Raw genomic sequence first — 50,315 nt, 5'->3', positions numbered from 1 at the left:
GCGCGGGCCCCCGGGGGGCTCCCGCGTGGCATCACGGGGACCCCCCCGGGCCCCCCCCCCCCACCCGGGGGGGGGGGCCCCCCCCGGGGGGGCCCCCCCCCACGGCCTGTCGTGCGCTCGCTGCTCGCCCCTGAACGCCGCGGTACGCGGAGTCAGGCGGACTTGCGGCTGTTGTCCCGCGGGTGCACGGCGATGTTCATGGCTCCGGAGCGCAGGATGGCCAGGCGCTCGGCCAGGACCTCCTCCAGCTCCTCGCGGGTGCGCCGCTCCATGAGCATGTCCCAGTGCGTACGCGCGGGCTTGCCCTTCTTCTCTTCGGGCCCGTCGCCATCCACCAGGAGTGCCTGGGCCCCGCAGACCTTGCACTCCCACTCCGGCGGGATCTCCGCCTCCACCGAGAACGGCATCTCAAAACGATGGCCGTTGTCGCATGCGTACTCCACGGCCTGGCGCGGGGCCAGGTCGATGCCGCGGTCGGTCTCGTAGCTGGTCACTACGAGGCGCGTGCCGCGAAGAGCTCGCTCACTCATGAATCGTGCCTCCCGGGCTTGTCGCCCACAGGACAGGTGTCGCTGTCGTCGTCATCCGGTCAACGTCCGGTCGGCGGTAAAGATTCCCGTTCCGGGTCATGCGTCGCCGTCGTAGCCGCCCCTTGTTGTACCCACCAGCGCCCGGTTTGTCACATCTAGCAGGAGATGTCACCCAGGGGTTCTCTCTCTTCAGCGCGCAGTAACGGTCCGCCCGGCAAGTCAAAGGCGTACACTACCGGCCTTCGGCCTGAACGGCTAAATCCGCGCGGGGACGATCGCCCGACGGGCTCACTCAGACCCAGGCTCCTCGCTCTGTGAGCACTTCGGCGAGTGTTTCGATCGCGTCGGTCACGATTCCGTCCACGCCGAGGTCGAGCAGGGCGTTCATCCGCTCGCGGTCGTTCACCGTCCACACATGGACCTGGAGTCCGCGCGCGTGCGCGGCCCGCACGAACCGGCGGTCGACGACCCGCACCCCCGAACGGACCTCCGGCACCTGGGCGCACACCGCCGACCGCCGTGGCATCGCCGGGACGCCGAACGAACGCAGCCGCAGTCCGCACACGCCACGCGTGCCGAGCGACGTCGCCAGGCGCGGGCCCGCCAGGCGCTGGGCGCGCGCCACCCGGCGTTCGGAGAACGAGCCGACGCACACCCGGCCCCAGGCCCCGGTGCGCCGGACGAGGTCGAGCAGCGGCATCAGGGCGGCCTCCGTCTTGAGGTCCACGTTCCAGCGCGCGCCGGGGAACTCCTCCAGGAGCTCCTCAAGGAGCGGCACCGGCTCGACGCCCGCCACGCGCGCGTGGCGCACGACGCTCCACGGCAGGTCCGCGATCCTGCCCCCGCTGTCCGTCACCCGGTCCAGGGTCGCGTCATGGAAGGCCACCAGCCGCCCGTCGGCCGTGGCGTGCACATCGGTCTCCAGGTAGCGGTACCCGGAGCCGACCGCCCGCCGGAACGCGGCCGCGGTGTTCTCCAGACCGTCCGCCGCCCCGCCCCGGTGGGCGAAGGCGAGCGGGCCCGGCATGTCGAGATAGGGATGTCGTACGGGGATGCTCACCGGGGAAGTATCGCCCGCTCGCGTGGCGCACCGGCGACCACCGTGCCGCCGCCGGACGGCGAAGGGACGGCGAACAGTCGCAGGAAGTACTGCGCGAGCGGGCCGATCGCCAGCGCGTAGGCGACGGTGCCGAGCCCCACCGTGCCGCCGAGGGCGAAGCCGACGGCGACCACGGTGACCTCGACGGTGGTGCGCACCAGCCGGATCGAGCGCCCGGTGATCCGGTGCAGGCCGGTCATCAGGCCGTCCCGCGGGCCGGGGCCGAAGCGGGCGGAGATGTACATGCCGGTCGCCGCCCCGTGCAGCACGATCCCGACGACCAGCAGGGGAACCCGTACCGCCAGGCCGTGGACCTCCGGCAGGACCGCGAGCGAGGCGTCCATGGCCATGCCGATCACGAGGACGTTGGAGACCGTGCCGAGGCCCGGACGCTGCCGCAGCGGTATCCACAGCAGCAGCACCGCCGCGCCCAGGATGGTCAGCACGACGCCCATGCTGAGTCCGGTCAGCTCCGCCAGACCCTGGTGCAGCACGTTCCACGGCTCAAGACCCAGCCCCGAGCGGACCAGCAGCGCCGAACTCGCGCCGTACAGCACCAGCCCGACGTACAGCTGGAGCAGTCTGCGCGCGAGCAGCCTGCGCGGGGACTGGGTCCGCGGAACCGTGAGTGTGGCTGATCCGGACAAGTTGTGCCCCCCGGTGGTGGTAGTGGCCTGACCCGTGACACTCTGTGGCTTGTAGCGCGATGCCAACTATGGCCAATTCGAGGAAGGTGGACTGGTCTGTATGGCCCAGTGGACTTCGGCGGTGGGCTCCACTCAGCTCGCCCGGCTGATCGGTTCCCAGCAGGAGCGCCCCGCGGGCGCGGGCACCCGCCGCCCGCCCGCGTACCGGTCCCTGGCCGACGGCATCCGGCTGCTGGTCCTGGAGGGCCGGGTCCCGGTGGCCGCCCGGCTGCCCGCCGAACGCGAGCTGGCACAGGCGCTGAACGTCAGCCGCACCACCGTCGCCGCCGCCTACGAGGCGCTGCGCGGCGAGGGTTTCCTGGAGTCCCGCAGAGGGGCGGGCAGCTGGACCGCCGTCCCCGCGGGCAACCCGCTGCCCGCACGCGGCCTTGAGCCGCTGCCGCCCGAGGCGCTCGGCTCCATGATCGACCTCGGCTGCGCCGCGCTGCCGGCCCCCGAGCCATGGCTGACCCGCTCCGTGCAGGGCGCGCTCGAGGAGCTCCCGCCGTACGCCCACACCCACGGCGACTACCCGGCAGGGCTGCCCGCGCTGCGCCAGATGCTCGCCGACCGCTACACCGCGCGCGGCATCCCGACCATGCCCGAACAGATCATGGTCACCACCGGGGCGATGGGCGCCATCGACGCCATCTGCCACCTCTTCGGCGGCCGCGGCGAGCGCATCGCCGTGGAGTCGCCGTCGTACGCGAACATCCTGCAGCTGATGCGCGAGGCCGGGGCCCGGCTGGTGCCGGTCGCGATGGCGGACGGCATCGCGGGCTGGGACATGGACCGCTGGCGCCAGGTGCTGCGGGACGCCGCGCCGCGCCTCGCCTACGTCGTCGCCGACTTCCACAACCCCACCGGCGCCCTGCCCGACGACGAACAGCGGCGCCGTCTGGTGGACGCCGCGCGCTCGGCGGGCACGGTCCTGGTCGCCGACGAGACGATGTCGGAGCTGTGTCTCGACGCCGACCGTGAGATGCCGCGCCCGGTGTGCGCCTTCGACCCCGGCGGCTCCACGGTCATCACGGTCGGCTCCGCGAGCAAGGCGTTCTGGGCGGGGATGCGGATCGGCTGGGTGCGGGCCGCCCCCGACGTGATCCGCAGCCTGGTCGCGGCGCGCGCGTACGCCGACCTGGGCACCCCGGTCCTGGAGCAGCTCGCGCTGAGCTGGCTGCTCGGCACGGGAGGCTGGGAGCAGGCCGTGGAGGTGCGCAGGGCGCAGGCCAGGGAGAACCGCGACGCGCTGGTCTCCGCCGTGCGCCGGGAACTCCCCGACTGGGAGTTCGAGGTACCGGCGGGCGGTCTCACGCTGTGGGCGCGTGCGGGCGGGCTCTCCGGCTCGCGGCTCGCCGAGGTCGGCGAGCGGGTGGGGGTACGGGTGCCGTCCGGGCCCCGGTTCGGTGTGGACGGCGCGTTCGAGGGCTATGTACGGCTGCCGTTCACGGTAGGGGGCGCGCTCGCCGACGAGGCGGCGGCACGGCTCGCGGCCGCCGTCCAGCTGGTGCGAACCGGCGCGGGCGGCGGGACGGAACAGCCGCGGATGTTCGTGGCCTAGGCCCTGTCTTCAAACTCCCGCCAGCTGCGCGACGCCACGGTGACATCAGCCGCTGGCGCGGCGGGCGCACTCTCGCCGCACCGGGCACGAGCCCGAGTACGAGGTCCTCAGCTCTCGGCCGCCGGAGCCGGCGCGTTCTCGGCGACGGGGACGGCGTCGGCCTTGGTGAGGACCACGGCGGCGGGCGCGGTCTCGGGCGGCCCGCTGGCCTGGGCGGCGTCGAGGGAGTCGGTGCGCGGCGGCAGCAGGTCCAGGACCGCCTGCCGGTGCGCCTCGCTGGTCGCGTCGTCGTACGGGTCAGGCGTCGCGGGCACCTGAAGCCGGTGCACCGGGCCGGTGCCGAGCCGGGCGTAGCCCCGGCCCTCAGGCGCGTCCGCGATGGGCGTGGTGGACGGCGGCGCCCCGAGCACCTCCGCCAACTGCTCCGGTGCGGCGGCGCCGAGCACCACGCGCGCGCGGGTGTGCTGCCGTACGGGATCGCTCAGGGCGTCCAGGCAGTCGAACTGGTCGGCCACCACGACCGTCACATTCGCCGCCCGGCCGTGCCGGAGCGGAACCTGAAGCAGCTCCTGCGGATCCCGCTGACCTTCCGCCGCGGCCAGCTGCGCCAGCACGCTGGGGCGGTCCAGCAGCAGCCACAGCGGCCGCCGGGTGTCATCGGGCGGCGGGTGTCCCGCCTGCCGCGCGCGGCCCGCCGCGATCAGCCGCCGCTCAGTCTCGTGCGCCGCCCACTCCAGCGTGGCCAGCGCCCCGGCAAGACCGCACTCCAGGGCCAGCACGCCGTCCCGGCCGGTGAGACAGGCGTACTCGCCGGCGCCGCCGCCCTCGACGATCAGCACGTCGCCGTGCAGCAGGGCCTGGAGGGCGACGGACCGGACCAGCGTGGTGGTGCCGCTGCCCGGCTGGCCGACGACCAGGAGATGCGGCTCGGTGGAGCGTGCCCCCGTCCGCCAGACGACGGGCGGCACATCGCGCGGCTCGTCGCCGCCGGTCACCGGCAGGGTGCGTCGCACGGTGGTCTCGTCGGTGCAGCCGAGCACCGTCTCGCCGGGGGCCGTGACGAACCGCTGGGCCGCGATGTCGGTGGGCAGCGGGTCCAGCACGGTCACCGTGAGCTGGTTGCCCTCCTCGTCCCAGGCGAAGTGGTATTCCCGTCCGCGCCCCGCCTTGGCGTGCAGCACATGCTCGATCCGCGCCCGCGACGCGGCCTCGCCGTCCGTGAAGTACGCCGGATAGCGCAGCACCAGGCGTGCGACGCGCCCGCTGTCGTCGAACTCGTGGCTGACGATGCCCTGGCCCCAGTCCCCGCCGTGGGCGTAGAGGGGGCTGGGATCGTCGGCCGCCGAGAAGTACGGCACCAGCGCCTCGTAGAGCGCCTGCAGCCGCTGCCGCTGGGCGTCGTCCGGACCTTCCGGGACCGGTGGGGTGCGGTCCCGGCCGGTCCAGGCGGCCGCCGCCATCAGGGAGATCAGGGCCACCAGCGGCCCGTACGGCATCAGCGCCACGACCAGGACGCACGCGGCCACCAGAAACAGCAGCGGACCGCGCCGGTCCTTGGGCGTCGCGGTCCACCGGTGCCGGCCGGCTGCGGCCAGTCGGCCGAGTCCCCTGCTGATGGTGATCAGCGGGTGGAGCACGTCGGTGGCGTTGTCGGCGGCCGTCCTGGCCAGCTCCCGGCTGCGGGCGAACGACGCCCTGCCGCGGGCGAACGACGCCTTGCCGCGGGCGATCGAGGCGGCGGGGCTGGTCAGAATGTGGGGGAGCGGTCGCCTGGCCACGTCTGTCTCCTGAGGTAGTCAGCCGGGGTCAGAGCTTGATCCCGCCGAGCAGGCTGGCCAGGCTCGCACCGCCGGCCGTGATGCTCGGCGCGATCGCGGTGCCCGCGAGATAGAAGCCGAAGAGGGCGCAGACCAGCGCGTGCGAGGCCTTCAGTCCGTCCTTGCGGAAGAAGAGGAAGACGATGACTCCGAGCAGCACGACGCCTGAGATGGACAGGATCATGAGTGGTTCTCCTGGTTGATGGGACAGTCACCATGAGTGCTTCCAGGTTCACAGCATGTATCCATACGACAAAAGGTGCAAATGGGTGAATTGCGGAAAGTTCTGCCTCGATGGCGGAACGTGAGCCTCCGCCCGGACGCGTCAGGCGGCCCGCCGGGTGATCCTGGGGTGATCTATGCCTCGGGCGAGCTCCGTCATGTGCCCTGGCGGGCAGTACGCTGTCGATTCACTCGTACGGCCGATCAGGCGGATGAGGCGTACCCCACCCATGCAGCGAGAGACCCATGCAGCGAAAGGCGGTCCCGTGATGACCGAAGCCCCCGATCCGGAGGTCGTGGAGCTCGCCACGAAGATCTTCGATCTGGCGCGCCAGGGCGAGACCGAGGCACTCGCCGCGTACGTCGACGCGGGCGTGCCGGTGAACCTCACCAACGACCGGGGCGACTCCCTGGTGATGCTCGCCGCCTACCACGGTCACGCGGACGCGGTCCGTGCCCTCCTGGAGCGCGGCGGCGACGCCGACAAGATCAACGACCGCGGCCAGACGCCGCTGGCCGGAGCGGTCTTCAAGGGCGAGGACGCCGTCGTCCGGACGCTCCTCGCGCACGGCGCCGACCCGGCCGCCGGGACACCGTCCGCCGTCGACACGGCCCGGATGTTCCAGAAGACGGAACTGCTGGAGCTGTTCGGCGCCGAGTGACGGCCCCACGGGGGAACAGGGGCGACCGGCAGCGGGCCGACAGCGGGTCGGCAGGGGGACAGAACGGGGGGAGCCACAGAAATCTGGTCGCGGCAGCCGGAACGGCTGGGCCATCATGACGTCGTGATTCACGGACGGGATGGCTGGGCAGACGCTGCACCACGCGGACCGTGAGGCCCGTATCGGGCCACCGACGAGAGGCAGAGGAAGATGGTCTACAGCAAGCAAGAGACGACGGGTAGCCGTACGTGTTGTCACGCGGCCAGGTAGTGCGTGATCCCCTGTTGCGTCGACAGCTTGATGTGAGGCTTTTCCCATGTTCGACACGGTCATAGCGCCCAGCGGAACCCTGCTCGGCCTGCTCCAGCGGGGCCGCGGCGACGGCACCCTGCACGCTCTCACGGCACCCCGCGCCGAGGCGCTCGCGGCACTCAACCACTGCGTGCTGAGCGATCCACGCCACGACTGGCAGGTGGAGAACCGCTCGCTCTACTACGCCCGGCTCTACCTCGACCTGCACGGCGGACTCGACGAGATCGAGCGGCACCTGTTCTGCGGCGCCGACGTGGTCGACACCGACGAGTCACGCACCGGACTCGCCCTCGCCGTACTCGGCCACCTCGCCTCCTACGGCAGGGGCGACGCGCTGGCCCTGCTGCGCAGGTACGCCGCGAGCGGCACCGGCTGGGCCTGGGCCCTGGACGAGCTGGCCCTGCGCGACGAGGACGCGGGCCTGCGCACGCTGGCCGAACCGGTCCTGGCCAGGTTCCCGCGCACCCCCGAAGGCGAGGCCGAGCTCGCGGCCGCCATCCGCGACGCCTTTGAACCACGACCGTGGCGGCTGTGGGCCGACGACCCGCGCGAGGCCGTGGCCAGCAGGGTCAGGGCGGCGCGCGAGCGCGGCTCGTTCGACCAGTGGCAGCGGCAGCTCCGGTCGTCGGGCCCCGGCCCCGGCTGGAGCGTACGCGCCGTCTTCGACTGGGCCGAAGAAGCCGTCGAACGGGGCGCCGGACGGCATGTGCCCGCGGCCCGATGTCTGGCCGCGGTCGCCGGACCCGACGACCGCGCGGAGATCCTCGCGACCGCCCGCGCGGGCGGCGACGGGGCGCGCAGCACGGCACTGCGCTACCTCGCGGACGCGCGCGACACCGCCGTGCTCGACCTGGTCGACGCCGCCATGGCCGACGGCGGCCGTACGGTCGTGGACGCCGCGCTGGACGCCTTCGAGCGGATGCAGAGCGACGCCGCCGTGGACCGCGCGCGTGGCTGGGTGCACCGGCCCGACGCGCTCGGCGCCGCCGCGGGCCGGGTGCTCGCCTGCCGAGGCGGCGCCGACGACGCGCCCCTCGTACTCGCGGCGCTGCGCGAGGCGGTACGCGGCGAAGGCCCCGACGCGCCGACGCTGTGGACCCTGGTCGACGGCGCGGGACGGCTCGGCATCTCCTGCGCGGCCCCCGTACTGCGCCACGTCTACCGCGAGACCGCCTCCTCCCAGCTGCGCGGCCGGACCGCCCGCGCCCTGGCCGCCACCGACCGCTCCTTCGCCGCGGGCTTCGCCGTCGAATGCCTGTGGGACTGCGAGGAGTCCACCCGCGAGGTCGCCGCCCGGCACGCCGAGACCGGTGACATGCGCGTGGTCGACCAGCTCCGCAGGCTCGCCGCCGACCCGGCCGAAGAAGACGAGGTACAGACGGCGGTACGCAGCCGGATCGGACCCGACGCGCCCGCCGTGTGAGACCCCTCCGGCGGGTGTACGGCACCGCCCGCAGGGGCCGCCACCTGCGCCGTTTCGGCTGTTGTCAGTGTGACCGCATAACCTTTCCGACGTGACTGCACCTGCCCCGGCCAAAAGTGTCGCTCCGGGCCCGGCCGCCGACGAGGGCCTGGCCCGGCGGCTGCGCGCCCTCGCCTGCACAGCGCCGCTGCACGACCTCGACGTACGCAAGGCCAACCTGGCCGGCGCCTACTCGGTGTACGCGATGGCGGAGGTCGCGCTCTCCGCCATCGACCTGGTCACGCTGAACATGGACTTCGACACCGGCGCCGACCACGAACAGATCGTGACCAGGCTCGTCCCGCGCGTCGCCGCCCAGGCGCCCCAGCGCCCCGCCGCCGAACACGAGCGGGTGGCCCGCTGGGTCCTGGAGAACCTGATCAACGTCGGCAGCGCCGACCGCGGCTTCCGCGCCGTGTACGGCACCTTCGCCCCCGACGGCTCGTACGTCCGCCGCGACTACGACTTCAAACTCATCGAGGAAGTGCCCGGCTACGGCGGCGGTGTCTATCTGCGCACCACGGACGAAGCGGTCAACGTCCTGGTGGGCGCGCTGGACACGGACGTCACCAGCGCCCAGATCGCGGCCGAGGTCAAGCTGGAGGTGCTGATCAGCCGCGGCCGCCTCGCCGACGCGCAGCTCGCCGCCGAGCAGGCCCGCTACCGCACCGTGCAGTACTCCGAGTCGCTGCGCCGCGCCCTGGACGCCACCCGGCGCAACGTCCGGGCGGTGGACTGGCTCCAGGCCGTTCCCGACATGATCGACGAGGCGCTCGACCACGTCGCCGACCGGTACCGCCACGAGAACGCCATCCTGACCAACATCCGCAAGGCCAGGGACGAGGCCGACACCGGCGCCGACCCCAAGACCGCCGAGCACAAGCGGCGCGCCGCCGAACTCGTCGACATCGTCAAGGACTGCATCCGCCGCCACACCCAGCTGCAGTCCCGGCTCCTGGAGGCGGGACCGCTGTTCCGCGCCGAGCAGGACCGGCAGGCCTTCGCCACCCCCGCCGCCCGCTCGGGCCTCGACCTGTACGGCCAGCTGGTCGCCCCCGCACTGCCGCTCCCGGTGGAGCGGGCGAGCCGGGTCACGGACGCGTTCTTCGCGCGCGGCACCGGGCCGCGCACCCCGACGTCGGTGCGCGTCGGCGACCTCGTCGAGATGCTGCTCACACCCCCGGTGGAGCGCGAGCACCTGGGCGCCGAGATGCCCGAACCCGACCTGATCGCCACCCCGGACGACAGCAGGTTCAGCGAACGCCAGCTGGCCGACGCCATGGAACTGCTCGACCTGGAGCACGACGCGCCGCGCCGGCTGTCCGGGCTGCTCGCCGAAGCCCGCCGCCGGGACCCCGAACTGCCCTACCTCGTCGCCCTGCTGGCCGTGCACGCCGCCAGCCCGCCGGTCGGCACCGCCTACCGCCAGGGAGAGCAGCGGCTGCTGTTCGCCGTGGACGACGGCACCGAGCTGGACGACCCGGAGTTCGGCGGCGCCGACCTGATCGTCGGCACCGCCCTGCTCGACGCCGTCGGCATGGCCGCGGACCGTACGGAGGCCGCGTGATGGTTGTTTTCCCCAGTCCCGCCCCTTCCCGAAGCCGGGGACTCAGCCCCTGGACCCCCGGTCCTCACACGCCGGACGGGCTGAACGGCGACCCCCAGCTAGGAGCACACCCGTGACCGACCACCACGCAGACACCGCCGCGTGGAGTGAGCCAGAGGCCCGCCCCGCGCCCGTAGCGGTGACCCCCGCCGACGCCGCCGACGCCGCGCGGCTGGTGTCCTTCGGGCTCCAGCCCAAGCTGACGCCCGCCCGCGACGCCGAGTACACCGAGCTGCTCCGCCGCTACCGCGACGACCCGCCCTTCGCCCGGCTCGCGGACGCCGTGGCCACCGGTCTCGGACTCGTCGTCCTGGAGGTGTCACCGCGCGCGGGGATGGCCGTGACCGCCGCCGAGGACTCCGTGTTCGCCGTCCGCATGGGCGACTACGCCCGGCGCGCCTCGTCCGACGCGGGCGACCGTTTCCTGCACGGCCTCGCCCACCTCGCGATCGCCGCCATGGCCTTCCCACGCCCCGAAGACCTCGCCGACGACGGATACATCGGACGCGTCACGGTCAACGGCGTCGACGCGTTCGTCCGCCAGGCCTGCCGCCGCCTGGAAGAACGCGCCGAGGAACAGGGCGAGAACACCGACCCCGCCACAAACGCCCCCGGCCTGGAGGCGGCCTGGCGGATCTGGGCCCGGCGCACCGCCACCGGCGCCACCAAGGACGCGCGCCGCCTCGCCGGTTCCACCACCGGCATCGTCGGCAAGGCCGCCGCCTTCCTCACCGACTCCGGGTTCCTGCAGCGCACCGGCGACGACTCCGGAGGCACGTACCGCACCACCGCCCGCTACCAGCTCCAGGTGCGCGACATGGCGGGCAGCGCCGCCCTGTCCGAACTGCTCGACCTGGGCGTCGTGCCGGTCACCGACGGCACCGCGAGCCTCATCCCCGCCGACGACGGCGAGGACCTGGAGCTGGCCCCCGGCGCAGGGCTCCCCTTCCACGCCGCCCCACAGCCCTGAGCCCAGGCCCCCGCACACGCTTACCCCCCTCAGACTGACGACGAGAGTCCCCGCCATGTACGAGCTGTCCCGGGTCCGCCTCTACTCCATCGGCCCAGCCGGCGCCCGCTACGCCGACACCGTGCTCGACCTGCGCGGAGTGGGCCCGGCCGTGCCGAACCCCGCCCCCACCCAGGCGGAGTTCTTCGAGGACGAGCCCACCGGGCCGCCGCGCCGCCCGGCCCCCGCCGGAGTGCTCTTCCTGGAGAACGGCGGCGGCAAGTCGGTCCTGCTCAAGCTGATCTTCTCGGTGATGCTGCCCGGCCACCGCAACACCCTCGGCGGCGCCAGCTCCGGAGTGCTGCGCAAGTTCCTGCTCGCCGACGACTGCGGGCATGTGGCCCTGGAATGGCAGCACACCCAGACCGGCGAGTGCGTGGTCGTCGGCAAGGTGAGCGAGTGGCGCGGACGGCAGGTGTCGGGCGACCCGCGGAAGTTCGCCGAGGCCTGGTACTCGCTGCGCCCCGGCCCCGGAATGAGCCTGGACAACCTGCCGGTGGCCGAGTCCACGGCGGTACGTCCGGTGGCCGAGGGCGCGTCGGGGGCGCGGGGCCGCCGTCGCACCATGAAGGGATTCCGGGACGCGCTGACCGAGGCGGGCAAGACCTACCCCCACCTGGAGGTGCACTGGGAGGAGATCCACGACCGCTGGAACGAACACCTCGGCGACCTCGGTCTGGACCCCGAACTCTTCCGCTACCAGCGCGAGATGAACGCCGACGAGGGTGAGGCGGCCGGGCTCTTCGCGGTCAAGAAGGACTCCGACTTCACCGACCTGCTGCTGCGCGCCGTCACCGACACACGGGACACCGACGGGCTCGCCGACCTGGTGAGCGGCTTCGGCGCCAAGCTGGGACGGCGCGCGGAGCTGATCGCCGAGCGCGACTTCACGGCGGGCTCGGTCGACCTGCTCGGACGCATCGTGGAGGCGTCCGACACGCGGGCACGCGCGCGTGAGGTGCACACCGCCGCCGAGCGGCGCACCCGCACGCTGTCCCGCAGGCTCTCCGCGCGCGCCGCCCAGGAGCGCGCCAGCGCCGCCGACCTGGCCGGGCGGGTCACCGCCGCCGCGCACGCCGTCACCGAGGCCGAGCGGACCCGCGGCCGCAGTGCGCTGATCGCGGCCGAACTCGCCTACCGCAACGCGTCCCTGGCGCTGTCCGCCGCGGAGAAGTCGGCCGCGGCGCACAAGCGCGAGCTCGCCGAGGCGCGCACCCTGCACGCGGCCTGGCAGGCGGCCGAGGCGGTGCTGCGGCATCGCGCGGCCGCCGACCGCTCGGCACGCGTCGCCGCCGCCATCCGCGAGGCCGAGCGGGACGCCGCGCCCGCCCTGGCCGCCCGCGCGAAGGCCGCCGCCGATCTCGTACGCGCCCTGCACACCGCGGCGGCGGACGGCGAGCGCCTGGCCAACGAGGAGGAGGAGCGGTCCGCGGTACTCCTGGAGACCGGCGAGGCCGCCCACCGGGACGCCACGGTCGCCGCGACCGACGCGCAGCGGGCCCGCAGCGAGAGCGGCCATCTGCGCCAGCGTCTGGCCGAGGTCGAGCAGGAGACCGCGGAGGCCGTGCGCGCCGGGTGGCTGGACGACGCGGCCCCGGACGCCGACCCCGCCCGCGCGGCGCTGGCCGCGAGCGACGCCGAGAAGACCGCGGTCGCCGCCTGGGACGCGGCCCGCGAGGCGTCCCGTGCGGCCGCCGAGCGCGCCAAGGAGACCGCGGCCGCCGAGGCACGCGCCGAACTCACCGCCGCCCGCGCCGCGGACGCCGCCGCGGCGGCCTCCGCGGCGCACGACGGCGAGCGCCGCACCGCCGAGGCACTCGCCGCGGAGGAACGCCTGGCCGAGCTGCTGAGCCTGCCGACACCCGGCCCCATCGTGCCGCCAGCCCGCCCCCAGGACACCCCCGACCCCGCCGCCACCCCGCCGGACGCCCAGCCCCCGGCAGCGAGCGAGCCCGGCGACGCCGCTGCGGCCGACGCGGGGCCTGGCCCCTCGGGCGATGCCCGGTCGGGTGCCCGGCGCGTGCCGGGGGTGGCGGGTACCGGTGGCCGCGCCGCGGGCCCGGCGGACGGGCAGGGGCCGACAGAGGGGGAGCCCGGCGGTGGTCTGACAGGTGACGTCCGGTCGGGCGTCGGGGGCGTTTCGGGGGCGGCGGACGCCGGGGGGCGTGCCGCGGGCGCTGTGTCTGGCGAGGCGGGGCCGGACAGCTCAGCCGATGGGGTGGCCGCTGCCGGGGTGTCCGGGGCGGAGGGACCCCAGGGGCTCGGCGCGGCCGCCCGCGCTACGGCCGCCACGCCCGTTCGGGCCACGGACGGGCAGGAGGCCGCGCGGCCCGTCGGTCGTGCGGCGGGGCGCCGCACCGCCGAGGACGGCCCCCTGAGCGCGGCCGAACTGGACCGTTACGCCGACGAGCTGAGCGAGCTGCTGGAGCAGGGCGTCGCCTCCGCCGAGCGTCAGCTCTTCGACCTGCGCACGGCCGCCGCCGACGACGCCCGCATCCTCGGCGCACTGGGCGACGGCGGACTGCTGCCCCCCGGCCCTGACGTGCTCGCCACCGTCGAGTACCTGGGCGAGCACGGCATCCCCGCGCTCCCCGGCTGGCGCTACCTCGCCCAGGCCGTCGACCCGGCCGACCACGCGCGCGTACTCGCCGCCCGCCCCGAACTGGTCGACGGCGTCGTCATCACCGACCCCGCGACGCACGCCCGCGCCCGCGAGACGCTGGCCGACGCCGCGCTGCTGCCCCGCTCCACGGTGGCCGTCGGCACCGCCGCCGCCCTGCTCGCCCCCACTCCGGGCCCCGGCGCCGACGACGGCAGCGGTGAGGAAGTATTCCTCGTACCGCCGAACCCGGCCATGCACGACGAGCAGGCCGCCGACGAGGAACGGCACGCCCTGCGGGCCCGCGCCACCCAGCGCGACGAGGAGATCAGGGCGCTCGCCGCCCGCCTGGGCAAGGACCGCGAGCTCGCCGCCCGGCTCGCCTCCTGGCGCGCGGGCTGCCCGGCGGGGCGACTCGCCGAACTCGCCGCCGCCGCCGAGACGGCCCGCGCCTTCGCAGACGAGGCCGAGGCCGAACTGGTCGAGGCCCGCACCGCACGCGCCGAGGCCGACGAGGCCGCCGCCGACACCGCGCGCGTACGGGACGAGCGCCAGGACGCCGCCCAGCGCGCCCGCCGCGCCGCCGACGCACTCGCCGGACTCGCGTTCCGGCTGCGGGAACGCGCCGGATGGCAGGTGAAGCTGCGCGAACTGGCCGATGACGCCGTCGAGTCCGAGGCCAAGGCGCAGGCCTGCCTGGAGCGCGCCAGGGCCGCCGACGAGGACCGCCGCGCCGCCCAGCGCGCCGCCGACGACGCCCGCCGCACGGCCCGCGCCCTGCGCGCCGAGCGCGCCGAGATCGCGGGCGCGCCCGACGAGATCCCCGAGGACGCCCCCGAGCGGACACCCGGTCACGAGGCCGCCGAAGGCGACGCCCCGCGCGTCGCCCTGCCCGCCCTGCGGGAGGCCTACCGCGCCGCGTCCCAGCTGTACGAGAAGGTCGGCGTCGGCGCCGACCTGCGCGCCGAACAGGCCCGCGCCGAGAGCGACGAGAGCGCCGCGCTCGCCCAGCTCGACCGCCTCAGCAACAAGGTCCGCACTCGCGCCGCCACCCTCCTGGAGGGCCCGGACGGCGCCGACGGACCGTCCCGGCAGGCCGCGGCGGCCCGCGCCGAGTCCCTGGTGCAGATGCTGGAGACCCGCGCCTCCGCCGCGAGCGAGCAACTCGGCCGCCTGCGCGGCGAGGCCGAGCGGCACGCACCCGATGACGGCGAGGCGCACACCGAACTGCCGGACGCCCTGGTCCCGGCCGACGCCGAGCACGCCCAGACCCTGCTGCGCACCGCCACCGCCGACCTGGCCGCCCACACCGAGGCGCTCCACCAAGCCCAGGAGGCGCACGCCGAACTCCTGCGCGCGCACCGCGCGGCCGAGGACGCCGCGGGCGGCTTCGACGAGACCGCGGCGCTCCTGCGCGACCTGCTGCGCGACCACCCCGCGGGCGAACACGACGAACCCGAGGCCCCCGAGCCCTACCCCGGCACCCTGGAGGAGGCCCGCACGTCCGCCGCCGAGACCCGGCGCTCCCTGCGCGGCTGCGCCGCCGACCTGTCCGCCGCCGACGCGGCGGTCCGCGAGAGCGGCGACGTCCTGGTCCGGCACGCCAACTCCACCCGGTACGAGCAGGTCCGCACCCCGGCCCGCCAGCAGATCCGCGAACTGCCCGCCGCCGCCCTGCCCGAGCACGCCCACAGGTGGGCCGAGGCGTTCGCGCCCCGCCTGCGCGTCCTCACCGACGAGCTGGAGCAGCTGGAGCGCAACCGCGACAGCATCGTGGACCGCCTGCGCGGCCTGGTGGAGTCCGCGCTGGCCACCCTGCGGTCGGCCCAGCGCCTGTCCCGGCTCCCCGAGGGCCTCGGCGAGTGGTCGGGCCAGGAGTTCCTGCGCATCCGCTTCGACGAACCCGACCAGGCCACCCTCACCGAACGCCTCGGCGAGGTCGTCGACGACGCCACCCGCGCGGCCCTGAAGAAGAAGTCCGCGACGGCGTACGGGGAGGGCCGCCGCGACGGCATGTCCCTCCTGCTCAGGGGCGTCCAGGCGGCGCTGGAGCCACGCGGTGTCGCTGTCGAGATCCTCAAGCCGGACGCCGTGCTGCGCGCCGAGCGCGTCCCGGTCGGCCAGATGGGCGACGTCTTCTCCGGCGGCCAGCTGCTCACCGCCGCCATCGCCCTGTACTGCACGATGGCCGCCCTGCGCAGCAACGACCGGGGCCGGGACAAGCACCGGCACGCGGGCACGCTGTTCCTGGACAACCCCATCGGACGCGCCAACGCCACCTATCTCCTGGAGCTCCAGCGCGCCGTCTCCGACGCGCTGGGCGTGCAGCTGCTCTACACCACCGGCCTGTTCGACACCACGGCGCTCGCCGAGTTCCCGCTGGTCATCCGGCTGCGCAATGACGCGGACCTGCGGGCGGGCCTGAAGTACATCAGCGTGGAGGAGCACCTGCGTCCGGGCCTGCCCGAGCAGGACCCGGACGGCCCGACGGTGCACGGCGAGATCACGGCGACCCGGATGTACCAGCGTCCGGCGACGGAAGCGAAGGAGACGGAAGCGAAGCAGACGGAGGAGACAGAGACGGCGGCGGAGGGCTGAACGGAGACTCGCCCGCGGCGCCCGCCACATCTGGGGCGCCCGCCACGTCCGCGATCCGCTCGCGCACCCACTGGTGGAACGCCCCGATGTGGTGCTCGGACGGCACCAGCACCCCGCCGTCCCGGTAGCCACGCGAGCTCATCGCGGGCTGGGTGCGCTCACAGGCGTCGAAGTCCTGGGAGTTGACCCGGTGGAACAGCTCCACGGACGCCGACAGGTCCGCGCCGGACGCGACGACCTCCGGCGCGTACAGCCAGTCGCACTCGACGACCGTACGGTCCGGGCCGAGCGGGAACATCCGGTGCAGGATCACATGGTCGGGCACCAGGTTCACAAAGACCGTCGGCTTCACGGTGAGCGCGTAGTAGCGCCGGTCCTGTTCCTCGTCGATGCCGTCGAGCCGCCCGAAGCCCGCGCTCCCGTCCACCGTGAAGCCCTTGACCTCGTCGCCGAACGCGGCGCCGTGCCCCACGAAGTACTGGGCGGCCAGACCGTCCGCGAACTCCGGCAGGACGTCGGTGAGTTCGGGATGGATGGTGGCGCAGTGGTAGCACTCCATGAAGTTCTCGACGATCAGCTTCCAGTTGGCCCGGACGTCGTAGCTGATCCGCTTGCCCAGGGAGAGCCCGGCCACCCCGTAGCGGTCGATGGCGGCGACGTCCCCGAGGCGCTCCGCGGCCGCGCCGATGACCGTCTCCTCGAAGGACGGCGGCTCGTCGGCGAGACAGAGCCACCCGTAGCCGAGCCACTCGCGCAGCCGGACCGGCCGCAGCCCGTACGCCGAGCGGTCGATGTCGGTGAGCCGGGCGAGGTTGGGCGCCGCGATGAGCCGCCCGTCCAGGTCGTACGTCCACGCGTGGTACGGGCACTGCAGCGACCGCCGCACCTCACCGGCCGCCTCCAGACAGAGCCGGGCGCCGCGGTGACGGCAGACATTGAGGAAGGCGCGCAGCTCACCGGCGCGGTTACGGGTGACGACCACCGACTCGCGGCCGATCCGCACGGTGCGGAACGCGCCGGGCTTGTCCAGGTCGGCGGCGCGCACGGCGCAGATCCACAGCGACTCGAAGATCCGTTCCTGCTCCCGGCGGAAGACATCCGGGTCGGTGTAGTGACGGCCGGGCAGCGTCGCGATCAGACTCGGGGCGGTGACCGGGCTGGTGGTGGTCATGGGAGGCTGCCTCTCGCATCGTTCAGACGGGTGCGGTGGTGAGCCGGGACGGGTGGAACAGCTCGATGGGGTGCTCGGTGGCGCCCCGCAGCGCCAGGTCGGCGAGGATCTCCCCGACGACCGGCGCGAACTTGAATCCGTGTCCGGAGAACCCGCAGGCCACGGTGACCGATTCGGGGTGCGCCGGATGCCGGGCGAGCACGAAGTGCTGGTCGGGTGTGGTGGTGTACATGCAGGTCGCCGCATGGAGGAAGCCGCCGGGCAGCGACGGCAGCCGCCGCCGGGCCTGCGCCGCCATCGCCGCCACCTCGTCCTCGTGTACGGTCCGGTCGATCGTCTCGGGGGCGCAGACCGCGCCCTTGCGGAAGAAGGCCACCTTGGCCCCGCCGTCCGGCCCGTCGAGCGCCGGGAACCCGTAGACCTGCACTCCCGCGGCGTCCTCCCAGATGTACACGGGGTGCCGTTCGGGGCCGTACGGGCGCACACCGCCGGTCGGCTGGAACCAGTACATGACCTGCCGTTCGACGGTGAGCGGCACCCCAAGACCGGCGAGCAGCGCGGGCGCCCACGCACCTGGACAGACCACCAGCTGGCCCGCGGTGTAGCTGTCGTCGGGCGTGTGCACCCGGACGCCGTCGCGGTACGGCTCCCAGCGGGTGACCGGCTCGTCGAAGCGCAGGTCGGCGCCCGCGCGGGCGGCGAGCTGGAGCTGGGCGGCGACGGTGTTCTCCGGGCGGAGCAGCCCGGCCCGCGCCTCGTACAGCGCGACCTCGTCGTCGTCCGGGGTGAGGGTGGGGAAGCGGCGCCGGATCTCCGGCGCGTCCAGCAGCTCGTGCGGCAGGCCCCACTTGTCGGCGGAGAGCAGCGAGCCCGCGACGACCCGGCTGTCGGGGCGGCCGAGCATCAGCCCGCCGCACAGGGTGGCGATCCGCCGCCCGGAATCCCGCTCCAGGCGCGCGTACAGCTCGTAGGAGCGCAGCAGCAGCGGCACATAGGCGGGGTCCTCGAAGTACGACTGGCGGGTGATCCGGGAGCCGCCGTGGCTGGAGCCCCTGCGGTGCACCGGGCCGTACTTCTCCAGGCCGAGCACCCGCGCGCCGCGCGCCGACAGCTGCTGCGCGGCGGCGCTGCCCATGCCGCCGAGGCCGATCACGATCACGTCGTAGGCGGGGGACATCCGGGCCCCTTTCCGATGGCCGCGGTGCGTCCGCGCCGGGCGCGGCTCACCGCAGGATGCGGGTCATCTTCGGGTCGAACAGCGGTTCGTCGGCGACGGTCGCGGGCAGCCGCTCGCCGAAGTACTCGACGCGCACCGCCGCTCCCGCCGGGAGCGGCGGCAGCCAGGCGTAGGCCACGCACCGGCCCAGCGTGTAGCCGTACACGGCGCTGGTGACGTAACCGGCCGGGCCGGCCGGGCCGTTCGCGTACACCGGCTCGTTGCCGAGGACCACCGCCGCGGGGTCGTCCAGGGTGAGCGCGGTGAGCTTGCGGCGCGGCGCGGCGCGGTGTTCGAGGGCGGCGCGTCCGACGAAGTCGCCCCGGTCGAACCGGACGGCGAAGCCGACGCCCGCCTCGTACGGGGTGTGCTCGCTGGTCATGTCGTGGCCCCAGGCGCGGTAGCCCTTCTCCAGGCGCAGGCTGTTGAACGCCGAGCGCCCGGCCGCGACCACCCCGAGCGGCTGGCCCGCGGCCCACAGCGTGTCCCACAGCCGCAGCCCCAGATCGGCGCTGGTGTACAGCTCCCAGCCCAGCTCGCCGACATAGCTCAGCCGCATCGCGGTGACCGGCACCTCGCCGATGTAGGTCTGCCGGGTCTTGAAGTAGCCGAAGGCCTCGTGGGAGAAGTCGTCGGACGTCAGCGGCTGTACGAGGGCACGGGCCAGCGGGCCCCACACCCCGACGCAGCAGGTCCCGGACGTGATGTCCCGCAGGGTGACGTCGTCGGGCGCGTGCCGCCGCAGCCAGTCCAGGTCCGCGGGCGAGTTGGCCCCCACCTGGAAGCGGTGCGCGCCGAGCCGGGCGACGGTCAGGTCGGAGCGTATCCCTCCGCGCGGGTCGAGCAGCAGCGTGTACGTCACCGAACCGGGCCGCTTCGCCACGTTGTTGGAGGTCATGTACTGCAGGAAGGCCAGCGCTCCGGGCCCGTCGACCTCCAGGCGTCGGAGCGGCGTCATGTCGTACAGGGCGACCCGCTCCCGCGTCGCCCTGGCCTCGGCGGCGGCGATCGGCGACCAGTAGCGGGCCGACCAGGAGTCCCGCTCGGGGACTGTGAGGCCGTCGGTGAGCGGGGCGTTCGCCTCGTACCAGTGCGGGCGCTCCCAGCCGCCGCCCTCCAGGAAGTACGCGCCGAGTTCGCGCTGCCGGGCGTAGAACGGGCTGACCCGCAGCGGGCGCGGCCCGGCGATCGGCTGGAGCGGATGGATGACGTCGTACACCTCGTCGAACTGCCGGGCGCCCCGCTCGGCGACATAGGCGGGGGAGCGCTGGGCCTCCTCGAAGCGGGTCAGGTCGCACGCGTGGACGTCGACGCCGGGGGAGCCGGCGGTCATCCACTCGGCCACGGCCCGCGCCACGCCCGCCGAGTGCGTCACCCACACGGCCTCCGCGAGCCAGAAGCCGCGCAGCGCGGCGGACTCCCCGATCACCGGCATGCCGTCGGGCGTGAAGGAGAACACGCCGTTGAAGCCTTCCTCGACCTTGGAGCCGCCGAGCGCGGGGATCAGCCAGACGCAGTCGTCCCAGCTCGGCGCGAAGTCGTCCTCGGTGAACGGGTACGCGGACGGCATCACCGGGGCGTCGTCGTAGGCGGGCACCGCGAACGCGTCGACGGGCAGTGGGCGATGGGCGTACGAGCCGATGCCGAGCCGGTCGCCGTGCTCGCGGAAGTACAGGTCGCGGTCCTGGAAGCGCAGGATCGGCCGGGACGCCTCGGCGCCGGGCGGCTGGTCGAGTCCGGGGAGCGGCGCGGTCCTGGCGTACTGGTGGGCGAGCGGCAGCAGCGGTACGTCGACCCCGGCCAGCGCGCCGATGACCGGACCCCAGAACCCGGCCGCGGACACCACATGGTCGGCCGGGAAGGCGCCCCGGTCGGTGACCACGCCGGTGACCCGGCCGTTCTCGCGCTCCACGCCGGTGACGGTGTGCCGGTCCAGGAAGCGGGCGCCGCGCCGCTCGGCCCGCTCCCGCTGGGCGCGGCAGGCGAGCACCGCGCGGGCCAGACCGTCGCCCGGTGTGCGGAAGCCGCCGAGCACCTTGGACGCGTCGAGCAGCGGCCACAGCTCCTGGCAGGTACGCGGCGGGACGAGTTCGCCCTCGACGCCCCAGGAGGCGGCCAGGCCCGCCTTGCGGCGCAGGTCGGCCCAGCGCTCCGGCGTCGTGGCCAGCTCCAGGCCGCCCACCGGGTCGAAGCAGGGCACGCCGTCGACGCTGAGCGAGCCGAACTTCGCCACCGTGTACGCGGCGAACTCGGTCAGTGTCCTGGACGGGCTGGTCCGGAAGACCAGGCCCGGAGCGTGCGAGGTAGAGCCGCCGGGCGCGGGCAGCGGGCCCTGCTCCAGGACGGTGACGTCGCTCCAGCCGCGCGCGGTGAGCTCGTCGGCCAGGGAACACCCCACGATTCCGGCGCCGATGACCACCACACGGGGGGTGGCCGCGGGAGTGCTGGACATGTCCCTCCTCTGCGCTGCTGTGGATCCGGTGAAAGGGGGCGGGCCGGGCGGCGGCTAGAACACCACCACCGAGCGCAGCACCTCGCCGCGCTGCATCGCCGCGAACGCCTCCTCCACCCGCTCCAGGGGAATCGTTTCGCTGACGAAGCCGCCCAGGTCGAGACGGCCGCTGAGGTACTGGTCGATCAGCACCGGGAAGTCCCGGCTGGGCAGACAGTCGCCGTACCAGGACGACTTGAGCGCGCCGCCGCGCGAGAACAGGTCGATCAGCGGCAGCTCGATCGTCGCTTCCGGGTCCGGCACCCCCACCTGGACCAGCACGCCCGCGTGGTCGCGCATGGAGAAGGCCTGCCGGTAGGTCTCCGGGCGGCCCACCGCGTCGATCGCGACGTCGACCCCGAAGCCGCCGGTGAGCTCGCGCACCGCGGCGACCGGGTCCGTGCCACGGGAGTTGACGGTGTGCGTGGCCCCGAACCGCTCCGCGCCGTTCAGCTTGGCGTCGTCGATGTCCACGGCGATCACCCGGCGCGCCCCGGCCAGCGACGCCCCGGCGATCGCGGCGACGCCGACGCCGCCGCAGCCGATGACGGCGACGGTGTCACCGCGCTCGACGCCTCCGGTGTGCACCGCGGCCCCGTACCCGGCCATCACACCGCAGCCGATCAGACCGGCCGCCTCGGGGCGGGCCGCCGGGTCGACCTTCACGGCCTGCCCGGCGGCGACCAGGGTCTTCTCGGCGAAGGCGCCGATGCCCAGGGCGGGCGACAGCGGGGTGCCGTCCGTCAGCGTCATCGGCTGCGCGGCGTTCCGGGAGTCGAAGCAGTACCAGGGGCGGCCGCGGCGGCAGGAACGGCAGCCGCCGCAGGGGGCACGCCAGGCGATCACCACATAGTCGCCGGGCACGAGCTCGGTGACGTCCGGGCCGACCGCCTCCACGGTGCCGGCCGCCTCATGGCCGAGCAGGAACGGGAAGCCGTCGTCGATCGCGCCCTCCCGGTAGTGCAGATCGGTGTGGCAGACCCCGCAGGCCTGTACGGCGACGAGGACTTCCGACGGGCCCGGCCGAGGCACGACGATCGTCCGCACCTCGACGGGCGCACCCCTTTTCACGGCGACGGCAGCACGGACCTCGTACGACACGGTCCCCCACCCTTCTGATGTTGCGCACTGCACGCTGCGTTGCGCTATGAGAGACATAGTGGGAACGCCGGTATCGCGCCGTCAAGAGGGTGGCGGCAAGCCCGGAAAACCCCCTGGGCACAGCGGCGCGGGGCCGGATTCACCCGGCCCCGCGCCGCTGTCGCGCGCTGTGGTCGCGCCGTCCCGCCAAGAGGGGAAGGTCAGGTCAGAAGCCGTACCCCATCCGGCGGGAGAGGTCCCCCGCCACCACGACCGCGCGCTTGGCCAGCTCGTTCAGCCGGTCCTCGGTCAGCCGGTAGACGGGCCCGGAGACGCTGATCGCGCCGATCACCTTGCCGTCGTGCGCGCGCACCGGGGCCGCCACCGCGGTGAGCCCCACCTCCAGCTCCTCCATCGCCAGCGCGTACCCCTGCTGCGCCACGGCCTCCAGCTCCGTGCGCAGCGCGACGGCGCCGGTCAGCGTGTGGTCGGTGAACCGCGGCAGGGTACGGGCCAGCAGGCCCTCCCGCAGGGTCGGCGGCAGATGCGCGAGCAGCACCTTCCCGCTGGAAGTGGCGTGCAGCGGCGTCCGGCGGCCCAGCCAGTTCTGCGCGGTGACCGAGGCCGAGCCGCGGGCCTGCATGATGTTGACCGCCGCGTCGTCGTCGAGCACCGCGATGTTGACGGTCTCGCCCAGCTCGTCGGCGAGCTCGCGGCAGACCGGGGCGCCCTCCTGGGAGATGTCCAGGCGGACCGCGGCGGCCCCCGCCAGGCGCAGCACCCCGGCCCCCAGGTAGTACTTGCCGCGGTCCGGGGACTGGGTCACCAGACCCCGGTTCTCCAGCACCCCGAGCAGCCGGAACGCCGTGGACCGGTGGACGTCCAGCGCGTCCGCGATCTCCGGCGCGCCCGCCTCGCCCCGCTCGGCGAGGATCTCCAGGACGCTCACGGCGCGGTCCACGGACTGCACGGCGCTGACGCCGGCCTTGCCCGGCCGGTCGCGGGCCGCGGGCCGTTCCGCCCGTTCCTCCTGTCGCGGCCGCTCCTCCCGCCTTGGCTCACTCACGTCGTCCTCACTTCGCTCGCCGGTCATGGCTCCACTCTCGCCGCACTCTCGCGGCCCCTGACGCCCAGGTCAGGACCGCATGGTCGGGAAGCGCTTGACGCGGCTCGCTTCCCACCCGGATTCTGTTGCGTATAGCGCTCGAAGGCGCGCACTGCGCAACAACATGTTACCGAACAGTCGTGCATCAACAGGGGGTCCCGTGATACCCGTCTGCCGCCTTCAAGACCTCCCCGAGGGTGAGTCCGTCCGCATCGACACCACACCGCCGATCGCCGTGTTCCATGTCGACGGCGAGCTGTTCGCCGTCGATGACACCTGCACCCACCAAGACGCCTCGCTGTCCGAGGGCTGGCTGGAGGGCGCATCGGTCGAATGCCCGCTGCACGCCGCGTCATTCGACCTCCGCACCGGAATGCCGCTGTGCCTGCCCGCCCGCCGTGCGCTGCGCACCTACCAGGTGCTCGTCGTCGACGGCATGGTCCAGGTGCGGCAGCGGGCCGCCGACGAGGGCAGCGCCGCATGAGGACCGTCACCGTGGTCGGCGCCTCGCTCGCCGGGCTCTACGCGGTACGCGCGCTGCGCGCCCAGGGGTTCGACGGGCGGCTGGTGGTCGTCGGAGCCGAGCCCGACCGGCCCTACGACCGCCCGCCCCTGTCCAAGGAGTTCCTCACCGGCCCGGTGGACGACGGGCAACTCGCCCTCTGCGACGCCGAGGAGACCGCCGAGCTCGACGCCGAGTGGCTGCTCGGCGTGCCCGCCCGCGGACTCGACACCCGAGGGCGAACGGTGCTCCTCGCCGACGGCAGGACCGTCTCCACCGACGGTGTGGTGATCGCCACCGGAGCGCGTGCGCGCGCACTGCCAGGACCCGGATACGCCGGGGTGCACCTGCTGCGCACCCTCGCGGACGCCCGCGCCCTGCGCGCGGAACTGGCCGGGCCGCCACGGCGGATCGTGGTCGTCGGCGGCGGCTTCATCGGCGCCGAGACCGCGTCCTCCTGCGCCGCGCTCGGGCACCAGGTCACGGTCGTCGAGGCCGCCGAGCTGCCGCTGACGCCCCAACTCGGCCCGGACATGGCCGCGTTCTGCGCGGGCCTGCACGAACGCCGCGGCGTGCGGCTGATCTGCGGTACGGGCGTCGCGGCCCTGCGCGCCGGGCGGCCCGGCGGGGCCGCCCACGCCGAGACCGTCACCGGAGTCCGGCTCACCGACGGCCGCCTGCTCCCGGCCGACCTGGTGATCGTCGGCATCGGCGCCGTCCCGTGCACCGACTGGCTCTCCGGCTCGCCGCTCGCGGTCGACGCCGTCGACCGGGGGGTGCTCTGCGACGACGGCTGCGTCACCGCGCTGCCTCAGGTCGTCGCCGTCGGGGACGTGGCGAGGGTCGGCGGCGTCCGGGCCGAGCACTGGACCAGCGCCACCGAGCAGCCCGCCGTCGCCGTACACAACCTGCTGGCCGGACGGACCGCGCGGACGTGCCGGACGGTGCCGTACTTCTGGTCCGACCAGTACGGGGCCCGCATCCAGTTCGCGGGCGGACGCCGGGACGGCGACACCGTCCGCGTCGTCGAAGGCTCCCTGAGCGAAGGGAGCTTCCTCGCCCACTACGAACGCGCCGGGCGCACCACCGCGGTGCTCGGCGTCGACCGCCCCCGCCCCTTCCTGCGCGCCCGCCGGGCCCTGCGCGACGCCACCGGCATCCCGGCGCCCGCCTGACCCGGCTCTGGGCTCCGGCCGGGGCTCTGGGCTCCGGCCGGAGCTGGAACCGTACCCGCCAGGGCAGACCTCACGCGGCCTGGGACAGCCGCACCTCAGGCTCCGGCAGCGGACCGTTCCCCACTGGCCGGGCCCGCGCCGCCGCCCGCGCCGCCCGGCGCGCCCGACGCCGCTCCTTGCGCAGCCGTCGCGCCGAGCTGCTCGGCGTCGACACCACGCCGTTCCGCTGGTTCCAGACCTGCCGGGTGATCCACACGTCGAGCACCCCCCAGGTGGCCACCACGGTGGCCACCACCGTCCCGAGCACCATCGGGAACGCCAGCCAGGACCCGGTCAGGGTGCACAGGAACGCCACCATCGCCTGTATCAGCGTCACCGCGACGAAGAGCACCGCCCGCACGGCCGCGTCCCGTACCGGATCGGGCAGCCGGTACCGCCGCGCCGGTTCCTCCACCCACAGCTGCCCACCGGACCCCCGCCGTTGCGCCGTCCCCACGACCACGTCACTCCCCACTGCCTTGCAGCCGGCCGCCCTCTTGCTGATGGGCCCGACCCCTCACTGACTGCCCGGCTTGCGGCATTTTACGCCACCTCGCGTGCGACTCTCACCCTCATGCGCGACGGCACGCGGCTCATGCGACGCATCACGCGACCCCTGTGGCGCGTTCCGCCCCAACTCCCGTACGGCAGGACGCACACCAGGCCTCGAAGATTCCCGTCGGGGAGGATTTCCGGCCATCCGATGGGGGGAAACGGCTCGATGGGGCCGCGCCGCAGGGTCCGGATCCTGGCCAGTCATCTCCTGGTAAGGCGGGACAACTCCGGACGGCCCACGGCCCGTTCGGCCGGACAGCGGCCGGACAACGACCGGACGCACCTTCGAGTTACCCCCGACGCAGTAGTAGGCTCGCGTCCGTTTGCTGACGCACGTACCCTGGGTCACGGGGTCTGAGCTGGGGGAGGCCATGCGCTTTCGCGGGAAGTCCATCCGCCGGAAGATCGTGGCGTTGCTGCTGGTGCCGCTGGTTTCACTGACCGCCATCTCGGCCGTGGCCACCGTGATCACCTGGCGGGAAGCCGACCAACTGCGCGATGTCGCCTACGTCATCGACAAGGTCGGCTACCCCATCGAGGACGTGGCGCGGGTCATCCAGGAGGAACGCCGCCAGGCCCTGGTCTATCTGGCCGACCCGCGTGCGTCGGACGCGCTGACCACCCTGCGCCAACGGCACGACGCGACCGACGACATGGTGGACACCATCCGCTCGAACGCGCGCGACGCGGACGTCAGGGACGAGTTGACCAAGTCGTCCAGGGACCGGCTCGACTCGATGGTGGAGGCCTTCGAGGGGATCGAGTCGCTGCGCCGCTCCGTCGAGGAGGGCCCGCTCACCCGGCGCCAGGCCCTGGACCTCTACAGCAAACTGATCACCCCCTGCTACGACTTCCTGAGCACCCTGCACGGGCTGGACGACGTCGAGATGGACAAGCAGGGCCGCGCGCTCGTCGGCGTCGCCCGCGCGCGCGAACTCCTGTCCCGCGAGGACGCGCTGCTCGGCTCCGCGCTGGTCGCCCAGCGGCTCGAAGCGCGCGAACTGCGACAGGTCTCCGACCTGGTGGCGCAGCGCGAGCTGCTGTACACGCTCAACCTCCAACTGCTGCCGGACGACGAGCGCGCCACGTTCGAGCGCTTCTGGAAGAGCCCGGCCACCGCGCCCCTGCGGCAGGCGGAGCAGACCGCCGTCGCCGCCAGCCCCGGCGCCCCGCGGGGTCTCACGTCCGCCCGCTGGGACGCGGCGGCCGGTCCCGTGCTCGAAGAACTGGCGAAGCGCAACACCGCCGCGGGCGACCGCTATCAGGACCGGGTCGAGCCGGTCGCCGTCGGGGCGCTGGCCAAGGCGGGGGTCGCGGGCGTGCTCGGACTGCTGGCGCTGACCGTCTCGCTGTTCTTGTCCGTACGGATCGGCCGTGGTCTGGTCCGCGACCTGTCGCAGCTCCGCAAGGAGGCCCACGAGGCCTCCGGGGTACGGCTGCCCAGCGTGATGCGCAGGCTCGCCGCGGGCGAACAGGTCGACATCGGCACCGAGGCGCCCCGACTGGAGTACGCCAAGGACGAGCTGGGCCAGGTCGGCCAGGCCCTGAACACGCTGCAACGAGCCGCCGTCGAAGCCGCCGTCAAACAGGCCGACATGCGCCGCGGCGTCTCCGAGGTGTTCGTCAACCTCGCCCGCCGCAGCCAGGTCCTGCTGCACAAGCAGCTCACACTGCTCGACACCATGGAGCGCAGAACCGAGGACGCCGAGGAACTCGCCGACCTCTTCCGCCTCGACCACCTCACCACCCGGATGCGGCGGCACGCCGAGGGCCTGGTGATCCTCTCCGGCGCGGCCCCCTCCCGCCAGTGGCGCAAACCCGTCCAGCTGATGGACGTCGTACGGGCCGCGGTGGCCGAGGTCGAGGACTACGAGCGCATCGAGGTACGCCGACTGCCGCGGATCGCCGTGACCGGCCCCGCCGTCGCCGACCTCACCCATCTCACCGCGGAACTCCTGGAGAACGCCACCGTGTTCTCGCCCCCGCACACCGCCGTGCAGGTGCACGGCGAGCGGGTCGCCAACGGCTTCACGCTGGAGATCCACGACCGCGGCCTCGGGATGGCCAAGGAAGCGCTCTTGGACGCCAATCTGCGACTCGCCGAGACCCCCGAGTTCGAGCTCTCCGACACCGACCGGCTCGGCCTCTTCGTGGTCAGCCGGCTCGCCCAGCGCCAGCGCATCCGCGTCTCCCTGCAGCCCTCGCCGTACGGCGGTACCACCGCGGTGGTCTTCCTCCCCGACGCCCTGCTCACCGAGGCACAGGACACCGACGGCGTCGGGTTCCGCCTGGACCGCGCGCGCCCCGGCCAGCTCCGCCACGCGGCGGACGACCGTACGGCCAAGCTCTCCAAGGTGCCCGCGAGCACCCCCGGACTGCCTCACTCGGTGGTGGACGGGCCGGTGGAACTCGAAGCCCCCGTCGGCCCGAGGGGACTGGGCGTCGACGTCCTGGACGGCGTCGGCGATCTGGACGGCGTCAGTGACCTGGGCGGCGTCAGTGACCTGGGCGGCCTCGCCGACCTCGGGGACATCGGCGACGAGGACAGCGAGCGCGGCGGCCTGTTCCGGCCCCGCCGCCCAGCACCCGCGAGCCAGTCCAAGCGGCACCACCGGCCACGGGACGAGGACGGCGCCGACGGCGACGAGACCATCCGCCAGGGCGAGCCCCCGCACCCGGCCGACGGCACGATCCCGCTGCCGCGCCGCAGGACCCCCAAGCTGGTGAGCTCACACGGCCGCCCGGTCACCGAGCCCAGGGAACGCACGCCCGACCGCCCAGCCCGCCCGACGCCACCGCGCCGCACGCCGGACGCCCCGCGGGAGGAGGCCGCCCAGCCCGCCGCGGACTCCGCGGGGACCCCGCCGCCCGCAGCCCTGCCCCGGCGGGTGCGGCAGGCCAGCATCGCGCCCCAGCTCAAGGAGAGCCAGCCGCGCGAACCCGTTCCCGACCCCGCCCCGGACGACCGCGATCCCGATGAGGTGCGCAGCAGAATGGCCTCGCTACAGCGCGGTTGGCAGCGCGGCCGCAGGGACAACGCCGCGCCGCCGGAGCCACCATCCGCAGCCCCAGAAGTCCCGCAGGCATCAGAAGCCCCACAGGCGTCAGAAGCACCGCAAGAACCAGAAACACCGGCAACATCACCGACCACAGCACCAGACCGCACCACACCGGAGGGGGACGGTCGATGACCACCAACACATCGAATACCGCCGCAGACAGCACCGAACGCCGGGGCTCAGGCGAGCTGAACTGGCTGCTCGACGACCTCGTCGCACGCGTCGCGAGCATCCGCAAGGCACTGGTGCTGTCCGGCGACGGCCTGCCCACCGGCGTCTCCAAGGACCTGACCCGCGAGGACAGCGAGCACCTGGCCGCCGTGGCCTCCGGCTTCCACAGCCTGGCCAAGGGCGTCGGGCGCCACTTCGAGGCGGGCCGGGTCCGGCAGACCGTGGTCGAGCTCGACGAGGCGTTCCTGTTCGTCACGGCCGCGGGCGACGGCAGCTGCCTCGCCGTCCTGTCGGACGCGGACTCCGACGTCGGCCAGGTCGCCTACGAGATGACCCTCCTCGTCAAGCGGGTGGGCGCGCATCTGGCCTCCGCGCCACGCACCGATCTGCCCGCGGGTGGGTAGTGAGATGGTATGAGCGATGACGGTCACGGGGCGCCCCACTGGTTCGACGACGACGCGGGACCAGTGGTGCGCCCGTACGCCATGACACGCGGCCGCACCACCAGCGCCGCCCAGCACCGCCTCGACCTGATCGCGGTGGTCGTCACGGAGCCGCACGCGGACGACCCCGGAGCGGACCAGACCCTGGCCCCCGAGCACATGGACATCGTCGAACTCTGCCGCACGGCCCCCCAGTCCGTCGCCGAGCTCGCCTCGGAGCTGGATCTGCCCATCGGCGTCGTCCGGGTCCTGGTGGGCGACCTCGTGGCCGACGGGCTCGTCCACGTGACCCGTCCCGTTCCCCCCGCCCAACTGCCCGACGAGAGTATTCTGCGCGAAGTGATCGACGGTCTGCGTGCGCTCTGACAGACGGTCCGCGTACGCCTGACACGCGTGCGCTCTGACACGCGTGCGCCCGAGCAGGGGGGAGCTCCGTGACTGGCTGGCAGTTCTGGATCGACCGTGGCGGAACCTTCACCGATGTCGTCGCGCGCCGCCCCGACGGGAGCGTCGTCACCCGCAAACTCCTCTCCGAGAACCCCGCCCGCTACCGCGACTCGGCGGTCGCCGGAATCCGCGCCCTGCTCGACGTCCCGCTGGACGAGGCCCGGATCGACTCCGTCCGGATGGGCACCACCGTCGCCACCAACGCCCTGCTGGAGCGCGCGGGCGAGCGCACCGCCCTGGTCATCACCCGCGGCTTCCGCGACGCCCTGCGCATCGCCTACCAGAACCGGCCACAGATCTTCGCCCGCGAGATCGTGCTGCCCGAACTCCTCTACGAACGCGTCATCGAGGTCGACGAGCGGGTCGCCGCGGACGGCACGGTCCTCACCCCACCCGACCTCGACACCCTCGCCGGGCCGCTCAGGCAAGCGTACGACGACGGGATCCACGCCCTCGCGGTGGTCTGCATGCACAGCAGCCTGTACCCGCGACACGAACAGGCCATCGGCGCGCTCGCGGCCCGTACCGGCTTCCCGCAGATCTCCCTCTCCAGCGAGGTCAGCCCCCTGATGAAGCTGGTGCCACGCGGGGACACGGCGGTCGTCGACGCCTACCTCTCGCCGGTGCTGCGCCGCTACGTCCAGCAGGTCGCCGACCAGCTCCAGGGCGTACGGCTGATGTTCATGCAGTCCAACGGCGGCCTGACCGAAGCCGGACAGTTCCGCGGCAAGGACGCGATCCTGTCCGGATCCGCGGGCGGCATCGTCGGCATGGCCCGGATGTCCCAGCGCGCCGGGTTCGACCAGGTCATCGGCTTCGACATGGGCGGCACCTCCACCGACGTCTCGCACTTCGCCGGGGCGTACGAACGGGTCTTCACCACCCAGATCGCCGGAGTCCGGCTGCGCGCCCCGATGCTGGACATCCACACGGTCGCGGCGGGCGGCGGCTCGGTCCTGCACTTCGACGGCAGCCGGTACCGCGTGGGCCCGGACTCGGCCGGAGCCTCGCCGGGCCCCGCCTGCTACCGCGGCGGCGGCCCGCTGACCGTCACCGACGCCAACGTGATGCTCGGCCGAGTCCAAGCGGCCCACTTTCCCCGCGTCTTCGGCCCCGGCGGCGACCAGCCGCTCGACGAGGCCCTGGTACGCGAACGGTTCACGGCCCTGGCCGCCGACATCAAGGCGCACACCGGCGACGACCGCACCCCCGAGCAGGTCGCCGAGGGCTATCTGCGCATCGCCGTGGCCAACATCGCGGGCGCGATCAAACGCATCTCGGTCCAGAAGGGCCACGACGTCACCCGGTACGCGCTCACCACCTTCGGCGGCGCGGGCGGCCAGCACGCCTGCGCGGTGGCCGACTCGCTCGGCATCCGCACCGTCCTGGTGCCCCCCATGGCCGGGGTGCTCTCCGCGCTCGGCATCGGCCTCGCCGACACCACCGCCATGCGCGAACAGTCCGTCGAGGCGCCCCTGGAGCCCGCCTCGATGCCGCGGGTACGGCGCACGGCCGACGACCTGGAGGCCGCGGCCCGCGCCGAACTCCTCGCCGAGGACGTCCCCGCCGACCGCGTCCGGATCGCCCGCCGCGCCCAGCTCCGCTACGACGGCACCGACACGACTCTTACCGTGGACCTGGCCGAACCGGCGGACATGGCCGAGGCCTTCGAGCGGCGGCACCGCGCCGCCTACTCCTTCACACTCGACCGCCCGATCGTCGTCGAGGCCCTCTCCGTGGAGGCCACCGGGCTCACCGACCCGCCTGACCTCTCGGGCCTGTCCCCGGCACGCGCGCGTGGCGGCGAACCCGCACCCCGCGCGCGTGCCGGCGAACCCGCCGCGGGGCCCGACACCGTCAGCCTGCACACCGGCGGCGCCCGCCGCGACGTACCGCTGCACCACCGCGAGCGACTCGCCCCCGGCGAACGCGTGGCCGGACCCGCGATCATCGCCGAGGCCAACTCCACCACAGTGGTGGACGACGGCTGGCAGGCGGCCGTGAACGACGACGGCCACCTGGTGATGGAACGGCTGACCCCGCCCGAAGGACCGGCGGCGGACACCGCGGCGGACCCGGTGCTCCTGGAGGTCTTCAACAACCTCTTCATGTCCATCGCCGAACAGATGGGCGCCCGCCTGGAGTCCACCGCCCAGTCCGTGAACATCAAGGAGCGCCTCGACTTCTCCTGCGCGCTCTTCGACCCGCACGGCAACCTCGTCGCCAACGCCCCGCACATCCCCGTGCACCTGGGCTCGATGGGCACCGCGGTCAAAGAGGTCATCCGGCGCCGCCGCGACGCCATGCGCCCAGGCGACGCGTACGCCGTCAACGACCCGTACCACGGCGGCACCCACCTGCCCGACATCACCGTGATCACACCGGTCTTCGACAGCGCGGGCCAGAGCATCCTGTTCTACGTCGCCTCGCGCGGCCACCACGCGGAGATCGGCGGCATCGCGCCCGGCTCCATGCCCGCCGACAGCCGCCGGATCGAGGAGGAGGGCATCCTCTTCGACAACTGGCTCCTCGCCGAGAACGGCCGCTTCCGCGAGGCCGAGACCCACCGGCTGCTCACCGAGTCGCCCTACCCCTCCCGCAACCCCGCCACCAATCTCGCCGACTTCCGCGCCCAGATCGCCGCCAACGCCAAGGGCGTTGACGAAGTCGGCAAGATGATCGACGACTTCGGCCTGGACGTCGTACAGGCCTATATGCGACACGTCCAGGACAACGCGGAAGACGCGGTCCGCCGCGTCATCGACCGCCTGGACGACGGCGGTTACGCCTACGAGACGGACTCCGGCGCCGTCATCCGGGTCACCGTCACGGTGGACCGCGCCAGCCGCTCCGCGACCGTCGACTTCACCGGCACGTCCGACCAGCTCCCCGGCAACTTCAACGCCCCGTACGCCGTGGTCAACGCCGCCGTCCTGTACGTCTTCCGCACCCTCGTCGCCGACGACATCCCGCTCAACGACGGCTGTCTGCGCCCTCTGAAGATCGTGGTGCCCCGCGGGTCGATGCTGTCCCCCGAGCCCCCGGCCGCCGTGGTGGCGGGCAACGTGGAGACCTCCCAGGCCATCACCGGCGCCCTCTACGCGGCGCTCGGCGTGCAGGCCGAGGGCTCCGGGACCATGAACAACGTCACCTTCGGCAACGAACGCTTCCAGTACTACGAGACGGTCGGCTCAGGCTCGGGGGCGGGCGACGGCTTCGCCGGAGCGCCCGTCGTCCAGACCCATATGACCAACTCCCGGCTCACCGACCCGGAGATCCTGGAATGGCGCCTTCCGGTGCTGCTCGAGGAGTTCGCCGTACGCGAGGGCAGCGGGGGAGCGGGCCGGTGGCGCGGCGGCGACGGGGCCGTACGCCGCCTGCGGTTCCGCGAGGCCATGACGGTGTCCACGCTGTCCGGACACCGCAGGGTCCCGCCGTACGGCATGGCCGGCGGAGCACCGGGCGCACTCGGCGCGAACCGCGTGGAGCGCGCGGACGGCGCCGTACGGGAACTGGCGGGCAGCGACTCGGCGCGGCTGGCGCCCGGCGACGTCCTGGTGGTGCGGACACCGGGCGGCGGCGGATACGGCCGCGCACCGGACGGCGATCCGGCCGCGACCGCCGACCCCGAGTGAGCCGCGTCGCCCGCGCCGCTAGAGTCTGCGGGGGAACTGCCCTATGTCACCGGGCAGTTCCGGACCGTCGGTGCAGTGGTCGCGCGGGGCAGGATCCCGTGGACCCCGGTAGGAGTGGAAGTCAATGATCCTCGGGCGCTCTGGACGCCGTAAGCCCCCCGTCGAGCCGGTCACGCTCAAGATCCTGGTGGCGGGCGGCTTCGGGGTCGGCAAGACCACCCTGGTCGGCGCGGTCAGCGAGATCAAACCGCTGCGTACCGAGGAGCGGCTGACCGAGGCGGGCCGCCCGGTCGACGACACCCGCGGTGTCGAGGCCAAGAACACCACCACGGTCGCCATGGACTTCGGGCGCATCACCCTCCGCGAGGACCTGGTGCTCTATCTCTTCGGCACACCGGGGCAGGACCGCTTCTGGTTCCTGTGGGACGAGCTCGCCCAGGGCGCGCTCGGCGCGGTGGTGCTCGCCGACACCCGGCGCCTGGAGGACTGCTTCGCCGCCGTCGACTACTTTGAACGGCGCGGCATCCCCTTCACGGTCGGCGTGAACTGCTTCGACGGCGCCGCACAGTACCCGGTGGACACCGTGCGCCAAGCGCTCGACCTCGACGACGAGGTGCCCGTGGTGCTGTGCGACGCACGCGAGCGCGAGTCGGCCAAGGAGGTCCTCATCACCGTGGTGGAACACGCCATGACCCGCGCCGCCCGGTCCCGCCAGCCCGCGCCGACCGCCTGACAGCGGGACCCCGAGGACCCGCGGGACCGCAGGGCCCGGACGCACGGCCCGTACCCCCGCCGACCGGGGTACGGGCCGCAGCCGCGAGGCTGGTGGGGCTCAGGCCCTGGGCGTCAGCCGGCCCTCGCCGCCAGGAGGTCAGCCCTCGCCGTCCTCGTGCCAGCCGAAGCTCCGCTCGACCGCCTTGCGCCAGTTGTGGTACTCGCGCTCCCGGACCTCGTCCGCCATCCGCGGCGACCACTCGGCGTCCCGCTGCCAGTGGGCCTTGAGCTCGTCGAGGTCGTGCCACACACCGGTCGCGAGGCCCGCCGCGTACGCCGCGCCCAGACAGGTCGTCTCGGACACCTTCGGCCGCACCACCGGTACGCCCAGCACATCCGCCTGATGCTGCATCAGCAGATTGTTCTTGGTCATGCCGCCGTCGACCTTGAGCGTGGTGATCTCCACGCCCGAGTCCTGGTACATGGCGTCCACGACCTCACGCGTCTGCCAGCTGGTCGCCTCCAGCACGGCGCGCGCGAGATGCGCCTTGGTCACGAAGCCGGTCAGGCCGGTGATCACCCCGCGCGCGTCGGAGCGCCAGTACGGCGCGAACAGGCCCGAGAACGCGGGCACGATATACGCCCCGCCGTTGTCCTCGACGCTCGCCGCGAGCGGCTCGATCTCATCCGCGCCGCGGATGATGCCCAGCTGGTCGCGGAACCACTGCACCAGCGCCCCGGTGATCGCGATGGACCCCTCCAGGCAGTACACCGGCGCCTCGCCGCCGATCTGGTAGCCCATCGTGGTGAGCAGCCCGCTCTTCGACGCCACCGGTCGGCCGCCGGTGTTGAGCAGCAGGAAGCTGCCGGTGCCGTACGTGTTCTTCGCCGTACCGGTGTCGTAGCAGGCCTGCCCGAACACCGCGGCCTGCTGGTCCCCGAGCGCCGAGGCCACCGGCACGCCCTGGAGCTGGCCGACGGCCGTGCCGTACACCTCGGCCGACGACCGGATCTCCGGCAGCACCGCCTCGGGGATGTTCATCGCCGACAGGATCGAGGAGTCCCACTGGAGGGTCTGGAGGTTCATCAGCATGGTGCGCCCGGCGTTGGTCACATCGGTGACGTGCACACCGCCCTGGGTGCCGCCGGTGAGGTTCCAGATCAGCCAGGAGTCGATGGTGCCGAAGGCTATCTCGCCGCGCTCCGCACGGGCCCTGAGGCCCGGCACGTCGTCCAGCAGCCAGGCCGCCTTGGGGCCGGAGAAGTAACTGGCGAGCGGCAGTCCGGTCTGCTCGCGGAAGCGGTCCTGGCCGTCCGTGCCGCCGAGTTCGTTGCAGAGCGCCGAGGTGCGGGTGTCCTGCCACACGATCGCGTTGTGCACGGGCTTGCCGGTGGCGCGGTCCCACAGCACGGTGGTCTCGCGCTGGTTGGTGATGCCCAGCGCGCTGAGCTGATCGGGGCGCAGCCCCGCCTTGGCGAGCGCGCCGGCCACGACCGCCTGCACCTTGGACCAGATCTCGGTGGCGTCGTGCTCCACCCAGCCCGGCTTCGGGAAGATCTGGCGGTGCTCACGCTGGTCGACGGCGACGATGCCGCCGTCCTGGTTGAAGATGATGCAGCGGCTTGACGTGGTGCCTTGGTCGATTGCGGCGACGAACTTGTCTGTCATGCCGTACCCCCTCCGTCGGAAGGCTGCGAGCCGTCAGGAAGCTGCGGGTCAGAGAGCTGCGGGTCAGAAGGCTGCGAGATAGATCAGCGCGCCGAGCGCACCGCCGATCAGCGGACCGGCGACGGGGATCCACGAGTAGCGCCAGTCCGACGTGCCCTTGAACGGAATCGGGAGCACCGCGTGGGCGATCCGCGGACCCAGGTCTCGGGCCGGGTTGATGGCGTATCCGGTCGGCCCGCCGAGCGAGAGGCCGATTCCCACGACCAGCAGGGCGATCAGCAGGGTGGCGACCCCCGAGTCCCCGATGCCCTGGACGTGCTTGTCACCGCCGACGAGCGCCAGGATGGGCAGGACCAGACCGACGGTGGCGATGATCTCCGTGGTGAGGTTCTGGACTGGGTTGTTGATCTCCGGCCGGGTGGAGAAGATCCCCAGCGTCTCCATCCGGTACTTCTCGTCGCGGTTGAGCGCGAACTGTCCATAGTAGAGCAGCCAGGTCAGTACGGCGCCGAGGAAGGCGCCCACCACCTGCCCGGACATATACAGCGGAACCTTGGACCATTCGGTGGTGCCCTCGATGGCGAACCCCAGGGTGACGGCCGGGTTGATGTGCCCGCCGGACAGCGGCGCGGATGTGTACGCCCCGGCGAGCACGCCGAATCCCCAGCCGAAGGCGATGACGATCCAGCCCGCGTCCTTCGACTTGGATTTGTGGAGCAGAACCCCGGCCACCACGCCGGCGCCGAACAGAATCAGGATCGCGGTGCCGATGACTTCGCCGACGAAGATGTCTCCATTGCTCATGGCGGCTCCTAGGCCCTCGGCCGGGGTGTCATGCCCCGGTCCTCCCTGCGGGGGTGCGTACCCACCACCCCTACTTCACCAGAGGCAGGGGAGAACCGCGCCCCGCCCGGCGTCCGTGTGACGAGCGTGCCGACGCAGTCGAATCGCCCGTGGGGGATGGCCCTTTTCGCAGGCAGGGACCCTGGGCGGCGTACTTCCGCATGGTGCCGGTGTGCGGCGATGCCGACTGACACCGGGAAGTGTTCACCGGCACCGTGGCACCGTCAAGGTCGCGGACGCCCCTCGTTTCCCTCACCGCCTCACCTGGTCCCGGCGTGCCGCCCGGCTCGCCCGCACCCGGCCTGCCCGGTGTCACGCGTAACCGTGGTCGGGGCCCGCGTACCCCGTGGTCAGGCTCTACTTGGCGTGTCGTCCTCCCGTTCCGCACCCCGCGCTCGCGCGGGCGCTCCCCGTGCCGCGTCTGGTCCGGTGGCCCGGCGTCCCGGCCCGGCCCAGTACCCAGCTCATGCCGCGCAACGACTTCGCGGCCCGCTTCAGCGGCGCCAGACACGCGGCGGCCTGCCGGTGGTCGCGTACCGTGCCCGGCGGGCAGTCCACCGTCGCCAGCGAGAGCGTGACCGGCCGCCCGCCCGCCGACCAGGGCAGGTCGAGCACCGCGGCGGCGAGCGCGTCGAGCGCCCCAGGCTCGGCCAGCACCAGGAAGTCGTCGCCGCCGATGTGCCCGATCCGCGTCGCCCCGGACGCGGCCCGCCGCAGCGCGCCGCCCACGCTCCGGATCAGCTCGTCGCCCGCGGCGAAGCCCGCACCGTCGTTGACCTGCTTGAAGTCGTCGATGTCCAGCCAGCTGAGCGCGAACGGCCGCGCCTGCGCGATCCACCGGTCCACCTCACCGGCGATCGCGTCAGAGCCCGGCAGCCGGGTCAGCGGGTTCAGCCCGGCGGCCTCCTCGACGCGGCTGTCCGACAGCGCCCGTACGACGTCGGCGAGCCGCACCACGCCCACACACCGGCCCTCCCGGTCCAGCACCGCGACATCGTCGCCACTGCGGTCGGGCGCACCGTCCGCCACCACGTCCAGCACCTCCCACGCGGTGGCGTCCGCGCCCACCGTGCGCGGAGCGTCCGCGAGCCGGACCGCGGGCCGACCCGCGTGCAGCGCGTGGCCGTACCGGCCCGAAAGCGGCAACAGGAACCGGTCCCGGTCCACCGCGCGCACAGGCCTGCCGTACGCGTCCACCAGCAGCACCCCGGACACTCCGGGAGACCCGATGAGCAGCTCCCGCACCTGTCCGGCCGAAGCGGACACCGGCAGCAGCGCCGCCGGGCGTACGAACTGCCGTACGGGCGGGCCCGCCCGCACAGCCGCCGCGGCCGCCTGCCGGGGCACGGGGGCCTGCGGCGGAACGTACACATCCGCGACCGGCCGCCGGGCGGGCGGCGCGAACAGCTCGCCCTGAGCCAGCTGCGCACCGGCCGCCCGCACCGCCGCGCACTGCCGCTCCGTCTCCACACCCTCCACCGCCAGCAGCGCCCCCGACTGCTCGCACAGCGTCCGCATCGCCCGTACGGCGGGCTCCCGCGCCAGCAGCGAGGCGTCCAGCTTGACCAGTTCAGGGCCCAGGTCGACCAGGAGCCGCAGCGGCAGATCGCCGTCCCCGACCCCGTCCACACAGATCCGGAACCCGTCGTCGCGCAGCGCGGCGACCGCTTCCAGCAGGGCCGTATGGGGGACGTGCGTGAACGGCGGCCCGAGGTCGACGGTGATCTCCCACGGCAGACGGCCCGCCTCGTGCACGGCGTCCCGCAGCGCCGCGAGCCCACCGAGATCGGCGGCCGTCGCGGCGAAGACGTTCACATGCAGCGGCAGCAGCGTCTCCTGGCGCGCCGCGGCACGGACCGCGAAGGCGGCGAGCCTGCCGTCGAGCTCCGGGTCGCGGCGCGCCTCGGCGAGCACGTCCCCCGCCTCCGGGCGGGCGAGTATCTCCAGCGCGGCCACGGCCGAGGTCGCCAGGTTGACGACGGGCTGGAACGCGAAGCGCAGAGAGTCGGAACTGGGGGCCACGGCATCATGATGGCCGCCGCGCGGGGGCCACTAGTACCCAGTTCACGAGCTGTTCACGCACGGTTCCCGGCCCATCACGCCACGTACCCTCGGATGGCGGAACGGCCCAGTGCCCCGAGCGGAACGCCTCGACGCCCCATGGCGTCACGCCAGCCGTCCTCAGCGTATGACGATCACCGATGACCCGTGCCCGAACAGCCCCTGGTTCGCGGTGACGCCCACCCGCGCGTCAGGCACCTGCCGGGGCCCCGCCGCCCCCCGCAACTGCCAGGTCAGCTCGCACACCTGGGCGATCGCCTGGGCCGGTACGGCCTCCCCGAAGGACGCGAGCCCGCCGCTGGCGTTCACCGGGACGCGCCCGCCGGGCGCGGTCGCCCCCGCGCGCAGCAGCTTCGCGCCCTCGCCTTCGGCGCACAGTCCCAGCTCCTCGTACCACTGGAGCTCCAGCGACGTCGACAGGTCGTATACCTCCGCGAGCGACAGGTCGTCGGGCCCGACCCCGGCCTCCTCGTACGCGGCCCGCGCGATCGAGGCGCGGAAGGGCACGGACGGCGGCGGCGCGCCCGCCGCCGAGTCCGTGGCGATGTCCGGGAGGTCCAGCACGGTCTGCGGATAGCGCGGCGTGACCGTGGAGACGGCCCGGACCCTGACCGGCGCCCGGACCCCGTGCCGACGGGCGAAGTCCATGCTGGACAGCACCAGCGCGGCGCCGCCGTCCGAGGTCGCGCAGATGTCCAGCAGCCGCAGCGGATCGGCGACGACGGCGGACGCGGCGACCTCGTCGGCGGTCACCTTCCCGCGGTAGCGCGCATGCGGATTGAGCGCACCGCAGGCCGCGTTCTTGACCTTCACCAGGGCGAAGTCCTCGAGGGTGTCGCCGTACACGGCCATCCGGCGGCGCGCGTACAGCCCGAAGTACGCGGGATTGGCGGCCCCGAGCACCCGATAGCGCAGCCAGTCCGGGTCGTCCGGACGATCACCGCCCGCGGGCCGGAAGAACCCCTTGGGCGCCGCGTCCGCGCCCACCACCAGCACGACGTCCGCGAGCCCCGAAAGGATCTGCGCCCGCGCCGTGCTGACGGCCTGCGCCCCCGACGCGCACGCCGCGTACACGCTGGTCACCCGCGCGCCCTGCCAGCCAAGCGCCTTGGCGAAGGTCGCCCCGGCGACATATCCGGGGTACCCGCCGCGCACGGTGCCGGCGCCGACGACGGCCTGGACGTCCCGCCAGGCCACGCCCGCGTCGGTGAGCGCGTCCCGCGCCGCCGCCACGCCGTACTCGACGAAGCTCCGCCCCCGCTTGCCCCACGGGTGCATCCCCGCACCCAGCACCGCAACGTCCTGACCGGGGCCGCTCACGGCGTGCCCACCGGCTGGAAGTGCCATGTCAGCCAGGTGGTCTCGGCGTCCTCGCCGAGCACCCCGGACACCGCCTCGACCTCCATGCCGACCGCCAGCCGCGCGGGCGTCACGCCGGGCGCCGCCTGCCCGAGCACCACCATCCGCTCGGCCGCCAGCTCCACGGCGACCAGCGTGTACGGCTCCCACTCCCGCTCGGGATCAAAGACGTACGGCGCGGGCGGCCGATAGCGCGCGTCGGTGTACGACCAGACCCGCCCCCGCCGCGACAACGGAACCTCCACGAGCTCCGTGCCCGCGCAGTCGGGGTTTCGGCAGAACACGTCCTCGCGGGGAAAGAAGAACGACCCGCACCCCGCGCACCGCGTCCCCAGAAGCCGGAAGGCGTCCCCCTCCCCGGTGAACCAGCCGCTCACCACGGGTGTCCGCGTACGCGCCATGACCCCTCCCGGACGCTCCGGATTCCCCGCCAGCAGATCTGACGGAACGTCAGAAGTGTGCCATGGCAGCCCCGACGGCGCATAGACACCCGCACTCGCTGGTACTAGAGCAAGGTATGAAAGGCATGAGAAGACTCCCCGCCACCCTGCTCGTCGTCGCCTCCGCCGCGCTGCTCACCCTCACCGCGACCGCCGCGCCGACCCAGGCGACCCCCGCGACCCCCTCCGGACCCACACCCGCCCCCGGTCCCGCCCTCGGTCCCGCCCCCGGTCCCGCCTCCGAACCCAGAGCCCCCGAGGAGTTCGTGGCCCTGCGCGACGTGGACCGGACGATCATGCGGGAGATGCGCTACACCACCCGGCACAACTTCGTCGGGGACCGCATCGACGGCTACCGCCAGCCCCTGTGCCTCCTGACCCGCCAGTCGGCCGAGGCCCTGCGCCTGGCGCAGCGCACACTGCTGCGCCAGGGCTACTCGCTGAAGGTGTACGACTGCTACCGGCCACAGCGAGCGGTCGACCACTTCGTCCGCTGGGCCAAGGACCTCCACGACGTGCGGATGAAGCGCGAGTTCTATCCACGCGTCGCCAAGTCACGCCTCTTCGACGACGGCTACATCGCGGAGAAGTCCGGCCACAGCCGCGGCTCGACCGTCGATCTGACCCTCGTACGCCTGCCGGCCAAGCCGTCGCGCCCCTACATCCCCAGCGCACCACTCGTCCCGTGCTACGCGCCCCAGGCCGAGCGCTTCCCCGACAACGCCGTCGACACCGGAACCGGCTACGACTGCTTCGACACCCTGTCCCACACGGACGACCCCCGGATCACCGGGGAGCAGCGCGCCCACCGCGACCTCCTGAAGACCGCGCTCGCCGACGTCGGCTTCCACAACCTCCCTGAAGAGTGGTGGCACTTCACCCACCGCGACGAACCGTTCCCCGACACCTACTTCGACTTCCCCGTGTCCCGCCGCTCCCTCAGCTAAGTCCTCAGCCAGACAAGCCCCCGGCGCGCCCAGGGCCCGCGCGCCCGCAGCCACGGCCGCACCCTGGGCACGCCTACCGGGTACGCCCACCGGGCACAGCCCCGCCATCGGATACAGTCCCCCGATGCGCGAGACCACATCCGACACCGCCAAGCCCCGGCAGCACTCGCACTGTTCGAGCTGCGGCGCACCCTACGCCGCCGCCTCCGGCTGGCCCCGCGCCTGCGCCGCCTGCGGCGACATGGCCTACCGCAACCCCCTGCCGGTCGCCGTCGCCCTGCTCCCCGTACGCGACCGCCGAGGCGCCGGCCTCGCCGTCATCACCCGTACGATCGCCCCCGCCCGCGGCACCGTGGCCCTGCCCGGCGGCTACGTGGACCACCGCGAGGACTGGCGGCGCGCCGTGGTCCGCGAACTGGCGGAGGAGACGGGCATCGAGGCGGCGGCCGACGATGTACGGCTCGCCGACGCGCTCAGCTCACCCGACGGGCACCTGCTCGTCTTCGGGCTGCTGCCCGAGCGGCCGATCGAGGAACTGCCCGCCTCCGTCCCCACCAAGGAGACCGACGGCTGGCATGTCCTCCACGAGCCCGACACGCTGGGCTTCCCGCTCCACACACTCGCCGTACGCGCCTGGTTCGCGGGGCGCTACCGGCACATCGCCCCGTAAGAGCCTGTCTACGCGGTAGCGGTCGCCGAGCCCCGGCGACGGCGACCGCTACACCCCGCGCACCCGCACCGCGTCCTCGACCCTGACCGCCCCGCCCGCACCCCCGCCCGCACCCCCGCCCGCACCTTCACCCTCCCGCTCGACCACGACCCGCCCCCGCTCCCACCGCGTGCTGTACCGCTCGATCTCGGGCCGCTCCCAACCGTCCCCCGCATCGCGCACGACCAACCCGCCCCCGGTACGCCCCCGAGCCGGAGCCCACACCTCCAGCTCCACTCCGCCGCCGTCACCGAGCACCGGCAGCACCGAACCCGCCCGAGCCAGCACCGGAATACGGGACAACGGAGCGTCGAGCAGCACCTGACCAGGCCCCTCGTACGTCCGCCCGGTCGCCGTGTCATACCAGAGCCCTCGCGGCAGCCGCACCGCACGCCGGTCCGCACCCGGCTCCAGCACCGGCGCCACCAGCAGCGCGTCCCCGAGCAGAAACGCGTCCCCGCAGTCCCGCAGCGCCCGGTCCTCCGGCGCCGACCACCACAACGGGCGCACATAGGGAGCCCCGGTGCACCGCGCCAGATGGGACAGCGTCACCAGATACGGATGCAGCCGACGCCGCTCATCGAGCGCCACGCGCGCGTACTCCAACACCTCGGGTCCGAACTCCCACGGCTCCCTGCGCCCCGCCCGCAGCGCCGCATGCGTACGGAACAACGGCAGATACGCACCCAGCTGGAACCAGCGCAGATACAACTCGGGCGACGGGCTGCCGTCGAACCCGCCCACATCGGGCCCCGAGTACGGCACCCCGCACAGCCCCAGACCCAACACCAGCGCCAACGACGCCCGCAACCCCGGCCAGCCGGTCGCCACATCCCCCGACCAGGTGCCCCCGTACCGCTGCATCCCCGCCCAGCCCGCACGCGAGAACAAGAACGGCCGCTCCTTCGGCCGCAACGCCCGCAACCCCTCAAAACCGGCGCGCGCCATGCACAGCCCGTACACGTTGTGCGCCTCACGATGATCGCCGCCGCGCCCCTCCAGCGCGTGCCGCGCCGACCGCGGCAACGTCGTGTCACCGAACGCGGCGAACGAGACCGGCTCGTTCATGTCATGCCAGAACCCGGCGAAGCCCTGCCCGAGCCGCTCCTCGTACAACCCGCCCCACCAGGCGCGCACCTCGGGCGACGTGAAGTCCGGATACACCGACTCACCCGGCCAGACGACCCCCCGCACCAGCCGCCCCCGCGCGTCCCGCACAAACGCGTCCACCCCGCTCCCGGAGTCGTACACCGCGTTGCCCGGCGCGCGCTTCACCGCCGGATCGACGATCGACACCAGCCGGACCCCGTCCCGCCCCAGCTCATCGGCCAGCTTCGGCATATCCGGGAACCGCTCCTCGTCGACCGTGAACACCTGATGCGCGTCATAGTGGTCGATGTCCAGATGCACCGCCGACAGCGGCAACCCCCGGTCCAGGTAGCCCGCGACGACCCGCCGGACCTCCCGCGCGCTGCCGAACCCCCACCGCGCGTGCTGCGCGCCGAGCGCCCAGGACGGCGGCAGCGCGGGCGCGCCGGTCAGCGTCGTCCACGCGTGCAGCACCCGCGCGGGCGTGCCCACCACCACCCAGCACCTGAGCGGCCCGCCCTCCATCCGCAGCTCACAGCCGCCCGCCCGGTCATGCCCCGAGCCCGCGCCCTCCTCGCCCTCGCGCAGCGTCACCCGCCCGTCCCACGGATTGTCATGGAAGACCAGATGGGTACCCGCGTCCGCCACCACCATCTGCACCGGCATCGTGACCGACAGCGGATCGTCGGCGGGCCCGAACGCCCCGCCCGGATCGGTGTTCCACAGCCGGTACGTCCCCTCCCTCAGCCGAGGCCCGCAGGCCCGCCCGCCGAGCCCGAAGAAACGGGCGTCGGCGGCCACCTCCGTACGCTGCGACCAGCGCGCGACGCCCCCGCCCACCGGCTCCCACCACCGGGGCGGCAGATCCCGCCGCAGCACCGCACCGCCCGGAGTGCGCACCTCGACCGCGCCGTGCCGCGACACGCCGACCGTCACGCGCTCGGACACCACCCGCCAGCCGCCCTCCGTGTCCGGCTCCAGCACCGCCCGCGGATCGGGCTCCGGACACCCGTCCGCCAGCGCGTACGAGGGCTCGGGTCCGGCGCCGTCCCAGCCCCAGAAGACCGCGCCGCCGCCCGTCACCGACACCCGCAGCTCGGAACGCGCGAAGCGGACCACACCCCCGCCAGGACCCGGCTCGACACTGGTTACCGGACCCGGAACCCGCGCGCGCTCCGCACCCCTCGCCGCCAGCGCGGCCGCGTCCGCACGCCGCCCGCGCCACGCCGCCCGGATGGCCCGCAGCCCCTGCCCCGTACCCGCCAAGCCGACCGCCCTCGTACCCGCCAAGCCGACCGCCCTCACCGAACGCACCAGGCCACGACCGTCCATGGCCTCACCCTGACACCACGCGCGCGTGCCGCGCAGCCCGTTCAACTGCCGTTCACCCACACCGGTGGCCGACCGGCGGCCGACCCGCCCTGGTGCACCCGCCGATCACATGGCATCGTCCTGCACAGCCGCGTCACGCGCACACCCCGCCCGTGCGCGGACCCGACGCACACACCGCGTACAGCTTGGAGTCGCCCGTGTCCACCGCCGCACCGCAGCCGCGCCCCCTCTGGCAGCCCGACCGGGCACGCATCGACGGGGCCGCGATCACCCGCTTCCAGACCTGGGCGGCCGAGCGGTACGGCGCCCCCGCCAGCGGCGGCTACCCGGCCCTGCACCGCTGGTCCGTCGACGAGCTCGACACCTTCTGGCAGGCCGTCACCGACTGGTTCGACGTACGCTTCACCACCCCGTACGAGCGCGTCCTGGCAGACCGCGCCATGCCGGGCGCCCAGTGGTTCCCCGGCGCCACCCTCAACTACGCCGAACACGCCCTGCGCGTCGCCGCCGACCGCCCCGACGCCCCCGCGCTGCTCTGCGCCGACGAGACCCAGACCCCGCACACCGTCACCTGGTCCGAACTCCGCCGCCAGGTCGGCTCGCTCGCGGCCGAGCTGCGCGCACTCGGCGTACGCCCCGGAGACCGCGTCAGCGGCTACCTCCCCAACATCCCGCAGGCCGTCACCGCCTTCCTCGCCACCGCCGCCGTCGGCGCCGTCTGGACCTCCTGCGCCCCCGACTTCGGCGCCCGCAGCGTCCTCGACCGCTTCCAGCAGGTCGAACCCGTCGTCCTGTTCACCGTCGACGGCTACCGCTACGGCGGCAAGGAGCACGACCGCCGCGACACCGTCGCCGAACTCCGCCGCGAACTGCCCACCCTGCGCGCCGTCGTCCACATCCCGCTGCTCGGCGCCGACGCACCCGAAGGCGCCCTCGACTGGGCCGCCCTCACCTCAGCGGACACGGCCCCGGTCTTCGACCCAGTCCCCTTCGACCACCCCCTGTGGGTGCTCTACTCCTCCGGCACGACCGGCCTGCCCAAGGCGATCGTCCAGTCCCAGGGCGGCATCCTCGTCGAACACCTCAAGCAGCTCGGCCTGCACTGCGACCTCGGCCCCGCCGACCGGTTCTTCTGGTACACGTCGACCGGCTGGATGATGTGGAACTTCCTCGTCTCCGGCCTCCTCACCGGCACCACGGTCGTGCTGTACGACGGCAGCCCCGGCCATCCCGACACCGGCGCCCAGTGGCGCGTCGCGGAACTCACCGGCGCCACCCTCTTCGGCACCTCCGCCGCCTACGTCATGGCCTGCCGCAAGGCCGGCGTCCGCCCCGCCCACGACCACGACCTCTCCCGTGTCCAGTGCGTGGCCACCACCGGCTCCCCCCTCCCGCCCGACGGCTTCCGCTGGCTGCACGACGAGTTCGCCGACCGCCCCGACCCGCTGTGGATCGCCTCCGTCAGCGGCGGCACCGACGTCTGCTCCTGCTTCGCCGGAGCGGTCCCCACGCTCCCCGTCCACATCGGCGAACTCCAGGCCCCCTGCCTCGGCACCGACCTCCAGTCCTGGGACCCCCAGGGCAAACCCCTCATCGACGAGGTCGGCGAACTGGTCGTCACCAACCCCATGCCGTCCATGCCGATCCACTTCTGGAACGACCCCGACGGCGCCCGCTACCACGACAGCTACTTCGACGTCTACCCCGGCGTCTGGCGTCACGGCGACTGGATCACCGTCACCTCCCGCGGCTCCGTCGTCATCCACGGGCGCTCCGACTCCACCCTCAACCGCCAGGGAGTCCGGATGGGCTCCGCCGACATCTACGAAGCCGTCGAGCGACTCCCCGAGATCCGCGAATCCCTCGTGATCGGCGTCGAAGAGCCCGACGGCGGCTACTGGATGCCGCTGTTCGTCCACCTCGCACCCGACGCCGTCCTCGACGACGCCCTGCGCACCCGGATCAAGCGGACGATCCGCGAACAGCTCTCGCCACGCCACGTACCCGACGAGATCATCGAGGTGCCGGGCGTCCCGCACACCCTCACCGGCAAACGCATCGAAGTCCCCGTCAAGCGCCTGCTCCAGGGCACCCCGCTGGAGAAGGCCGTGAACCCCGGCTCGGTCGACGACCTCGACCTGCTGCGCTTCTACGCGGACCTCGCCCGCGACCGCCGCTGACCCGCACCCCCTGACTGTCAGTGCTCACGGTTACGGTGAGTGAGCACTGATCGACCGCGCTCAACCGATCGCGCTCAGGGGGAAACAATGGCGCGCACCAAGCAGGAAACCCAACACACCACCATGCGCCGCACGCTGCGCCGCGAAGTCACCGGCACGTTCGGCCTACTGGCCGACCCGGAGGACTTCGCGGCGATGCGCCGCTACCGCAGCTTCACCTTCGACGATCACCCGACCTACCTCCGCGAGGCCGAGAGACTCCTCAGGACACTCGCCGCCCAGGGCCGCCACACCACCCTCGCGCTCTTCGACCCCGCGGAGTACGCCGAGTTCTGCGCCGACCACGGCATCGACCCCGACACCTCCGCCTCCCGCAGCCGCTTCACCGCCCTGCTCGCCGCCGAAGGACCCACCGTCCCCTACGACGGCAGACCCCTGCGCGACCTGGTCGCCGACCTCATCGAGGAAGCCCTGCGCCAGTCCACCCGCGGCTACGCCGAGGCCCTGCTCGCCGACATCGGGGCATGCGCCGACTGCGGGACGGACATCGGCCAGGCCGCCTTCACCCGCGCACTGCGCCTCGTCACCCGCGTACTGGAGGCCGTCGACAGCGGCACCCACCACCTCGTCTGCAGCGTCACACTCGACAACAGCCCACTCCTGGCAGCGCTGCACACCGACACCACCGACGACGGGACCATCCACATCGACGAAGCCGCCGCGGCGGACTTCTCCCTACTCCTCGCGGCCGGCCTCGCCACCGGCAGCCACGGCGGCATCGTGCTGCGCACCAGCAACCCCGGCGCGGCGGACCAGGTCTTCGGCTGGCGTCTCAGGAACCAGCGACTGCTCCCGCTCACCGCCGCCGAGGTATTCGACGCCTACTGCACCGACAGCCGCACCGGAGAACCCGTCCCACCCGAATCCGGCGTCGAGTACGGCGCCCCACCCGACCTCGGCCCGGACGAACAGGGACACCCGCACTAGAGACGAACAGGAACACCCGCACGAGAAACGCCCGAACACACCACAAGGGGCGTCCCACCACACGGGTGGGACGCCCCTCGGGACCCGATCAGAGCCGGACCAGGACCGCTCGCCTCACTCGCCGGACAGCACGGCCTGCGCGGCCGCCCGCGCCTCGTCCGCGGTGTCCACGGCACGGGCCGCAGCGGCGGCCCGCTCACACTGCGCGAGCGTGTACTTGGCCAGCGTGGCCCGCACATACGGAATCGACGCGGAACCCATCGACAGGGAGGTGACCCCGAGCCCCGTCAGCACACACGCGAGCAGCGGGTCAGCGGCCGCCTCACCGCACACACCACAGCTCTTGCCCTCGGCCCTCGCGGCCTCGGCCGAGGCCGCCACCAGGTCGAGCAGCGCGGGCTGCCACGGGTCCTGCAGCCGGGACACCGCACCGACCTGCCGGTCAGCCGCGAAGGTGTACTGCGCCAGGTCGTTGGTGCCCAGCGACAGGAACTCGACCTCCTGCAGAATCGAGCGCGCCCGCAGCGCGGCGGACGGAATCTCCACCATCGCACCGAACTTCGCCCGCAACCCGGCCTCACGGCACGCGTCCGCGAACGCCTTGGCGTCCGTACGATCGGCCACCATCGGCGCCATGACCTCGAGATACACCGGCAGCCCCTCGGCCGCCTTGGCCAGCGCGGTCAGCTGCGTACGCAGCACCTCGGGGTGGTCGAGCAGAGTACGGAGCCCGCGCACACCCAGCGCCGGGTTCGGCTCATCGGCCGGCGTCAGGAAGTCCAGCGGCTTGTCCGCCCCGGCGTCCAGCACCCGCACCACGACCCGTCCCTCGGGGAACGCCTCGAGCACCTTGCGGTACGCCTCGACCTGCTTCTCCTCGGACGGAGCCTTCGTGCTGTCATCCAGGAAGAGGAACTCGGTACGGAACAGCCCGACACCTTCGGCGCCCGCCTCGACCGCCGCGGGCACATCGCCGGGACCGCCGACATTGGCCAGCAGCGGCACCTTGTGACCGTCAGAAGTGGCCCCAGGACCGGTCGAGGCCGCCAGCGCCGCCTTTCGCTCCTCGGCGGCCCGAGTCAGCTCGGCCCGCTTCTCGGGGCTCGGGTCGACGAAGATGTCCCCGGTGCTGCCGTCCACGGCGATCACCGCGCCCTCGGCCAGCTCACCCGCACCCGGCAGCGCCACCACCGCGGGCACACCGAGCGCCCGCGCCAGAATCGCGGAGTGGCTGGTCGGGCCGCCCTCCTCGGTAACGAACCCGAGCACCAGCGTCGGGTCGAGCAGCGCCGTGTCGGCGGGAGCCAGGTCCCGCGCGATCAACACATACGGCTCGTCGCTGTCCGGCACACCGGGCATCGGCACACCCAGCAGCCGCGCCACGATCCGGTTCCGCACGTCGTCGAGATCCGCGACCCGCCCGGCCATGTACTCACCAGCGCCGGCCAGCAGTTCCCGGTAGTGCGAGAACGCGTCGTACACCCCGCGCTCGGCCGTGCTCCCGACGGCGATCCGACGGTCGACGTCGGCCATGAGCTCCGGGTCCTGGGCGATCATCGCCTGGGCCTCGAGCACATGCTGCGCCTCGCCACCGGCCAGATTGCCACGCGCGATGAGATCGGCCGCCACCGCTTCGACCGCCTGCCGAGCGCGCCCCTGTTCGCGCTCGGCCTCCTCCGCGGGAATCTGCTTGGCCGGCGGCTCGAGAACCGCCGTACCCATGTGCCGAACCTCGCCGATCGCCACCCCGTGGCTCACACCGACGCCTCGCAGCGTTGTCTCCATTTCACCCGTCTCCGATAGATGCGACGGACTGGGCCGTCGCGATGGATGTCGTACCTGCCGCTGTCGCGTCGCGCGACAGCGGGCGTCAGCTCCAGCCGAAGAGCGCGTCCCCGGCCTTCACATCGCTGTCCTCTACGACGTCGGAGAGGGATTCAGCCGTGGCCTCGAGCGCCACGATCGGACACACCGGCGACTTCCCCGCCGCCTCGACGGCGGCGGGGTCCCAGCGCACCACGGCCTGGCCGCGCTGCACGGTGTCACCCTTGTTGACGAGCAGCTCGAAGCCCTCGCCGTTCAGCTGGACCGTGTCGATGCCCAGGTGCGTGAGCACCCCATGCCCCTGCTCGTCGACGACGACGAACGCATGGGGGTGCAGCGAGACAACGATGCCGTCAACGGGCGCGACGGCTTCCGAAGCCTCGCGCGCGGGATCAATCGCCGTACCGGGGCCGACCATCGCGCCGGAGAACACCGGGTCGGGAACCGCGGCGAGCCCGATGGCACGTCCACGGAGAGGGGACGTCACAGTTGTCATAGGGGAGCCTCCCAGGGGTGGAGAGTCATACGCGCCGTCACTACCTGTCCCGGACGACGCACTGTTCAGAAGGGTAAGTCATAAGAAGTCCCGGTTCCCCACGGCTGCTCCCCGTTGGCAGACGTAGCGACGCACCGCAAACGATTTGCGTCGCCCTCACGGGCGTTGTACTGTCGGACACCTGCCTGAGGCCGCACCGCGCAAGCGAAGTGCGAAGCCCCGGCAGCACCTATCTGCTCGATCCTATCCCTGGATACGGCTTCTGCGTGCCCGCAGGACCGTGGTCAGGAAGCGGAAAAAGTCCTGATAGAGTGTGAAACACCGAAGGGAAGCGCTCGGAGGAAAGCCCAGGGAACTGGGTGAGTACAAAGGAAGCGTCCGTTCCTTGAGAACTCAACAGTGTGCCAAAAGTC

General features: G+C 73.3%; 36 protein-coding genes. 17 read left to right on the top strand and 19 right to left on the bottom strand.

What is annotated here, in order from left to right:
* Positions 1-152: 152 nt before the first annotated feature.
* The 3 genes from ACX6XY_RS23505 to yczE form a co-directional block, all read right to left on the bottom strand.
* Positions 153-530 (bottom strand): RNA polymerase-binding protein RbpA, encoded by a 378-nt coding sequence (locus ACX6XY_RS23505; RefSeq protein ID WP_460334193.1) that lies wholly within the window; start codon positions 528-530, stop codon positions 153-155.
* A 292-nt stretch (positions 531-822) separates the two neighbouring features.
* Positions 823-1,557 (bottom strand): glycerophosphodiester phosphodiesterase family protein, encoded by a 735-nt coding sequence (locus ACX6XY_RS23500; RefSeq protein WP_460334199.1) that lies wholly within the window; start codon positions 1,555-1,557, stop codon positions 823-825.
* Between the two features lie 29 nt (positions 1,558-1,586).
* The gene (gene yczE / locus ACX6XY_RS23495) at positions 1,587-2,276 is read right to left on the bottom strand and encodes a membrane protein YczE (RefSeq protein ID WP_460334190.1); all 690 of its coding nucleotides are present in this window, start codon (positions 2,274-2,276) and stop codon (positions 1,587-1,589) included.
* A gap of 100 nt (positions 2,277-2,376) precedes the next feature.
* Between yczE and ACX6XY_RS23490 the strand changes: the two genes are divergently transcribed.
* Positions 2,377-3,876: an SCO1417 family PLP biosynthesis transcription factor gene (locus ACX6XY_RS23490; RefSeq protein ID WP_460334187.1), complete on the top strand. Its 1,500-nt coding sequence runs from the start codon at positions 2,377-2,379 to the stop codon at positions 3,874-3,876.
* 107 nt (positions 3,877-3,983) lie between these two features.
* Here ACX6XY_RS23490 and ACX6XY_RS23485 read toward each other — a convergent pair whose 3' ends face one another.
* On the bottom strand, positions 3,984-5,654 hold the full coding sequence (locus ACX6XY_RS23485; protein WP_460334184.1) for a hypothetical protein: 1,671 nt from the start codon (positions 5,652-5,654) through the stop codon (positions 3,984-3,986).
* A 28-nt stretch (positions 5,655-5,682) separates the two neighbouring features.
* On the bottom strand, positions 5,683-5,877 hold the full coding sequence (locus ACX6XY_RS23480) for a hypothetical protein (protein WP_460334181.1): 195 nt from the start codon (positions 5,875-5,877) through the stop codon (positions 5,683-5,685).
* A 307-nt stretch (positions 5,878-6,184) separates the two neighbouring features.
* Between ACX6XY_RS23480 and ACX6XY_RS23475 the strand changes: the two genes are divergently transcribed.
* The 5 genes from ACX6XY_RS23475 to ACX6XY_RS23455 all read left to right on the top strand — a co-directional run bounded on the left by ACX6XY_RS23475 (position 6,185) and on the right by ACX6XY_RS23455 (position 16,163).
* Positions 6,185-6,577 carry an ankyrin repeat domain-containing protein gene (locus ACX6XY_RS23475; RefSeq protein ID WP_460334179.1) on the top strand — a complete coding sequence of 131 codons (393 nt, stop codon included), beginning with the start codon at positions 6,185-6,187 and terminating at the stop codon, positions 6,575-6,577.
* A 316-nt stretch (positions 6,578-6,893) separates the two neighbouring features.
* The gene (locus ACX6XY_RS23470) at positions 6,894-8,312 is read left to right on the top strand and encodes a HEAT repeat domain-containing protein (RefSeq protein WP_460334176.1); all 1,419 of its coding nucleotides are present in this window, start codon (positions 6,894-6,896) and stop codon (positions 8,310-8,312) included.
* 91 nt (positions 8,313-8,403) lie between these two features.
* On the top strand, positions 8,404-9,918 hold the full coding sequence (locus tag ACX6XY_RS23465) for a hypothetical protein (RefSeq protein WP_460334174.1): 1,515 nt from the start codon (positions 8,404-8,406) through the stop codon (positions 9,916-9,918).
* A 112-nt stretch (positions 9,919-10,030) separates the two neighbouring features.
* Positions 10,031-10,927, top strand: a complete 897-nt coding sequence (locus ACX6XY_RS23460; protein ID WP_460334172.1) for a hypothetical protein — start codon at positions 10,031-10,033, stop codon at positions 10,925-10,927.
* A 55-nt stretch (positions 10,928-10,982) separates the two neighbouring features.
* Positions 10,983-16,163, top strand: a complete 5,181-nt coding sequence (locus tag ACX6XY_RS23455) for a hypothetical protein (RefSeq protein ID WP_460334169.1) — start codon at positions 10,983-10,985, stop codon at positions 16,161-16,163.
* On the opposite strand, the gene ACX6XY_RS23450 is transcribed toward ACX6XY_RS23455, so the two are convergent.
* From ACX6XY_RS23450 to ACX6XY_RS23430, 5 genes are all read right to left on the bottom strand, one after another.
* Positions 16,069-17,334 carry an aromatic ring-hydroxylating oxygenase subunit alpha gene (locus tag ACX6XY_RS23450; protein WP_460334166.1) on the bottom strand — a complete coding sequence of 422 codons (1,266 nt, stop codon included), beginning with the start codon at positions 17,332-17,334 and terminating at the stop codon, positions 16,069-16,071. The genes ACX6XY_RS23455 and ACX6XY_RS23450 overlap by 95 nt on opposite strands.
* 22 nt (positions 17,335-17,356) lie before the next feature.
* Positions 17,357-18,511: an N-methyl-L-tryptophan oxidase gene (gene solA, locus ACX6XY_RS23445; protein WP_460334163.1), complete on the bottom strand. Its 1,155-nt coding sequence runs from the start codon at positions 18,509-18,511 to the stop codon at positions 17,357-17,359.
* Positions 18,512-18,557: 46 nt separating this feature from the next.
* On the bottom strand, positions 18,558-21,002 hold the full coding sequence (locus ACX6XY_RS23440) for a GcvT family protein (protein ID WP_460334160.1): 2,445 nt from the start codon (positions 21,000-21,002) through the stop codon (positions 18,558-18,560).
* A gap of 54 nt (positions 21,003-21,056) precedes the next feature.
* A complete protein-coding gene (locus ACX6XY_RS23435) occupies positions 21,057-22,142 on the bottom strand; it encodes an S-(hydroxymethyl)mycothiol dehydrogenase (protein ID WP_460334157.1) in 1,086 nt (361 codons plus the stop codon).
* 205 nt (positions 22,143-22,347) lie between these two features.
* Positions 22,348-23,091, bottom strand: coding sequence for an IclR family transcriptional regulator (locus tag ACX6XY_RS23430; RefSeq protein ID WP_460334196.1), 744 nt, complete (start codon positions 23,089-23,091; stop codon positions 22,348-22,350).
* 295 nt (positions 23,092-23,386) lie between these two features.
* On the opposite strand from ACX6XY_RS23430, the gene ACX6XY_RS23425 reads away from it, so the two are divergent.
* Together ACX6XY_RS23425 and ACX6XY_RS23420 are read left to right on the top strand one after the other, a co-directional pair.
* Positions 23,387-23,710, top strand: coding sequence for a bifunctional 3-phenylpropionate/cinnamic acid dioxygenase ferredoxin subunit (locus ACX6XY_RS23425; RefSeq protein ID WP_460334154.1), 324 nt, complete (start codon positions 23,387-23,389; stop codon positions 23,708-23,710).
* Entirely contained in the window at positions 23,707-24,903 is a 1,197-nt protein-coding gene (locus ACX6XY_RS23420; protein ID WP_460334151.1) for an NAD(P)/FAD-dependent oxidoreductase, read from the top strand. The genes ACX6XY_RS23425 and ACX6XY_RS23420 overlap by 4 nt, the downstream gene beginning before the upstream one ends.
* Positions 24,904-24,973: 70 nt before the next feature.
* Here the strand turns inward: ACX6XY_RS23420 and ACX6XY_RS23415 are convergent, their stop codons facing one another.
* Positions 24,974-25,417 carry a hypothetical protein gene (locus tag ACX6XY_RS23415; protein ID WP_460334148.1) on the bottom strand — a complete coding sequence of 148 codons (444 nt, stop codon included), beginning with the start codon at positions 25,415-25,417 and terminating at the stop codon, positions 24,974-24,976.
* 451 nt (positions 25,418-25,868) lie between these two features.
* Between ACX6XY_RS23415 and ACX6XY_RS23410 the strand changes: the two genes are divergently transcribed.
* The 5 genes from ACX6XY_RS23410 to ACX6XY_RS23390 all read left to right on the top strand — a co-directional run bounded on the left by ACX6XY_RS23410 (position 25,869) and on the right by ACX6XY_RS23390 (position 33,985).
* On the top strand, positions 25,869-28,688 hold the full coding sequence (locus ACX6XY_RS23410) for a nitrate- and nitrite sensing domain-containing protein (RefSeq protein ID WP_460334145.1): 2,820 nt from the start codon (positions 25,869-25,871) through the stop codon (positions 28,686-28,688).
* Complete coding sequence (locus ACX6XY_RS23405; RefSeq protein ID WP_460334142.1) at positions 28,685-29,131, top strand: roadblock/LC7 domain-containing protein; 447 nt, start codon at positions 28,685-28,687, stop codon at positions 29,129-29,131. Before ACX6XY_RS23410 ends, ACX6XY_RS23405 begins: the two co-directional genes overlap by 4 nt.
* A gap of 9 nt (positions 29,132-29,140) precedes the next feature.
* Positions 29,141-29,536 (top strand): DUF742 domain-containing protein, encoded by a 396-nt coding sequence (locus tag ACX6XY_RS23400; RefSeq protein ID WP_460334139.1) that lies wholly within the window; start codon positions 29,141-29,143, stop codon positions 29,534-29,536.
* A gap of 68 nt (positions 29,537-29,604) precedes the next feature.
* Positions 29,605-33,252, top strand: coding sequence for a hydantoinase B/oxoprolinase family protein (locus tag ACX6XY_RS23395; protein ID WP_460334136.1), 3,648 nt, complete (start codon positions 29,605-29,607; stop codon positions 33,250-33,252).
* Between the two features lie 124 nt (positions 33,253-33,376).
* Entirely contained in the window at positions 33,377-33,985 is a 609-nt protein-coding gene (locus tag ACX6XY_RS23390; RefSeq protein WP_460334133.1) for a GTP-binding protein, read from the top strand.
* Positions 33,986-34,123: 138 nt separating this feature from the next.
* Here the strand turns inward: ACX6XY_RS23390 and glpK are convergent, their stop codons facing one another.
* The 5 genes from glpK to ACX6XY_RS23365 form a co-directional block, all read right to left on the bottom strand.
* On the bottom strand, positions 34,124-35,635 hold the full coding sequence (gene glpK, locus ACX6XY_RS23385) for a glycerol kinase GlpK (protein WP_460334130.1): 1,512 nt from the start codon (positions 35,633-35,635) through the stop codon (positions 34,124-34,126).
* Positions 35,636-35,698: 63 nt separating this feature from the next.
* A complete protein-coding gene (locus tag ACX6XY_RS23380; RefSeq protein ID WP_460334127.1) occupies positions 35,699-36,439 on the bottom strand; it encodes an MIP/aquaporin family protein in 741 nt (246 codons plus the stop codon).
* Between the two features lie 396 nt (positions 36,440-36,835).
* Positions 36,836-38,500, bottom strand: coding sequence for an EAL domain-containing protein (locus ACX6XY_RS23375; RefSeq protein WP_460334124.1), 1,665 nt, complete (start codon positions 38,498-38,500; stop codon positions 36,836-36,838).
* Between the two features lie 159 nt (positions 38,501-38,659).
* Positions 38,660-39,886 carry a lipid-transfer protein gene (locus ACX6XY_RS23370; protein ID WP_460334121.1) on the bottom strand — a complete coding sequence of 409 codons (1,227 nt, stop codon included), beginning with the start codon at positions 39,884-39,886 and terminating at the stop codon, positions 38,660-38,662.
* Positions 39,856-40,299, bottom strand: a complete 444-nt coding sequence (locus tag ACX6XY_RS23365; protein ID WP_460334118.1) for a Zn-ribbon domain-containing OB-fold protein — start codon at positions 40,297-40,299, stop codon at positions 39,856-39,858. Before ACX6XY_RS23365 ends, ACX6XY_RS23370 begins: the two co-directional genes overlap by 31 nt.
* A 116-nt stretch (positions 40,300-40,415) precedes the next feature.
* On the opposite strand from ACX6XY_RS23365, the gene ACX6XY_RS23360 reads away from it, so the two are divergent.
* A complete protein-coding gene (locus ACX6XY_RS23360; protein ID WP_460334116.1) occupies positions 40,416-41,285 on the top strand; it encodes a M15 family metallopeptidase in 870 nt (289 codons plus the stop codon).
* A 124-nt stretch (positions 41,286-41,409) separates the two neighbouring features.
* Positions 41,410-41,955: an NUDIX domain-containing protein gene (locus tag ACX6XY_RS23355; RefSeq protein WP_460334113.1), complete on the top strand. Its 546-nt coding sequence runs from the start codon at positions 41,410-41,412 to the stop codon at positions 41,953-41,955.
* A gap of 48 nt (positions 41,956-42,003) precedes the next feature.
* Here the strand turns inward: ACX6XY_RS23355 and ACX6XY_RS23350 are convergent, their stop codons facing one another.
* On the bottom strand, positions 42,004-44,415 hold the full coding sequence (locus tag ACX6XY_RS23350) for a glycoside hydrolase family 31 protein (protein ID WP_460334110.1): 2,412 nt from the start codon (positions 44,413-44,415) through the stop codon (positions 42,004-42,006).
* Positions 44,416-44,612: 197 nt separating this feature from the next.
* Here ACX6XY_RS23350 and ACX6XY_RS23345 point away from each other — a divergent pair, with 197 nt between their 5' ends.
* Positions 44,613-46,595 carry an acetoacetate--CoA ligase gene (locus ACX6XY_RS23345; RefSeq protein WP_460334107.1) on the top strand — a complete coding sequence of 661 codons (1,983 nt, stop codon included), beginning with the start codon at positions 44,613-44,615 and terminating at the stop codon, positions 46,593-46,595.
* Positions 46,596-46,682: 87 nt separating this feature from the next.
* Positions 46,683-47,582, top strand: coding sequence for a hypothetical protein (locus ACX6XY_RS23340; RefSeq protein WP_460334104.1), 900 nt, complete (start codon positions 46,683-46,685; stop codon positions 47,580-47,582).
* A gap of 114 nt (positions 47,583-47,696) precedes the next feature.
* On the opposite strand, the gene ptsP is transcribed toward ACX6XY_RS23340, so the two are convergent.
* Positions 47,697-49,367 carry a phosphoenolpyruvate--protein phosphotransferase gene (gene ptsP, locus ACX6XY_RS23335; protein WP_460334101.1) on the bottom strand — a complete coding sequence of 557 codons (1,671 nt, stop codon included), beginning with the start codon at positions 49,365-49,367 and terminating at the stop codon, positions 47,697-47,699.
* Positions 49,368-49,452: 85 nt separating this feature from the next.
* Complete coding sequence (locus ACX6XY_RS23330; protein WP_460334099.1) at positions 49,453-49,902, bottom strand: PTS sugar transporter subunit IIA; 450 nt, start codon at positions 49,900-49,902, stop codon at positions 49,453-49,455.
* Positions 49,903-50,315: the final 413 nt, after the last annotated feature.

The sequence above is a fragment of the Streptomyces sp. O3 genome, assembly GCF_054788135.1.
This window is presented reverse-complemented; position numbering and strand designations above follow the sequence as displayed.

Coding starts and splice junctions, on each gene's coding strand:
- ACX6XY_RS23505 (WP_460334193.1), bottom strand. CDS start 530: ATGAGTGAGCGAGCTCTTCGCGGCACGCGCCTCGTAGTGACCAGCTAC.
- ACX6XY_RS23500 (WP_460334199.1), bottom strand. CDS start 1,557: ATGCCGGGCCCGCTCGCCTTCGCCCACCGGGGCGGGGCGGCGGACGGT.
- ACX6XY_RS23490 (WP_460334187.1), top strand. CDS start 2,377: ATGGCCCAGTGGACTTCGGCGGTGGGCTCCACTCAGCTCGCCCGGCTG.
- ACX6XY_RS23480 (WP_460334181.1), bottom strand. CDS start 5,877: ATGATCCTGTCCATCTCAGGCGTCGTGCTGCTCGGAGTCATCGTCTTC.
- ACX6XY_RS23475 (WP_460334179.1), top strand. CDS start 6,185: ATGACCGAAGCCCCCGATCCGGAGGTCGTGGAGCTCGCCACGAAGATC.
- ACX6XY_RS23470 (WP_460334176.1), top strand. CDS start 6,894: ATGTTCGACACGGTCATAGCGCCCAGCGGAACCCTGCTCGGCCTGCTC.
- ACX6XY_RS23455 (WP_460334169.1), top strand. CDS start 10,983: ATGTACGAGCTGTCCCGGGTCCGCCTCTACTCCATCGGCCCAGCCGGC.
- ACX6XY_RS23450 (WP_460334166.1), bottom strand. CDS start 17,334: ATGACCACCACCAGCCCGGTCACCGCCCCGAGTCTGATCGCGACGCTG.
- solA (WP_460334163.1), bottom strand. CDS start 18,511: ATGTCCCCCGCCTACGACGTGATCGTGATCGGCCTCGGCGGCATGGGC.
- ACX6XY_RS23440 (WP_460334160.1), bottom strand. CDS start 21,002: ATGTCCAGCACTCCCGCGGCCACCCCCCGTGTGGTGGTCATCGGCGCC.
- ACX6XY_RS23420 (WP_460334151.1), top strand. CDS start 23,707: ATGAGGACCGTCACCGTGGTCGGCGCCTCGCTCGCCGGGCTCTACGCG.
- ACX6XY_RS23410 (WP_460334145.1), top strand. CDS start 25,869: ATGCGCTTTCGCGGGAAGTCCATCCGCCGGAAGATCGTGGCGTTGCTG.
- ACX6XY_RS23405 (WP_460334142.1), top strand. CDS start 28,685: ATGACCACCAACACATCGAATACCGCCGCAGACAGCACCGAACGCCGG.
- ACX6XY_RS23400 (WP_460334139.1), top strand. CDS start 29,141: ATGAGCGATGACGGTCACGGGGCGCCCCACTGGTTCGACGACGACGCG.
- ACX6XY_RS23390 (WP_460334133.1), top strand. CDS start 33,377: ATGATCCTCGGGCGCTCTGGACGCCGTAAGCCCCCCGTCGAGCCGGTC.
- glpK (WP_460334130.1), bottom strand. CDS start 35,635: ATGACAGACAAGTTCGTCGCCGCAATCGACCAAGGCACCACGTCAAGC.
- ACX6XY_RS23380 (WP_460334127.1), bottom strand. CDS start 36,439: ATGAGCAATGGAGACATCTTCGTCGGCGAAGTCATCGGCACCGCGATC.
- ACX6XY_RS23370 (WP_460334121.1), bottom strand. CDS start 39,886: ATGGCACTTCCAGCCGGTGGGCACGCCGTGAGCGGCCCCGGTCAGGAC.
- ACX6XY_RS23365 (WP_460334118.1), bottom strand. CDS start 40,299: ATGGCGCGTACGCGGACACCCGTGGTGAGCGGCTGGTTCACCGGGGAG.
- ACX6XY_RS23360 (WP_460334116.1), top strand. CDS start 40,416: ATGAAAGGCATGAGAAGACTCCCCGCCACCCTGCTCGTCGTCGCCTCC.
- ACX6XY_RS23355 (WP_460334113.1), top strand. CDS start 41,410: ATGCGCGAGACCACATCCGACACCGCCAAGCCCCGGCAGCACTCGCAC.
- ACX6XY_RS23350 (WP_460334110.1), bottom strand. CDS start 44,415: ATGGACGGTCGTGGCCTGGTGCGTTCGGTGAGGGCGGTCGGCTTGGCG.
- ACX6XY_RS23340 (WP_460334104.1), top strand. CDS start 46,683: ATGGCGCGCACCAAGCAGGAAACCCAACACACCACCATGCGCCGCACG.
- ptsP (WP_460334101.1), bottom strand. CDS start 49,367: ATGGAGACAACGCTGCGAGGCGTCGGTGTGAGCCACGGGGTGGCGATC.
- ACX6XY_RS23330 (WP_460334099.1), bottom strand. CDS start 49,902: ATGACAACTGTGACGTCCCCTCTCCGTGGACGTGCCATCGGGCTCGCC.